General features: G+C 50.8%; 49 protein-coding genes, 1 tRNA gene and 1 pseudogene (2 of these 51 cut by a window edge). 22 read left to right on the forward strand and 29 right to left on the reverse strand.

Annotated elements, in window-relative coordinates:
- On the forward strand, positions 1 to 401 hold the 3' portion of the coding sequence (locus QP938_02290; GenBank protein WIO74755.1) for a DUF1287 domain-containing protein. Its footprint begins 232 nt before the window's first position; the window shows 401 of its 633 coding nt (coding positions 233-633); the start codon falls outside the window, past its left edge; its stop codon occupies positions 399 to 401.
- A 59-nt stretch (positions 402 to 460) separates the two neighbouring features.
- Here QP938_02290 and QP938_02295 read toward each other — a convergent pair whose 3' ends face one another.
- Positions 461 to 916 carry an EVE domain-containing protein gene (locus tag QP938_02295; protein ID WIO74756.1) on the reverse strand — a complete coding sequence of 152 codons (456 nt, stop codon included), beginning with the start codon at positions 914 to 916 and terminating at the stop codon, positions 461 to 463.
- A 925-nt stretch (positions 917 to 1,841) separates the two neighbouring features.
- On the opposite strand from QP938_02295, the gene QP938_02300 reads away from it, so the two are divergent.
- Complete coding sequence (locus QP938_02300; GenBank protein WIO74757.1) at positions 1,842 to 3,710, forward strand: hypothetical protein; 1,869 nt, start codon at positions 1,842 to 1,844, stop codon at positions 3,708 to 3,710.
- A gap of 150 nt (positions 3,711 to 3,860) precedes the next feature.
- Positions 3,861 to 4,310 carry a hypothetical protein gene (locus QP938_02305; protein WIO74758.1) on the forward strand — a complete coding sequence of 150 codons (450 nt, stop codon included), beginning with the start codon at positions 3,861 to 3,863 and terminating at the stop codon, positions 4,308 to 4,310.
- Positions 4,311 to 4,661: 351 nt separating this feature from the next.
- Here the strand turns inward: QP938_02305 and QP938_02310 are convergent, their stop codons facing one another.
- The 13 genes from QP938_02310 to QP938_02370 form a co-directional block, all read right to left on the reverse strand.
- On the reverse strand, positions 4,662 to 6,011 hold the full coding sequence (locus tag QP938_02310; protein WIO74759.1) for a M48 family metalloprotease: 1,350 nt from the start codon (positions 6,009 to 6,011) through the stop codon (positions 4,662 to 4,664).
- A gap of 131 nt (positions 6,012 to 6,142) precedes the next feature.
- On the reverse strand, positions 6,143 to 6,808 hold the full coding sequence (locus tag QP938_02315) for a hypothetical protein (GenBank protein WIO74760.1): 666 nt from the start codon (positions 6,806 to 6,808) through the stop codon (positions 6,143 to 6,145).
- Positions 6,805 to 7,467, reverse strand: a complete 663-nt coding sequence (locus tag QP938_02320) for a hypothetical protein (GenBank protein ID WIO74761.1) — start codon at positions 7,465 to 7,467, stop codon at positions 6,805 to 6,807. Before QP938_02320 ends, QP938_02315 begins: the two co-directional genes overlap by 4 nt.
- 113 nt (positions 7,468 to 7,580) lie before the next feature.
- Positions 7,581 to 8,570 (reverse strand): VWA domain-containing protein, encoded by a 990-nt coding sequence (locus QP938_02325; protein WIO74762.1) that lies wholly within the window; start codon positions 8,568 to 8,570, stop codon positions 7,581 to 7,583.
- A gap of 10 nt (positions 8,571 to 8,580) precedes the next feature.
- Positions 8,581 to 9,645, reverse strand: a complete 1,065-nt coding sequence (locus QP938_02330; protein ID WIO74763.1) for a VWA domain-containing protein — start codon at positions 9,643 to 9,645, stop codon at positions 8,581 to 8,583.
- Positions 9,646 to 9,656: 11 nt separating this feature from the next.
- Complete coding sequence (locus tag QP938_02335) at positions 9,657 to 10,949, reverse strand: hypothetical protein (GenBank protein WIO74764.1); 1,293 nt, start codon at positions 10,947 to 10,949, stop codon at positions 9,657 to 9,659.
- A gap of 71 nt (positions 10,950 to 11,020) precedes the next feature.
- Positions 11,021 to 11,818 carry a MotA/TolQ/ExbB proton channel family protein gene (locus tag QP938_02340; protein ID WIO74765.1) on the reverse strand — a complete coding sequence of 266 codons (798 nt, stop codon included), beginning with the start codon at positions 11,816 to 11,818 and terminating at the stop codon, positions 11,021 to 11,023.
- Between the two features lie 24 nt (positions 11,819 to 11,842).
- Positions 11,843 to 12,133, reverse strand: coding sequence for a hypothetical protein (locus tag QP938_02345; GenBank protein ID WIO74766.1), 291 nt, complete (start codon positions 12,131 to 12,133; stop codon positions 11,843 to 11,845).
- A gap of 40 nt (positions 12,134 to 12,173) precedes the next feature.
- Positions 12,174 to 14,249, reverse strand: coding sequence for a PEGA domain-containing protein (locus QP938_02350; protein WIO74767.1), 2,076 nt, complete (start codon positions 14,247 to 14,249; stop codon positions 12,174 to 12,176).
- Position 14,250: 1 nt separating this feature from the next.
- The gene (locus QP938_02355) at positions 14,251 to 15,759 is read right to left on the reverse strand and encodes a hypothetical protein (protein ID WIO74768.1); all 1,509 of its coding nucleotides are present in this window, start codon (positions 15,757 to 15,759) and stop codon (positions 14,251 to 14,253) included.
- 12 nt (positions 15,760 to 15,771) lie between these two features.
- A complete protein-coding gene (locus QP938_02360; protein WIO74769.1) occupies positions 15,772 to 16,941 on the reverse strand; it encodes a hypothetical protein in 1,170 nt (389 codons plus the stop codon).
- Between the two features lie 40 nt (positions 16,942 to 16,981).
- A complete protein-coding gene (locus QP938_02365) occupies positions 16,982 to 18,283 on the reverse strand; it encodes a hypothetical protein (protein ID WIO74770.1) in 1,302 nt (433 codons plus the stop codon).
- Positions 18,284 to 18,325: 42 nt separating this feature from the next.
- On the reverse strand, positions 18,326 to 19,666 hold the full coding sequence (locus tag QP938_02370; GenBank protein WIO74771.1) for an energy transducer TonB: 1,341 nt from the start codon (positions 19,664 to 19,666) through the stop codon (positions 18,326 to 18,328).
- Positions 19,667 to 19,926: 260 nt separating this feature from the next.
- Here QP938_02370 and nhaC point away from each other — a divergent pair, with 260 nt between their 5' ends.
- Positions 19,927 to 21,408, forward strand: coding sequence for a Na+/H+ antiporter NhaC (nhaC, locus tag QP938_02375; protein WIO74772.1), 1,482 nt, complete (start codon positions 19,927 to 19,929; stop codon positions 21,406 to 21,408).
- Here nhaC and QP938_02380 read toward each other — a convergent pair.
- The 3 genes from QP938_02380 to QP938_02390 all read right to left on the reverse strand — a co-directional run bounded on the left by QP938_02380 (position 21,386) and on the right by QP938_02390 (position 25,207).
- The gene (locus tag QP938_02380) at positions 21,386 to 22,546 is read right to left on the reverse strand and encodes a hypothetical protein (GenBank protein WIO74773.1); all 1,161 of its coding nucleotides are present in this window, start codon (positions 22,544 to 22,546) and stop codon (positions 21,386 to 21,388) included. The two genes, nhaC and QP938_02380, sit on opposite strands and share 23 nt — an antisense overlap.
- Positions 22,547 to 22,664: 118 nt before the next feature.
- Complete coding sequence (locus QP938_02385) at positions 22,665 to 23,870, reverse strand: hypothetical protein (protein WIO74774.1); 1,206 nt, start codon at positions 23,868 to 23,870, stop codon at positions 22,665 to 22,667.
- A gap of 155 nt (positions 23,871 to 24,025) precedes the next feature.
- Positions 24,026 to 25,207: an acyl-CoA dehydrogenase gene (locus QP938_02390; protein ID WIO74775.1), complete on the reverse strand. Its 1,182-nt coding sequence runs from the start codon at positions 25,205 to 25,207 to the stop codon at positions 24,026 to 24,028.
- Between the two features lie 100 nt (positions 25,208 to 25,307).
- Here QP938_02390 and QP938_02395 point away from each other — a divergent pair, with 100 nt between their 5' ends.
- The 3 genes from QP938_02395 to QP938_02405 all read left to right on the forward strand — a co-directional run bounded on the left by QP938_02395 (position 25,308) and on the right by QP938_02405 (position 27,809).
- The gene (locus QP938_02395) at positions 25,308 to 26,180 is read left to right on the forward strand and encodes a LysR family transcriptional regulator (GenBank protein WIO74776.1); all 873 of its coding nucleotides are present in this window, start codon (positions 25,308 to 25,310) and stop codon (positions 26,178 to 26,180) included.
- 107 nt (positions 26,181 to 26,287) lie between these two features.
- Positions 26,288 to 27,376, forward strand: a complete 1,089-nt coding sequence (gene alr, locus QP938_02400) for an alanine racemase (GenBank protein WIO74777.1) — start codon at positions 26,288 to 26,290, stop codon at positions 27,374 to 27,376.
- A gap of 64 nt (positions 27,377 to 27,440) precedes the next feature.
- A complete protein-coding gene (locus QP938_02405; protein ID WIO74778.1) occupies positions 27,441 to 27,809 on the forward strand; it encodes a PilZ domain-containing protein in 369 nt (122 codons plus the stop codon).
- A 15-nt stretch (positions 27,810 to 27,824) separates the two neighbouring features.
- On the opposite strand, the gene QP938_02410 is transcribed toward QP938_02405, so the two are convergent.
- The 4 genes from QP938_02410 to QP938_02425 form a co-directional block, all read right to left on the reverse strand.
- Positions 27,825 to 28,214, reverse strand: coding sequence for a DUF971 domain-containing protein (locus tag QP938_02410; GenBank protein WIO74779.1), 390 nt, complete (start codon positions 28,212 to 28,214; stop codon positions 27,825 to 27,827).
- Between the two features lie 128 nt (positions 28,215 to 28,342).
- Positions 28,343 to 29,668 (reverse strand): ATP-dependent protease ATPase subunit HslU, encoded by a 1,326-nt coding sequence (gene hslU / locus QP938_02415; GenBank protein WIO74780.1) that lies wholly within the window; start codon positions 29,666 to 29,668, stop codon positions 28,343 to 28,345.
- Positions 29,669 to 29,873: 205 nt separating this feature from the next.
- Entirely contained in the window at positions 29,874 to 30,413 is a 540-nt protein-coding gene (hslV, locus tag QP938_02420; GenBank protein ID WIO74781.1) for an ATP-dependent protease subunit HslV, read from the reverse strand.
- 83 nt (positions 30,414 to 30,496) lie between these two features.
- Positions 30,497 to 31,120, reverse strand: a complete 624-nt coding sequence (locus QP938_02425) for an arylesterase (GenBank protein WIO74782.1) — start codon at positions 31,118 to 31,120, stop codon at positions 30,497 to 30,499.
- Between QP938_02425 and QP938_02430 the strand changes: the two genes are divergently transcribed.
- From QP938_02430 to QP938_02460, 7 genes and pseudogenes are all read left to right on the forward strand, one after another.
- Entirely contained in the window at positions 31,119 to 31,856 is a 738-nt protein-coding gene (locus QP938_02430) for an ABC transporter ATP-binding protein (GenBank protein WIO74783.1), read from the forward strand. The genes QP938_02425 and QP938_02430 overlap by 2 nt on opposite strands.
- A complete protein-coding gene (locus QP938_02435; GenBank protein ID WIO74784.1) occupies positions 31,853 to 34,321 on the forward strand; it encodes an FtsX-like permease family protein in 2,469 nt (822 codons plus the stop codon). Before QP938_02430 ends, QP938_02435 begins: the two co-directional genes overlap by 4 nt.
- Positions 34,322 to 34,399: 78 nt before the next feature.
- A pseudogene (locus QP938_02440) lies at positions 34,400 to 34,534 on the forward strand (prepilin-type N-terminal cleavage/methylation domain-containing protein).
- 762 nt (positions 34,535 to 35,296) lie between these two features.
- Positions 35,297 to 35,770, forward strand: coding sequence for a hypothetical protein (locus QP938_02445; protein ID WIO74785.1), 474 nt, complete (start codon positions 35,297 to 35,299; stop codon positions 35,768 to 35,770).
- The gene (locus tag QP938_02450) at positions 35,770 to 37,899 is read left to right on the forward strand and encodes a GspE/PulE family protein (GenBank protein ID WIO74786.1); all 2,130 of its coding nucleotides are present in this window, start codon (positions 35,770 to 35,772) and stop codon (positions 37,897 to 37,899) included. Before QP938_02445 ends, QP938_02450 begins: the two co-directional genes overlap by 1 nt.
- A gap of 54 nt (positions 37,900 to 37,953) precedes the next feature.
- Positions 37,954 to 38,742 (forward strand): alpha/beta fold hydrolase, encoded by a 789-nt coding sequence (locus tag QP938_02455; protein ID WIO74787.1) that lies wholly within the window; start codon positions 37,954 to 37,956, stop codon positions 38,740 to 38,742.
- Between the two features lie 45 nt (positions 38,743 to 38,787).
- On the forward strand, positions 38,788 to 39,567 hold the full coding sequence (locus QP938_02460; protein ID WIO74788.1) for an SDR family NAD(P)-dependent oxidoreductase: 780 nt from the start codon (positions 38,788 to 38,790) through the stop codon (positions 39,565 to 39,567).
- Positions 39,568 to 39,573: 6 nt separating this feature from the next.
- Here the strand turns inward: QP938_02460 and QP938_02465 are convergent, their stop codons facing one another.
- Together QP938_02465 and rpmE are read right to left on the reverse strand one after the other, a co-directional pair.
- Positions 39,574 to 40,437, reverse strand: coding sequence for a thermonuclease family protein (locus tag QP938_02465; GenBank protein ID WIO74789.1), 864 nt, complete (start codon positions 40,435 to 40,437; stop codon positions 39,574 to 39,576).
- Positions 40,394 to 40,606 carry a 50S ribosomal protein L31 gene (gene rpmE / locus QP938_02470; GenBank protein WIO74790.1) on the reverse strand — a complete coding sequence of 71 codons (213 nt, stop codon included), beginning with the start codon at positions 40,604 to 40,606 and terminating at the stop codon, positions 40,394 to 40,396. Before rpmE ends, QP938_02465 begins: the two co-directional genes overlap by 44 nt.
- Positions 40,607 to 40,743: 137 nt before the next feature.
- Between rpmE and QP938_02475 the strand changes: the two genes are divergently transcribed.
- Positions 40,744 to 42,942 carry a primosomal protein N' gene (locus QP938_02475; protein ID WIO74791.1) on the forward strand — a complete coding sequence of 733 codons (2,199 nt, stop codon included), beginning with the start codon at positions 40,744 to 40,746 and terminating at the stop codon, positions 42,940 to 42,942.
- Positions 42,943 to 43,280: 338 nt separating this feature from the next.
- Complete coding sequence (locus QP938_02480) at positions 43,281 to 43,937, forward strand: SPOR domain-containing protein (GenBank protein WIO74792.1); 657 nt, start codon at positions 43,281 to 43,283, stop codon at positions 43,935 to 43,937.
- Positions 43,938 to 43,960: 23 nt separating this feature from the next.
- On the opposite strand, the gene QP938_02485 is transcribed toward QP938_02480, so the two are convergent.
- Positions 43,961 to 44,575, reverse strand: coding sequence for a trimeric intracellular cation channel family protein (locus tag QP938_02485; GenBank protein WIO74793.1), 615 nt, complete (start codon positions 44,573 to 44,575; stop codon positions 43,961 to 43,963).
- A 111-nt stretch (positions 44,576 to 44,686) separates the two neighbouring features.
- Between QP938_02485 and QP938_02490 the strand changes: the two genes are divergently transcribed.
- Positions 44,687 to 45,166 carry a hypothetical protein gene (locus tag QP938_02490; protein WIO74794.1) on the forward strand — a complete coding sequence of 160 codons (480 nt, stop codon included), beginning with the start codon at positions 44,687 to 44,689 and terminating at the stop codon, positions 45,164 to 45,166.
- A gap of 92 nt (positions 45,167 to 45,258) precedes the next feature.
- Here QP938_02490 and QP938_02495 read toward each other — a convergent pair whose 3' ends face one another.
- Positions 45,259 to 47,016: a PLP-dependent transferase gene (locus tag QP938_02495; GenBank protein ID WIO74795.1), complete on the reverse strand. Its 1,758-nt coding sequence runs from the start codon at positions 47,014 to 47,016 to the stop codon at positions 45,259 to 45,261.
- A 121-nt stretch (positions 47,017 to 47,137) separates the two neighbouring features.
- On the opposite strand from QP938_02495, the gene QP938_02500 reads away from it, so the two are divergent.
- From QP938_02500 to QP938_02520, 5 genes are all read left to right on the forward strand, one after another.
- Positions 47,138 to 47,602 (forward strand): Lrp/AsnC family transcriptional regulator, encoded by a 465-nt coding sequence (locus QP938_02500; protein WIO74796.1) that lies wholly within the window; start codon positions 47,138 to 47,140, stop codon positions 47,600 to 47,602.
- Positions 47,603 to 47,873: 271 nt separating this feature from the next.
- Positions 47,874 to 48,431 carry an RNA polymerase sigma factor gene (locus QP938_02505; GenBank protein ID WIO74797.1) on the forward strand — a complete coding sequence of 186 codons (558 nt, stop codon included), beginning with the start codon at positions 47,874 to 47,876 and terminating at the stop codon, positions 48,429 to 48,431.
- A gap of 5 nt (positions 48,432 to 48,436) precedes the next feature.
- Positions 48,437 to 49,522: a FecR domain-containing protein gene (locus tag QP938_02510; GenBank protein WIO74798.1), complete on the forward strand. Its 1,086-nt coding sequence runs from the start codon at positions 48,437 to 48,439 to the stop codon at positions 49,520 to 49,522.
- A gap of 91 nt (positions 49,523 to 49,613) precedes the next feature.
- Entirely contained in the window at positions 49,614 to 52,706 is a 3,093-nt protein-coding gene (locus tag QP938_02515) for a TonB-dependent receptor (protein WIO74799.1), read from the forward strand.
- Positions 52,707 to 52,805: 99 nt separating this feature from the next.
- Positions 52,806 to 53,957, forward strand: a complete 1,152-nt coding sequence (locus tag QP938_02520) for a TlpA disulfide reductase family protein (protein WIO74800.1) — start codon at positions 52,806 to 52,808, stop codon at positions 53,955 to 53,957.
- A gap of 549 nt (positions 53,958 to 54,506) precedes the next feature.
- Here the strand turns inward: QP938_02520 and QP938_02525 are convergent.
- The 4 genes from QP938_02525 to QP938_02540 all read right to left on the reverse strand — a co-directional run.
- Positions 54,507 to 54,582 (reverse strand) — tRNA-Phe (locus QP938_02525).
- 117 nt (positions 54,583 to 54,699) lie between these two features.
- A complete protein-coding gene (locus QP938_02530; GenBank protein WIO74801.1) occupies positions 54,700 to 54,972 on the reverse strand; it encodes an oxidative damage protection protein in 273 nt (90 codons plus the stop codon).
- A 9-nt stretch (positions 54,973 to 54,981) separates the two neighbouring features.
- Positions 54,982 to 56,022, reverse strand: a complete 1,041-nt coding sequence (gene mutY, locus QP938_02535) for an A/G-specific adenine glycosylase (GenBank protein WIO74802.1) — start codon at positions 56,020 to 56,022, stop codon at positions 54,982 to 54,984.
- On the reverse strand, positions 56,019 to 57,671 hold the 3' portion of the coding sequence (locus tag QP938_02540) for an AsmA family protein (GenBank protein ID WIO74803.1). 447 nt of this gene lie beyond the right edge of the window; only the last 1,653 of its 2,100 coding nucleotides appear in the window; its start codon lies off the right edge, out of view; it ends in the stop codon at positions 56,019 to 56,021. Before QP938_02540 ends, mutY begins: the two co-directional genes overlap by 4 nt.

The raw sequence follows: 57,671 nt of genomic DNA on the forward strand, positions 1-57,671 counted from the left end.
TGGTTCATGAGGATATAACCGATAACTTTGATCTGTATCCATCCAAAACGATTTGGGGGCTATCCAAGGCCGATAAAAATATCGATCACCGTCGAGTTCCGAATCTGCAGACCTTCTTTTCACGGTATGGCACGGTATTGCCAATTACTGAAGATCCAGAAGACTATTCACCCGGTGATCTTGTTACCTGGATGTTGCCCGGAAAGCGTCCGCATATTGGTATTGTTGTGGATGAGTATTCCTCTGAAACAGGGACTCCACTTATTGTTCATAATGTGGGTCGTGGGCCCCGCATGGAGAATAAGCTATTTTTATATGAGATTACCGGACACTACCGGTTTGTTCCTGAAAAATATAAAAACTATGATATACAGAATGGCGAAACTCCATCTTTGGAGTAGCATGTTATCGTTCTACTCTTATGTCAGAGACAGAGTCTGGTTCGCGGCTGAAGCCGCTCCTACAGCATTTTGAGTAAGGTGCCCCATTCGTTCTCTGTTACTGGTTGGACGGAGAGGCGGCCTTGTTTTACCAGTGTCATATTTTCCAGTGCTTTTGTGGCCTTAATCTCGGTAAGTGGAATCAGCCTCGGAAACTTCTGCTCCAGCTGTACATCAACACAAAACCAGCGCGGGTTTTCTGCCGTTGCCTTCGGATCAAAATATTTACTCTCGGGATTGAATTGATCCGGGTCTGGGTAGGCGGCCTTCACGACTTTCATAACGCCGATGATACCAGCGGGTTTGCAGCTGGAATGGTAGAAAAATACTTGATCATTAACGGAGACCTGATCTCGCAGCAGGTTGCGTGCCTGGTAATTGCGAATGCCATTCCAGTGTCCGGTCTGGTTGGGTTCCGCGGCTAGTTGGTCGATGCTGTATTCGTCGGGTTCGGATTTGAATAGCCAATACTTCATTAGGGTACCTCTAAAAATGCACTTTTTCCGCGATGGCTGCGTTGGTATCGTACTCGACTCCTCATGTATGTGTATACACTCCGGGTCTCCGTGCGCTACCGCCTTGCCCTCAAAGCGGTTTCATAATTACTGCACTTGCTGACTCTGTTTCAGATGGAGTCGACTCAGGCTTGACGCCCGCTGAAATTGTCCTAAGTAACACACTGTCAGTGTGGAGAAATACTGTTACATCGTGGTACGCCAAGCCAGTGGATCAACAGAATTACTGGGCTAGCTAAGTAAAAGAACGTATTTGAGTTACGTAGCAGGATGGTGTGGTTCTAACTGAGGATTGGTAGGGTTGTATTTGAGAGGGTTTACCATCTTTGATGTCTTTCTATCGCTCTGTTTATGCAGGGTACTTGCAGGGGGGAATGTGAGTGAGGGAAATAAAATTAATCGCTGAGCTTGCTAATTTAGCGTGAGCAACTATCTTTAGTTCTCAATGGAATATAGTTGTCATACCTTATACGTGGTGGCTTTGTTCCTTCATAATCTAAGCTTCTGATTCCTGTTTTAGTACTTAAGCTTGGTATTATTTCTAATAAAAATTCTTAATGGTGCATGCTATGAAAGGACTCCTGTGTTTGTATTTTGTCATATTGATTTCTCCACATGCTAAAGCTGATGTTCCATATGATCTTAAACTTTACAGGGAATATCATGACTGCTTGAGGCGCGAGCATGTCAAGGATGACGCAAATTATTCAAAGACTAAAAACTCATGTAAGAGTATAGCTAAGGATTTTATTGATAAGTCTAATTCCAAAAAAATTTCTAGATCAATGATTCGTGTTGCCAATAAGAGATTGAGGGAAATGTATAAGCCAGATGTAAAGGTTAGGGGTAAAAAAAAGGACTCAAATTGAGAAAAGGGAGGTGAGGGATGATTTTCAGATTCTATAAGATTTTTATTTTCATTGCATTTTTTTCTTCTTCGGTTTTTGCTAAAGCTCAGGTACCACCGCCGCTTGAGACTCCATTTGTTTCGGAGGTTGTGGATAACTCTTTTATTGTTGCTCACTTTACCGTTGAGCATGACCGCTATATAGCCCCCTGGGGATATTTATATGATGATGTCTATGTGGAAAGGCACCTAATAATGAGGGTGGATGGCTCACAATGGCAGCCTGTCGTTCAAACAGCTGGGGACGCATGGGTTTCGGTCTACGAGTTTAGTGATGTTGCACCAGGTGTGTACGAGTTTTTTGTAGTTGAATATGGACCTTGGCAGGCCACGAGTCCAATTGCCTCTGTTTTAATTGAAGAGTTGGGGTCGGTGGATGAAGAGACTGTTCTACCTATAATTGAACAGTCAAAGTTTAAATATGAAATGCGGGTGGGTGATGTTAACTCGGATGGCCTGTTGGATATTTTTGTGAAAAGAGTGGACTCTGGGCCAGAGAGTTTGGGTACCATTACTTCAACTATTTTGATACAAAGTAGTGCTAATAATTTTTCCCATATAATTCCAACTTCTTCACAAGAATCGGTCGCTGAGGGGTGGGGGGTAGCGCGCATCGACTGGCTACTTAACGATTACAATAGTGATGGTAATATTGACCTCCAGCTGTATAACCTAAGTGATCATGTGCCCAGTGTTAATGACTTGGTTGTATATTCGTCTGGAAAGGCGTCTACGGGGGGGGTGCTGGGTCTTCATGAGCACACTGAAGCCTTCAATAAATTTATGGGTAACTTGGTTTCTTGGACCTCTGATCCTGACTTCTTTGAAAACCACTCTTCGGTGGAGGATATTTATGTCAGTTACTATGATTGTGGCTATTATATAAATCCTTACTACGATCCGTTTTATCAAGGGATTCCTACAGATCCATATGGACCATATTATGATCCGTATTATGACCCATACTACAATCCGTATTATGATCCCACGGAGCCGTTTGTTTGGGGGTGTGGGCTAACCTGGGGAGTCTATAGCGTCAAGGTTTATGATCAGGAACATGTTGATATGAATGCCCTCAGGTTTGCACAGGTGGTTGAGGAGGAATTTCCTGGTGGCCAAGAGGATCTGGATGCGTGTGATTCTGTAACATTTCCAGAAGAAGATGCGGTTGAAATGGGGGCTCTCTTATCAGGCATACTAGAAACGTATTATGCAGCAGATATACTTGATACCTTTTCTGACTACACTTCGGGTGATTCGGATTTATATGTTAACAATTCAATGGGTTACCCGCCTTTTCCAAAAGATGCAGAGTTCAATAAGAGCAATAGTTCATATCATAACTATGACGTAAAAACTTTTGTGTGCCCAGAGTTGACACCTGGATGCACCCTTGGCCAAGTGAACTCTTCTCTTCGCTATTTTTCTTATCCGTCTCGAAGACTGCTGCCAGAGTTAACAAGGATAGATGGTCAAGAGGAGTTGATTGCGCATGTCCCAATTCCACCACAATTCACTAATATATCATCGCTCTATTTGAAGGAAATTGGGCCTGTAACCCAGGAGTATGTTGGATCTACGGACTGGCCGCATGCCTTTCAAAATTTAACTAAATATCCTCATTATCTCCACCCGGGATTTATTGCGAGGACGGTAATGGTTGAGGAGAATAGGGATATATACATATTTACCCATGGCGCTGGCTATAATGCCTATGGGAACTGGGGGGATTGTGATAGGCCAAAGAATATTAATTTGGTTCTGGCTTATACCAATGATTATTATGGCCCTAAAACCTTTAAGCAGCTCGATAAGGAAACGATTAATCATTGGGATGAAAATCGCTGATTATTTTATTTGATTTTTATTTTGGGCTTATATAAGTGTGACAGCTCTGCACTTTATTTGGTTTCTAATGCGCTATTTTAAGTGCTATAAGGTTTAGTGGCTTGAGGTGTTTTCCGCTTCGTATGGTTGGTGATTAATGAGGTCGGTTTAATGTTATTAAGGATTATTTTGGGTTCTTTATTGCCGCCTTTTTTTATATCTTTGTTTTTATTTTTATATGTAATCGAGTCTCCGGGGTCAGTTGTTGAGATTGGGCTTTATGTTCTTTCTATTTTTCTCGGGGCTTTGGTTATTTGTTATAAGTATGTGGTTTATTCTGTCATATATGGGGTGGTGCTGGAGTTTTTTATCCTGAAGCGTTTCTCAAACGTGTATGCGGTATCGGCTATTCTTGCGGCTGTAGGTGCTGTTTATGCGTTGATAATACTTGTTTTCCCATTGCAGGCTTTTGATCTGAGTGGGTTTTACCCTGAACTAAATATCTCACCCACAGATCGTGGTGTTAAGGGCCATCTTTCTATGGTGGCTTTCATGTCTTTCGTGTCTGTATTGAGTGGTCTTTTGATGTATGTTGTTAGGAGGAGGGGGGGTGCCTCTTGATGTGTTTGCCTGCCCTTGTTATTTCTTTTATGGTACCATCAAGCTAAGTGGGTGAATGTGAGAATGGCCAGATTTTCGGTTTCAAATCGCACCTAGTCCATTCAACGGGCACAGGTATCCTGTTGCCATGTTTCAAATACTTGGTTACGAATATAGCGGTAATACGGCGTTAAAAAGTGGCTCAAAATGCTCATTTACTCCAGTAAACTCCGCTTTTTCACCTCTTTTTGCCTTGTCTTACCTGCGCTCGTTACATTATGAAACAGCTTTTTGCAAAAAAATCACTATTTTTAGAAGTACCCTTAAATAGATATTTTTAGAGTTGTCAAAGAAAGGTATTGAAGGTGGAAGTCAGCGAATAATTTTAATCCATTCGCCCGGATCTGGCTCGCCGACGGGATAGTAGCCATTGATCAGTCGTAGTTCGTCTTCGCCGTATTTGCCGAGTTTCAGGTATTTGGCCAATTTTTCAAAGGTCAGTCCTTTTTTTGCTTTCACGTACTCAATGGTTTTAGCGTCCCTGGCCTGTTGTTGTCTTACAGAGAGAGGTCGGAAGCTGTTGATAATGTAATTGAACTCTTCATCGGCGGCCTTGAGATTATCGCCTTCCAGCAGTTCGCCTCTAAACACGTATGCATAGCGACTATAGTAGATTACAGCAATGCGCTGGTCGGGTTTGCCATCAGCTGACTCGACAAAACCGCGATGGCCATTCAATCGCGCCTGGGTGAAGGCTTCTGATTTTTTGATCAGTGAGTATCCGAGCTGATTTTTCAGGAAGTCGTAGGGACTGTCTTTGGTGCGCTGATGAATTTCGATGGTCATCTGGTAGGGCTTTTCTTCAGGGCGCCCGATTATGGTGTTGCCCTGTTGGGTGAATTTCCAGCCAGCCGGGTAGTCAAATCGAAAACGCAGCTTCTCTTGATAAAAGCGATTTTCTTTCGGCTTGGGAGGTCGCACGCTGTCGCCCCAGGTTACTCCGTCAGTCGCCACTCTAAATGGCACTATATTTTTTTCGGCATCAAGACTTTGGGGCAAGTCGCCGGCCTCGGCAATTACTTGCTGCAAACGTTTGTCGTTCCGTGGGTGCGTGGCAAACAGGCCGTGATAATTTTGGGCTTTTTTACCGGTGTCCAAAGCCTTGCGTTTTTCCACTCGCTCAGTGTCTTTTAGAATGGAGATCACTTCGATCATGGCATCTGGTGGATAGCCTGCCTTGAAGAGGTACTGGGCACCCACCTGGTCGGCTTCAAGCTCCATATCGCGCCCGTAGCCGCTGACCATGGATTGCCCCCACAGGGCACTGGCTTCTGCTACATCACCACTTTGGGTGATAAACCCGATGATCTGTGAAAGCACCTGGTTGGTTGTGGATGCGCGCTCAATACGAGCGGGGTGGTCTTCGGTGACGTGGGCAATTTCGTGGGCAATTACTGCGGCGAGTTGTGCCTCTGAAGTCATGTAAGTGATCAGGCCGCGATTAACGTAAATGTATCCGCCGGGCGTGGCAAAGGCGTTAATATCAGGACTGTCGATAATGGTGAAGGTGAAGTCGTAGTCCGGGCGGTTGGAAATTTTAGCAATTCGATTGCCGACTTTGGTGACGTATTCAACCAGCTTCGGCTCATCGTATATCGGCATTTCTGCGAGTATGCCTTCATACATCTCCTTGCCGATCTCTTTTTCTTTTTTGTCAGACATTGCGAGGCTGGAGACACTGACACAGCAGAGTGCGATGCAAAGCATTGCCCAAAAGCCAAATGTAAATGCCGGACTGATTACAGTCCGGGCAATACTATTATTGTTGTGAAACCTATTGAACTCCATGGCGATTATTCACCGTCAAAGAAGGTAATTAATTGGTTGCCGATACCCTCGCAGGCTTCATCCTGTACCTGGGCAATCATCGGTATTGGTGCTACAACCGCTACCAGATAGGATGTGCCTTCAGCTTCCACTCTGACACGACCTTTCTCCTGCATGGTGTCCACATCCCAGATAATGGCTTCATAGGTGGAGAGTTTGTCCCATGTTGCAAAGCCAAAGCAGCCACCGCCACCGGGGCCAATGGCACAACTCAGCGAACCTTCACTGTCGGTGGTTTCGGTTTTCCCATCCACCCAGATCAGGTATTGGATACCCAGTTTTTTTACTTCCGCTGCGATTTTGGTATCGGACATCAGCATTTCCATGCGCGGTAATTTAAGTGGTGCTGTGCGCGGCTCAAACCAGGGGTATAGTTGATCTATAAACTGTATTTCGGGCACCACGTTGATATCCAGTTTGCGGTGGATACGTTTGCCAATGCAGTCGATAAATTGTGGCTCGGTCTCATAATCTCCCAGATGGCGTCTGCCCAGGATGACAATGGACTCATCTTCGGCAATGGGAATATCGTCTACCCCGCTGCGACGAAATTCGTCCACCCGAGTAGAGGTGCAGGAACCCAGTGCCAGAGTGGTCAGAAGAGTTACAAAACCGAGCGTTGGGAATTTCATAGTGCACTCTCCTGGCTGCTGTCGGCAGCTTGACGGCTTTGCCTCTGTTGATTGGCCAACAGGCTCTCAACTTCCGGAATCTTGCCAAAGCCGAGGGTGATACGAGCGCCGGCATCACGAAGAGCTACATTACTGGCCAGATTTAAAGCCTTTTCGGCGGATGTCATTGAGCGCGTCGGTGTTTTTCCGTATGACGTCATAATCCAATCGGCTATAGCGTTGCCGTTGGCATCAAAAATCTGCAGGTTGTACTTAATCCAGACTTCATAAACATTCAGGCTGGTGTCGTAGGGTAGGGCGATCTGCACTTCTTCGACATTGGGAACAAGAATCAGGTCCAGGTTAGGGGCAAAGTTCTCTCCGCCATTCCCGTCATCACCGGGCATAGTGCTCAGCACTTGCGCTTCCTGGAATACACAGCTGGAAATAGTGGTGAACAGCTTGGTTTGTGCCGGTCCAAATTCCATAGTGACATCCCGGCGACCGGAGGTATCACTGAAGGTGTAGGTTTTGAATGCTTCATTAAAAAACAGCCCGGCTTTAATGGGCAATGGATCACAGAGTGGTGTTGGGTAGTTGCCTGTTATGGTTACATTGGTGGAGCAGCCCGCCAAAAACAAAAAACCGGGAATCAGCAGTTTTGCGATAGTTTTTGTCATCTTATGTAACGCCATTTTGAGTCATACCCTAAAAGTAGCTTGTAATGATGTCCTCTGCCGGTTGTCCGTCCCGGCTATAAGCCGGCAGTCCAGCTGTAAAGTACCGAGTCATCCTACTTAGTACTGGTCAAGCCGACAAAGGTTCCGCCATTGCGGTAACTCATCTCCCTCATCAGGTTGGCGAACCGGTAGGCACTTTGCTGACGATTAGGAGGCAATTCCTCAAAATGTACCGGAAAACCAACACAGTGAATGCGAACCATTCGCTGTCCCGCCAAGCGCTCTTTGTTGATGTAATCGACGGTATCGAGGATCTTGCGAACGGACTGGCCGGTAAAGTCGTCGCCAAACACATAGAGGCTGATTTTTTTGTCGGGATCGTAATAGTTGCGAATCGCCCGGTTAATCCCTTCAACAGGGCTGGAGTTACTGAACGGATTCCAGGTTGCTAAGCGTTGGATGATGCTGTTGCGCCGCGCTGGTGTATCCTGAATCCACTGACCGCGGTAACTGGAGAACATGTAATCCCCCATGTCATTCATCACCTGAATACCTTTTACCTTCGGGTAGATGTTGAGAATGTTGACCATCTCCTGACGAACCCGATTCCAGGCGTAGGTGGTCATACTGCCAGAGGTATCGATAATGAAAATAATGTATTCACTGTCCACTGGAATGCCGCCCACAGTGGCGTCTGTTCGCCGATAACTGCTGCCGAGGAGTCGCTCCATCTCTTCAGTCAGAATCTGCAGTGCCAGGGTCAATTTGTCTTTTTCGGTGGTATCTACCTGGGCGATGGCTTTTTGCTGACGTTCTACGCTGGCCAACTGTTCCTGTAGTCGAGCTATTTTCACACGCAGCTGGGATAGTTGCTCTTCTTTGGAGAGGAGCTGCCGGTTGAGTACATTGGTTTCGCCGCGAATCTCAAACAGCTGTTGCTGAAGATCTTTCACAACCCCATCCAGATCCTCGGCGTCTTCAAAAGAGGTGGATTCGACGGTCTTGGCAATCAGTAACAACAGCACAATGGCGCCAAAGCCGCAGCTGATGACATCGAGAAACGAGATGTTGATTTCGGTAACTGATCCGCGCCGTCTTCTCATTGTGTTGCTCCTATGGCCAGTCTTTGGACGGGCTCATAAATGACCCTTTGGTAGCCATCGCCAGTTTCCAGAAGGAGGCGGCTGCACGGGGGTCGCCTTCAAAGGGGAATAGAATCACATTAATCGGTAACCCGCGGGGCAGGGCTTCGGTTGAGTCGTAAAACAGCTCTTCCCGATCGCGCCCGCTGATGGTGTTGCCGCGGGGGGGCTTTTTACCCTGGGTTGGCAAACCGTCGGTAATTAAAAACAGGTTATCCGGTCTGGGAGTGAGTTGTTCGATAGCGCTGTAGGCGTTGATCAGGCTAGTGCCGCCGTTAGGGGATACCTGCCGTAGTGCTTTAAACAGTTTGTCCATCTGTTCGTTGTCGGCGGCCTCGAGGTAACGGCCGGCGCTCTCTTCCAGTACCGGTTTTGCCTCGGTATTGAATGCGTAGATCTGTACCTGGGTTTCGGGGGGCATCTGCGAAACCAGCCATTCGGTAGAGCGTATTGCACGAACCCATTTCGGGGAGTTTCGCTTGATTTCGTCAGACTGGTTGCGACGAATTACAGTGTTTACGATATCTTCGGCCAGCATGCTGGAGGAAGCGTCCAGTAAAATCAGTACATTGCGGCCACCCAGTTTCAGGCCGGTGAGGTACTGGCGATCGCCCTGGCCAACAAATTTGCGCAGGTCATTGTCGCGAGACTCTTCCTCAAGGGTGGAAATTTCCAGTTCGAGCTCTTCTACCTGCTTACGCAGGGTTTCAATCTCCGCCTCTGGGTCGTCCTGCAAGCTCAGCTCCCGCTTGATCTCTTCAATTCGAGTGACAATACGGGTGGACAGCCCCTGTGCATCCACAGTGTCGCGCTGTACCTGATCCAGTGAGTTGCGCAGTTGAACCAGCTCTTCTTCACCGACACGAATATCCTCTTCCAGTAAAGCCACTTCGGCGGAGAGGTTGGGGTCGGCGGTATCGACGGGAACAACGTCGTGCTTGAGAATCAGGAACAGCAGGGTAACAGCACCAAAGCCACAGGCCATGATGTCGAGGAATGAGAGGCTGAATGGACTGATTCGACGTTTTCTTGCCACGGCAGTAGGCCCTACGACTCAACCTGAATGAGAACAATGGGTTTCCCAACTAACTTAATCACCGAGCCGGCTTGAAGTTCACTGGGAGCCTCTACTTCGACGCCGGGACGACTGTGCAGTTTCAGGCCGTTGCCGTTTATCGCCAGTACCAGGTCAGCATTGGATTCCGGGGATGCTGTTAACTGGCCATTTTCATTCAGGCTTAAGCCTAACTGACTTTGTATGGCCAGGGCGCGATGGCCAATCAATGCGTGGGTGGGGTTGGCACTGCCTTCGGAAGTGGCCGCTGTTGTAGATGACTGAGGTTTTGAAACCGGGTTGTCGGCGGGAAGCCGGGTAATGAACTTCAGTGCCTCGCTGTCACTGCGTATTGCCTGCTGGTGTTGCAGGCAGCCCTCAAGCACGGCGTGCTCGGACAGAACATGACAGCTGGCATTAAGGGCATCGACGACACCGGGCAGTTGCGCAAGACGGTGTGACAGGTAAATACAGTCGCCTGGCTCAAGGAATTTATCCACCCCTTGCAGCAATCGTTGCAGACGAGCCTGGCTGCTCACCATCAACTCATCGCGCAACAGGTTGAGGTTGAAATTCCCTTTGGCTGTATCGAGGGACGCAGTAGTTTGTTGCGAACTCTGCAGGTCGTTCAGCCATTTGGGTAACTGGTCGTAAAGTTGTTGCTCGCCGTGTGCGGTGTGCAGCGGGTCGTAGCGATACTGGTGAATAAACTGCTCGGCTATGTGGTGCGCCCAACTGTCCATCATTCCCTTCAGTCCGAGATCATTGAGGGGCTCTACGGAAATGCGGTGAATGTCCCCGTCTACGTTGATTCGAGTGATAACACACTGGTGCAGCTGAATATCCAGATGCAAGCCATTTTGCTGGACAGGGGCGCTGCTGATCGCGGCGATGGCGCTGTCTACCAGGCCAATGGCCTTAAACTGGGAAGCTTTGATCAGCCCCAGTAGCAATGCCAATTGTTCGCGGGTGAAGTTACCTGGTACCGCGAGAATGACTTCCTCCGGCTGCTGGCTGTCCTGATGGAGTTGCTGCAATTGCGCATAGGCCAGATCGGCATGGTGACGGGCGGAGCGATTGTGACTGCTTAATGGTGACAGATTCAGCTGATGCCAATAGTGCTGAAAGCTGCGTTGAGGCTCCAGCCAGGCTCGTTCACGGGCTTTGTGGCCAGTGACAATGGCATCACCTTCCAGCAGGGCAAACCCGGGGCTCTCCTGCCAGTTATCGGTGTTGCTGCCATGACCGATGGCGCAATCATTAAGGTCAAATACTGCTATTGTCATTGCGAACCCCTTTGGGTCTATAGCCAAACCACATCTGTTTGGCGAAATACTGTTTTCAACAGGCCCGGTACTCAGTCAGCTTTTAAGTGCCGCAAAAGTTTGTTGTCGATATAGCCGTGAATATCCAACACCAGGCGCTCCTGTTGCAGCTGTAACTGGTGGACCAGGAACATCACCACAATACTGATGACCAGGGCAATCAGCGTCGAGTTAAAGGCAACACCAAGGCTGGCGGTAACACCGGCGATATCGCCTTGTACGGCCTTGTCGGCCTGACTGAGTGCCTCACCAATACCGCGCACGGTACCGATAAACCCGATGGAGGGAATTGCCCAGGCAATGTAGCGCACCATCGAGAGTTCCGAGTCCAGTCGGTCTGACTCTTTCTCACATACCTCGCCAGTTACCGCTGAGGCGTCCTGAATGCTTTTGGTGGCAGTAAAGCGGTTCAGGGCGGCGGTTAATGCGCGCGGTAACAGGTAGGTCTGCTCTTGTTCGGGAAGTGCCTGAATCGGTCGTGTCAGTTGGCGGGCGTCTTCCGGCAGTATGCGGGTACCTTCATCCACCTGTATCAGCTTTTGTTGCAGCAGGCGACGCTCGTGAACCGTTTGCCGCGCCTTGTAGCCCATTATGGCGATTGCCCACAGCATCAGAATAAAACAGGACTCCTGTTCAAAATCCTTGAGCACAATGTAAATGGAGCGCTCGGTAACTACCACCTCACCAGCGGCTTCACGTTCCAGCTGGTGCTGCAAAATGGCATTGGCATTGGGGCGAATCAGCGCCACGTAAATGGTATGTACCAGTATCAGCGATAAGATCAGTGCAAATATCTGGTAGATAAATTCGGTTGAGGCCTGCTTTTTCATTTTTGTTCTCACATCCGCTGAAAATTAAATATCAATGGGGAACGGCACCGACAAATCTTCGGAAATTTCTTCCGTAGGCTTGAAAATATCTTCTTTTTTCTTGGGGGGCGGTGGTGCTTTTTGCTGTTCACCCTCGGCTTCGGTTTTTTCCTGTTCCACTTTTTCCGGCTTTTCTTTTTCTGGCAGTTTTTCGGTTTTGTCCTTTTCCGGTGTTGGCTTGGGGTCTTCAGCAAAACTGCCGAATGCCAAAGCCAGGCTGAATACTCCCACTAAAGAGATCAGGCTCCACTTTTTTGTACCAGTTTTTCTGGTCATCGACTGCTATTCCTCACAGATAGTTACTTTTCACAGATAGCTACTCTGCATAGCGGGCAATTCGAAATCCCACATCGTCTCTTGCTTCAATACCGTAATCGCGATACGAGAGACGTAATTCGGTGACGCTGCCGTGACGCCAGCTGGCACCACGTATTACCCTGAACTCGCCGGAATCCGGTCCGATAGGGTCAAATTGCTTTTTTCCGGACAAATTGATTTCGATTCCGTAATAGTCGTTGACCCATTCAGCGGCATTGCCACTCAGGTCGTACAACCCCTTGTCGTTGGGATCAAATCGACCCACGGGACTGCTGACTGCAAAGCCGTCATCGTACTCTTTGACAACACGACTGTTGATTTTCGCGGAAGATCGGTCGGCATAATTGCCTGCTTTGCCCTCGGGCGGAAAGCTATCGCCCCAAGAGAATTTCAGCATGTTGCCGTACAGCTGGCGGGCAGCCCAGGCCCATTCGGCTTCAGTAGGTAATCGATAGCCGGTGGCTTCGGGGTTTATACCGGTAACCTTGTCTTTGCTGACCTGATAGAACAGCGGCAAGCCTTCTTTGGCGCTCAACCAGTTACAAAACAGCGCAGCCTGCTCCCAGCTGACATTGACCACTGGCTGCTTGGGGGTAGAGAGGCTTACACCTCCAGCCTGGCGAGAGAAGTGTTTGGCATTGAAACGCTGGAACTCCGCATTGGTGACTTCATGAGTGGCGAGATAGAAGGGGCGCGCCAGGGTAACTTCCCGTTGTACTTCGTTGGCACGGCGCCCAGGCTCGCGGCGCGAGGCACCCATAGTGAAACTGCTTTCAGGGCGAAACAGTTTCAGTTTTTGGTTTACCGGAGAGGTGATCTCCCTCGGGGTTGCTGCCCAGCGCGCTTCTTTTTCGGTGAGCAGGTTGAACTGCAGTACCTGCTGGATGCCGGGGCGAGGAGTAAAGGTTTTCTTCTGGCTGGCATAGCCCTTGGCACGGACTTCAATAGTGTGGGCGCGGGCGGGAAGAGCAAAGCTCTCGCCGCCGTTACCACGAAGCTGGCCGTCTATATACACCTGTGAGTTTGCCGGCTGGCTGTCCACTCTCAGTTTTCCAGTTTCGGCGGCGAGGCTGATATTCAGGGTCTTCTCTGTACCAGATGCAATACGAAAATTGTGTTTCGAGGTCTGGTAACCGTTGAGGAATAGCGAAAGGCTGTGCTCTGCATCGGGCTTGAGTGCAAGCTCCAGTGGGGTAACTCCACGGTAGGTGTTGTCGATGGTGACACTGGCTCCACTGGGACTGGTGGCGAGTTTCAGGAGACCATCCACTTTTTCCAGCTTGATGTCATCAATTACCAGCTCACCGCCAGCTTTTACCGATAGGTTCTGCTGCCAGGATTTGTGGCCAGTCAGCTGAACTTTTACGGACTCTCCGGCTTCCAGCAGCTCTGTAGTCAGGGGGGTCTGGCCGCGGAGCTCACCGGCTATCAGTACTTCGGCTCCCTGTGGCGAGGAATCAATGGTCAGCTGTCCCCAAGCGGGTTTTAACTCCACCTGTTGTGACTGGGTTTTATCGAGGCCTTCGATGTCGATAGCCAGGGTTTGTTTGAAATATCGTGGAGCACTCATTACCAGCTGGTGAGCTCCCGGGGACAGTGACTCAATTGTCACTGGTGTTTCTCCGCGAGGAATGCCGTCCAAGGTAATGCTGGCACCTGTGGGGGTGCTAGTGAGCTCGAGGTGGCCAGGCATTTTTTCCAGCAAGATGTCAAAACGCTGGCTATCGGCTTTCGATACTTCGATCGTTTGAGTCGCAGGAAAGTAGCCTTCTGCAGAGGTGGAAACCTCATAGCTTCCCGGGTGCATCAGGTAACTGTCGGAGACCTGAAAAACAAAGGCACCATCAATCTGGATTTGGGCATTGGCAGGGTCAGTGTCAAAAAATATGGCTCGCGCGCTGAGCAGAAACCAGAGAACTAATCCTGCCAACACCAGTGCGCAAGTGACGGCAATGGCCACAGGACGCAATTTGCGACGCCGTTTGATCGGGCCTCGTAGCGGAGTGAACTCCGCTGGTGAGATGCTGTGGGAGTCGACGCCTGTTGAGTTATTCTGGTTCTCGGCTGTCGTCATGTCAGATTGGTTCCTTACACTCAATAACTATTGGACCGGTTTTGGCTCCGGTTACATGAAATTCCACCCGCACATCACGAAAGCCCTTGCGGGTACCAAGAGCGACATAGCGGCCGGGCTTTAACTGCAGTGTTTTAGAGTCAAAGCTGCCCTGTTCACCCACTCGAAAGATGGTTACGGCGGTGGCATTGTCGGAGTGAAGTTCCACCGGCCACGGGGTAGAGGCTTTAATCATCAGGGTCTGCAGGGTGGTAATCTGGTTTATCAGTCGGGGCCCTCTGGGGTCCACCTTACGGGCTTCATCCAGCAGCTTTTGGGCACTATCAAAGGTATTGGAACTGGTCAGACGCATAGAGTTGTCGATCAGGTCCTGCAACTTTTCATCCAGTTCTGCACGGGTGCTGGTACGAATCTGGCCAACCCTGGCGTCCACCACGGAGCTGTCATTGCGCAGAATCTGGCTGTAAAGCGTTTCTGCTGCTCGCCAGGATTCCTGTTGTTCGCGTTTGGCCGCTTCGCTGAGCTTGGCTTGCAAGCTCAGTCTGGTAATTTGGGTTTGGGCTTGTTCAAGGCCGCGTCGCGCGTCTGCGGAATTTGGCTTCAGCTTTAAAGCCTGCTGAAAAGCACTGGTTGCTCCTTTCAGGTTATTGGATTCCAGTTCCGAAAAGCCTTTGCTTATAGCGGCGATATAGTCCCGATTGATGATTTGCTCATCAATGCTGGTAATTCCTTCTCGAGCCGTGCGGGAGTCACTGTCCAGCTTCAGCGCAGCCTTAAAGTGCTTGCGTGCTGTTTCCAGTTGGCTCTTGTTCAGGGCTGCCCGTGCTTTAGCGATTTCTTCGGTGACTTGTGGTAGTGCCTCGGTACGACTCAGGCCTTTAATAGCGGCGGGGTTTTGGGGCTCAATGGCAAGAACCAGCTCGAAGTGCTGACGGGCCAGAGAGGCATTGCCGTTTTCGATTGCCTCAATCCCGGATGTCAGGCTCTGCTCAAGGGTTTGGTCTGCCAAACTTTCCAATTCGGTAAAGATATCCAGGGCTTTTTGATAGTTGCCAAGGGCAGTTTCAAACTCCCTCTGGCGATACTGGATATCGGCCTGCTCGGCTGTGGCGGTGCCTTCCTGGTAACGCTCCTGAGCCCAAAGGTTGACCGATTTGCTCTCAAGGTATTGCTGGCGCTCCAGCAGCTTGGCAATGATATCGAGCGCCTCTCGTCGGGCTTTTTCCAACTGGGCATCCTGCCATGGAGAGTCTTTGGGGCGGGCCGCTTGAGTGGCATTTGCCTGTGTGGCTTCTTCGCTGTCTCCGGTGGCTATATTGGTGGGGGTGCTGACCATTTGCGGCAGTACAAAAATAACTGCCAGAGCCATAAGCAGGGTTAACACCAGACCGACACCAATAATCAATTTACGAGAAAACTGCCGGTTGGGTTCTCCGGCAGTTGCTATTGGTTGTGTCAGTGGTATCTCAGTGGGTTGTATGGTGTCGAAATCGTCTTTGTCTGTGCTCATGCTGGCTCTAATTTATTCGCCCCGTTCCTGTTCATAGATTTCGCGCAGAATACCTTTCCACTGTTCGTACTGGGCTTCCACACTACCGGTTAGAGTAATGGTGCGGTCCTCCAGTTCAATTATCTGTGGTTCAATCTCGCCCTCCAGAGAGGTGCCGAGCTCGTTGAGGGTATCAATATGGATCTGGGCTTCCTGTCGATTCGCAAAGCCCTCTTTGATGAGAATCCCTCCGCCCCCAATACCGGCGATACCGGCAGCTTGACCACCACTACTATTACTTGAGGCAGCACCGGCTACACCGGCCAAAACCAATCCAATACCTGCGATGGTGTTGGTAGTGGCTTTCCTTTTCAATTTCCGCACTTCAATTACTTCATCGTAACTCATAGAGCGCCACTCCTGATAGGGGGTCTCCATGCGTTTTACAAACGTGTGGTAGTGCTCCTGCAAATTGTCGATGTAGAGGTAATCGCGGCTGCGAATACGCTCAATCCGCTCCAGAAGAGGGTCATTGGTGGCTGGCAGCTTTTCGATATTCAGCTTGCCGTTTTTATTCTGGCTCAGGTATTCATTAAATGCCTGGGGTGAGAAATCCCGGGCAAAGCGAAGTTCCGAGATGAGTCTCAATTGCTCTGCCTGTTGTGGCGGCAGGGATTGCTTGTAGTCGAGCAGGTCGTTGGCAATCCGGTTATAGATGCCCTGAAATGGGTCCCGGCCCCTGTTGCGACGCTCATAGGCATACTTGCCGACAATTTCCTCATACTCTTTTGTGTACCAGTGTGAGCCGCTGCTGTCGAACGCTTTGATCTCAACGATAAGTCGTTCTCCATCAGAGTGAAGAATCGTGCCTTCGATATAGACGTCAGTCACTGTCTGTGTGGAGGGAACTATGCGCACCGCGCCCCAACCAGCGCTTCGTTGAATAGTATTTGAAAGGTTCAGTGCCAGGAAGCGCCCTTCGGCATTGCGCACTTCCGGCATCAGGGTTTCGTCGTCGGGATCAGCTCTCTCCAGGCCCGGGTCAAAGGGGATTACTCCAACGTCGAGCAGCTGGGATTCCGGAATTACCTCTTCCTCCTGCTCCAGGGGTGTGTGAGCCGTAGTAGTAACTGTGGTACTTGTACAGGCTGCAACCAAGGCCAGGCAGGCCAGCAGAGCCAGTTGGCTTATCCTGTTACTCATGGCTTGTCTCCAAGCGTATTGTGAATTTCACTAACTGCCATCACTTACTCTTGTTTTTGTACTTGCGATATTCTTCCCAGAGTTTTTCCCTTAATTCCGGGTCTTTTTCATTCATCGCTGCCTCTCGAATCTGGCGAGCCACGATGTCATCATCACTACCGTCGGGAATGTCGTCTGGTACGGCCGCTTGTTGATCTTTGCCGTTTCCGACACCTTGTGATCTTCCCTGTTGTCCACCGCTGGCCCCTGACTCATTGCCATCCTGAGACTCCGGCATCTGCGGGATAGCGGCTGATTGACCGTCGCCACCTTCGCCTCCGGATTTGGAAACATCACCTTCGGCGAACAGGTCGTCATCAGAGATTGGAGAGCCTTCATCTTCCGCTTCGGTCTGGAATTCTCCCGGGTCGCCTTGGGCTGAAGCACGGTCAGCGTTGATCATGCCATCGAATTCACCCATGGCCTCTTCGAGGCGGGCATCCAGAACCGCTATTTCTTCGTTTCCAGATGCAGCAGGCTCAGAACCTGCGGTACCTTGATCGGGACCACTGCTGCTCATAATGTCGAGCAGATCTTCCAGCGTGGCCACCTCAGCACTGCTGACGGTTGGTCCACCACCGGGTTCGCCAGCCTCTGGCATTGACATGGCGGCATCCAGGTCAGACAGTACGTCCAGCAATGCCTCCAGGGTCGGGATGTCCAGATCAGCGCTTGGCATGCCAGACTCCAGACTGGCATCGATGTCGGCTTCAAACTCACCCATCGAGTCCAGTACGGCTTCCATTTCGGCCACTTCATCGGGAGAGGCGCTACTTACTGCGCCCTCGATTTTTTGCTCAATACTCTCAAGAACTTCCTGAATGTCTTCCAGTACTTCCGCTTGGGCACTGGCACTGCTGCTTGGGTCGCTGGGGTCCATTTCGTAATCGCTGTCCTGCCCGGACTCTTGATTAGGGTCGGGAATATCTTCGGATTTGCGCTCCTCGCCACCACCGCGTTTTCCGTAGCTCTCTTCAGCGGTATCCGGTCTGCTGGCATCACTGTCACTGCTGTCGTCCGAAGAGCTCTGGCTCTGGCTGCTACTTTTACTCTTACTTTGAGAGCTGCTTGAACTTGAGGGTACTGAGGGCACAGATGGCATAGACGGCGAGCTGGACGAGCTGCTGGAAGATGAGCTTGAACTCGACTCGGACTGTGACGACTGGCTGGACTGGCTTTGGCTCTGAGACTGGCTCTGAGACTGGCTCTGGCTCTGGCTTTGACTTTGGGACTGCTGAGTCTGGCAGCCACTCAATGCCAAGGCAGTTAACACGGTAATGGCACAGCATGTGCTTAATTTCATAGCGCTCTCTTTAGCATTCAATCTGTCTGTACTAACAGTTGATCATTTATGGATGTGCAAGTTCAGTACATATCCTTCAGTTTCCACCGGCTTGCCTTTTTCAAACCTGGGCCGGAATTTCCAGTTGCGCAAAATTCGCCGTGCAGATTGCTCGAGACCTTCGTCATTAGCCGGGTAAGTTTCCAGAATTTCGATGTCTCTTGCCAGACCATCACTGGTAATTCTCATTTCAATTCGGGCTAATTGGTCGGGAAGTGGCTGTCCGTTGTCACGATCGAAGTCGGGTAGCCTTTCCGGTGAGCCCAGCAATTTATCAAGGGTCTCCAGGTCGTTCACTTCGGTAAGCAGATTCCATGCCTGCTCATAAACGTCCAGTGCTGAACTGCGACGTTTGAACAGGGTGAACCAGTCACCCAATTGGACCAAGGCTGTGGCGCGCAGCTGAGGCTCGGCATCATTGTCATTAAGAATATCGATGATGCGTTGATAAGCCATCAGTCCGCTGTTGTAACTGTCCTGCCAGATACGTTCTTCATCTGAGCTTCCGGTCGCCATGGGAAGACTACTTGAGTCGAGGCGGGCAAAACTGGAATTTCGAGTAATCTGAAAGTTGGATCGATCCTGAGCGTTGATATAGCGGTATTGACCGTAGTGGTTTGCCAGCTGGTAGCTGCTGTAGGCGATATTTTTCAGCAGGTGTATGAGTTGCAGGCTGGTATTGCCAAAATTTTCTGTGGCAATATCTACAGCTGATCCGGCAAGGGCGATGGATTGAATCAGGTGACCAGCGGCATTTTTCTCATCGCTTAGCTCGTAGATCTTCTGGTGCCAGTTACTGGCTTCCTCAAGGACTGGAATCAGCTCAGGGGCTGAAAAACCGTAAGTTTTTTCATAAATCCACAGCAGCTGGCTGTAGTTTCGTGTGACTTCTATGTAATTGTCCAGAGCGTTCTGGCTTTCGATCATGCCTCTCAGCATAGGCTCTTGTGTGAGGCTGTGGATACCGTTATTGACCCTGTTTACATGCAGGGAGTGGCGGAAGGCGTCTATGGCGTCTACGTGCTGGTTATCTTGTTGAAGTGATTTGCCCAGACTGAAATAGAGCTCGCTCATGTGACCGTCGTAAGCTCCTGCAGTCACTTCGTAACGTTCAATCTCATCTTGATAATACAGAACAGTGTTTGGGTTCTCGGACTCGGTAAGATCACTCTCTGCAGATGGATTGCTGGCGTTTGGCATGCCTGTAACAGGCATAGTAGGCGTTTCATCCGGTTGATTGGATGTATTGGTTTCAGGGGAGGGATCACCTGTCTTATCACCGGTTTGTTCAGCAAAAGAGGGTGACGTTCCCAGTAGGGTCACTATTAATAGTCGGCTTAACATGGCCTTTTCCATACCTGTTACAGCACAAAAGGTTAGAGCTGTGGTAACTGTGTTGGTTCCAAAAGAGGGCCGATCCATGTATATCTTCAAGCGAAGAAGATTATTAAGCTCCTATTGCTACTATAGACCCGGTTGTTCAATGCTTGTTGTCTGTAAAGATTTTTTTGTGACGCAGTGGTCGAACAAATTCTGTCACTGCAAATACCACCGGTAATCGCCTACTATAGCCCGCTTACATAATGATAATTACGAGGTACGCTATGTCTCGCCCAGACAAGTCACCAAGTCTGCTGGATGTGTTTATTCCGGTATTGGTTTTGATCGCCGGTTTGCTCGCCATTATTTTTACCTTTCGGGATGATGCAGGGGGGTATACCTCGTTGGCATTGATGGCTTCTGCGGCGGCGGCTTGTCTGGTCGGAGTTAAAAATGGCCTGAGTTGGCAATACCTTGAGCAGGGCATGGTGAAAAGTGTCGCTGGTGGGCTGAAAGCCATACTGATATTGCTTACTGTGGGGGCTCTGGTTGGTGGATTGATCCTCGCAGGAACGGTGCCCGCGATTATTTACTGGGGCACCCAGCTGATGTCCCCGCAGTGGTTTTACCTTGCTACCGCGTTAATTTGCGCCATCACCGGGCTGAGTATTGGCAGCTCCTGGACAGTGGCCGGCGCACTGGGTGTCGGATTGATGGGGGCGGCAGTCGCGATGGGGTTATCCCCCGGGATTACAGCCGGTGCCGTAATTTCTGGTGCCTATCTTGGTGATAAATTATCGCCGCTCTCCGATACTACAAATCTTGCAGCCGGCATTACTGGTAATGATCTGTTTCATCATATACGTCATATGGGCTGGACTACGATTCCCGCATTTACGATTGCATTGCTGGTGTATGCGATAGCCGGTTTTGGTGTTGGTGACGTAGAGATCAGTTCAAATCTTGTGCAGGTAAATGACGCTCTGGAACAGCAGTTTTATTTAGGGTTTCCGGTCTTTTTACCCCTGGTGATTATTTTTGCTTTGGCTATCTGGCGTAGACCAGTGTTGCCTGCCCTGTGGCTGGGAGTACTGTCTACTATTCTGGTGGCTTTATGGGTTCAGCGCTCCAGGATTTACGGTCTTGCTGGTGGTGAGGACGCCGGCAATCTGTTCAAGGGAGTGGCATTGGCATTGATGGATGGATTTTCCATTGAAACCGGCTCGCCGATGCTCGATAAACTGCTCTCCAAGGGTGGCATGAGCAATATGTTAAGCACCGTGTTTCTGATTGTATGTGCGCTCTCATTTGGTGGTGCCTATGAGCGTTCCGGATTGTTGGAGCGGGCGATAAAGGCGATTCTCAGCGGAGTAAAAACAGTGGGTGGTCTCATCTCGGCAACACTTGCTACCAGTATCGGTACCAATGTTGCTTGTGCTGATCAGTACATTGCTATCGTGGTGCCTGCGAAGATGTACAAGGACGTGTACCGGGAACGGGGGCTGCACGGCCTTAATCTGTCCCGTGCAATTGAAGATGCTGGTACCTTGACCTCTGTTCTGGTGCCGTGGAATACCTGCGGTTTATTTATGGCCAGCACCCTGGGCGTAGCAACCTGGACTTATGCTCCCTGGGCCATACTCTGTTGGATCTGCCCGATTATCAGTGCACTTTATGGCTACCTGTCGTTTCGAATTTTACCGCTGGAGCCTGCGGGTAATGGGGTGAGCTCTTCTGGCTCAGTTAATTCGGAAATAGCACATTAAACTCGTGCTGCTGTACAGAAACGGCTTCGCCATCTGCAAAAAGAGGCCTGAAAACAGAGTTGTCGGCCAGTTCTTTCGCCAGGTTGGCTACCTGGCGATTGGCAGCTGGAAAGGTCTCAACAACTTTTATGTTGCTGGTTTTTCCCGAGCCATCTATGTCCAGCCGAACTTTAGCCAGTGCTTTAGGAATTCCGCTATAAAGATCCTCATCGAACTCAGGTAATAACACCGGCTTGCTGAAAGATTCAGCCAACAATTCATACTCACCGTTACTGCTCAACAGTTGCCAGGCTTCGCTGTAGACCTTATGAGCGTTGACGTGTTGGCTGAATACCTGCATGTAGTCACCCAAATCCAAAAGTGCCAGTGCAATTGCACGTGGCTCACCGGTTGCCTTAAATAAGGCCACTAACCGCCTTGCTGCTTCAAGTCCCTGTTGATAATGACGCTTTATGGAAGATTGTGTGCCTGCCTGAAACCTGCCACTGGTGTAGGACACACGTGTCTGCTGGTGTTTGGCTAAATAATATTGGCATTCCATAAGTAGCCTGAGAGGCTTTTCCAAACGCTGGTCGCTTGGACCGAATTGCTCAGTCAATAATGTCAGTGCCGCTTTTGACAACTTTACTGAATCCACTAAATCGTCTGAAGAAAATTGCAGTAGATCATTTTTGTATTTATTCAGGTGCCATTCGCTGCCACTGACCAGAGCCGGAAGATCTGCAACTTTGGGGTTCTGCAGTGTAGTTTGATATAGCGAATCCAAATGGAGCTTGAGAATTTCGTAGAGTTCTGACTCGCCCGTTAATAGCAGAACTTGTAGTATTCCACGCATACTTTCGGCTTGTGAAAAGCTGTGAATGCCGTGGTTAATCTTGCTGATGTGTCGAGCTCTTTTGAATGTTTTAAGAGCTTCTAATGGATAGCCTTCTTCAAGCTGCAGGTTACCCAAGCGTATCAATGGATCGTGGAGTCCTTCGTAAAAAGCCCCTTGTTGATCGCTTAATCTGTCGATGATCTCAATATATTCGAGAGCAAATGGCGATTTCAGGGAGGGCTCGTCCGAAAACAGCGTATCTTCGCTATGAGAACTTACTGCAAGTATTATGGTTAGCAGAGCAGAGGCAGTTCGAATCATTGACGATGTAGCCCGTTTCAGTTTGTATCGTGCTTGTAGACCTGTAAGTAATGAAAAGGTGCCTTAGGGTCTTTTAACACTAGTTGAATACTTACTGTCGACAGGCCATGGGCTGTTGTCAATTATCCTCTTTCCATTTTATGGGCAGCGTCACATCAACCTCGGCCAGCTCTTCGGGTCTGCCATTTTTATAGTGTGGTCTGAACAAAGAATTACGAATTAAACGTTGGGCCTCTTTGGCAGTTTGTTTGTCTTGCTCTGGCAGGGTTTCCAAAACGCGAATTCGGCTGGGTTTACCGCGCTCACTGATGTTGAGCCTTACATGGGCAAGTCGATTGGCATCGGCTGGCGGTGTATCGGCGATAAAGTTCGGTAGCAGTACTGCCCGGCCAAACAGTTCTTGTTGTAGGTCTGGATTATTGTCGAGCCTCAACCAGAGCAGTCGATAAGCATCGTTGGCGGATTGCACCCGGTCATGAATCAGGTGCCAGTCAGCGATGGCAATTTGAGCCTGCGCCTGGTGAGCTGGCGAGGAATTGTCATTGACAGTGATCTGGTAAACCCGTTCCAGTTTTGCCAAGCCCATTTGGTAAAGATTGTAGAGTTCCCGTTCATGGCGTCGCAGTTCTTCACGACGCTGGTTTTGTTTCTGGCGGTCATCAAAAGCGGAATAGCTCATAGCCCGGCTGTGCCAGCGATCCTCTTCATAAAGCCTGTTGTAGTAGTGGCATTCGGCCTGTAGCTGTAGAGGGATAATGCGTTCCTCAGTGTTATTGTCGGGGAGCAGTTTGGCGATTTTCTCGGCTTCTTCAGATAGCTCACACATCTGGCCGATGTGGCTGTTGGTGATATCAAATGTGGTCTGGCGCAGTTGGCTGCGATGCCACTGGCTGGCTTCATTGAGCACAGTCAGCAGTTTGGCGTCGAATTGGCCGTAGTGCTTGCGATAGATCCCCACCAATAAATGATAGTTAAAGGCAAGCTTGTCGATGGCACCTTGCGCGGTCAGGCTGGGTATCATCTCCCGCAGCATCGGCTCCTGAAGAATGCTGTAGGGGCCGTATTCCACCCGGTTGATATGCATCGCCCGTTGCAGGGCATTGATCGCTTCGGAATGATGCCCCTGTTCCTGATACTGATGAGCAAGCCCTTGGTAAAGCTCGGTCAGACCGGGGTCATAGGCACCGAGCTCGGCTTGCCGCGCTTCAATGGCATCAATATAGGACTGCGCTGTGGAGGCATCACTGTTGTCAGCACCTATGGTCGGCCCACTCGCTATCAGCAAGGGAAGTGTCATCACAAAGGCAGCAGTGGTGCGAAGCATAGGGGAAACCATAATTAATAAGCCGTCAGACTATCTCAGAGGGCAATATTGCTCAAATAATTCCCGAGGCAAGGGGGGGCATTTTGGTGAACCAAAACTAAAAAGGCGCAGAGGATACGAATCCGCTGCGCCTTTTTAGTACATCTAAAAGCTGATTAGCAGAACGCTTGTATGCCGGTCTGGGCACGACCCAGAATCAGGGCGTGAACGTCGTGAGTACCTTCGTAGGTATTCACCACTTCCAGGTTCAGCATATGGCGCATGATCGGGTATTCGTCGGAACAGCCGTTACCGCCGTGCATGTCGCGAGCAACACGGGCAATTTCCAGCGCTTTGCCAGCGTTGTTGCGCTTGAGCAGGGAGATCAGTTCCGGTGCCAGCTTGCCTTCGTCTTTCAGGCGGCCGGCTTGCAGGCAGCCCTGCAGGCCCAGGCTGATTTCGGTCTGCATGTCGGCCAGCTTCTTCTGGATCAGCTGGTTGGCTGCCAGCGGACGGTTGAACTGCTTGCGATCCAACACGTAGTCGCGAGCGGTGTGCCAGCAGGCTTCGGCGGCACCCAGAGCACCCCAGGAGATACCGTAGCGGGCGCTGTTCAGGCAGCCAAACGGTCCACGCAGCCCCTGAACGCCCGGCATCAGGTTTTCGTCTGGAACAAATACATCTTCCATCACGATTTCACCGGTTACGGAGGCGCGCAGTGCCAGCTTGCCTTCAATTTTCGGTGCGGACAGGCCTTTCATGCCTTTTTCCAGAATGAAGCCGCGAATCACGTCGTCTTCAGTCTTCGCCCATACTACGAATACATCGGCAAACGGGGAGTTGGTGATCCACATTTTGGCGCCGTTGAGGATATAGCCGCCCTCTACTTTCTTGGCGCGGCTCTTCATGCCGCCGGGGTCAGAACCGTGATCCGGCTCGGTCAGGCCAAAGCAGCCAACCCACTCGCCAGTAGCCAGTTTTGGCAGGTATTTTTGTTTCTGCTCTTCGGTGCCGTAGGTGTAGATCGGGTACATTACCAGACTGGACTGTACGCTCAGCATGGAGCGGTAGCCTGAGTCGACGCGCTCGATTTCGCGAGCCACCAGACCGTAGCAAACGTAGTTAACGCCCGGGCAGTCGTAGCCCTGGATAGTGGAGCCGAGCAGACCCATTTCGCCCATCTCGTTAAAGATTTCGCGATCGGTGTGCTCGTTGCGGAATGCCTCGCGTACGCGCGGGGCCAGCTTTTCCTGAGCATACTGGCGAGCGGCGTCGCGCACCATGCGCTCTTCTTCGGTCAGTTGTTGCTCCAGCAGGAACGGATCCTGCCAGTCAAATTTGCCCCAGCTGTGTGGCATGGCGATTTCTCCAAAAGAAACGGATTTAGGTGGCGCACTATACGATGGTATATATTATAAATAAAATATATGTTTTATATCGAAGGTATATAAAAGATATATGAATGTCAGACAGCTGGAAATCTTCCTGGCGGTTGTGGAGTGCGGCAGTTTTACCGGTGCTGCCAAGATGCTCAATATGGCCCAACCCGCGGTCAGTATCGCCATTGGTAAATTGGAAAAAGAGCTGCAATTGAGCCTGCTCAATCGCGGTGACCAGGTGGTGCCCACGGCCGAGGGTTCGGTGCTGGTCAAGCACGCCCGCAAGCTGCTGGACGGTGTCCAGGCAGCGCAACAACAGATGGCGGACTTTAACAGCCTGCAGCGCGGCGAAGTACGCTTCAGTACCAGCGCCATGCTGGGTAGCTACTTTTTCTTGCCTCATATCAAGGCGTTTCGCCAACAGTATCCCGGCCTCAGTTTACGGGTGCTCAACGAGGGTACGCACGGCGCTCGCCAGCTGCTGGAAGAGGGGGCTACCGATATGGCGGTAGTCAATATGGATGATCTGCCGGATGGGGTGGAGGCGGTACCATTGACCCGCCAGGAAGTGGTGGCCTGTGTCAGTAAACAACATTCACTGGCAAGCAAAAGGAGTGTTGCTTTTGAAGACTTCGCTCGCCAACCCCTTGTGCTATATAGGGAAAACTATGCGCTGCGTCGTCTGGTGGACAGCCTCAGTCTGCGATTTCAGGTAGTGCCGGAAATAGTGATGGAAACTGACCTGCTGGGCATGATCCTTGGTATGGTCAGTGCCGGTGATGGTGTCACGATAGGATTGCGGGCGATGACCGAGAGTGAACCGGTGCTGGTGAGCATCCCGTTTCAGGAGCCCATTTGGTTGTCGTTGGGAATTGCCTGGAAGCGAGGCAAGTACCTGTCGATTGCCAATCGAACATTTGTGGATTTTTTGGTGGGTAATCAATCCATATGAAGTATGTAGAAGCTGTTTATGCAGAATATTTGCGGTTTTTCTGCAAAATGGCAGGGTACAATAACTGCATAACTAGCGTTAACAGGCCCTGGGAACCAAGAAAATAAATGGCTCGGTACATTCAAGCGGATATCAGCCGCAGTGCCCTACAGCACAACTTCAACCTGATCAAGTCCTGTGCGGGAAATGCCCGCATTGTAGCGATTATTAAAGCCAATGGTTACGGACACGGCGCCGTGGAGGTGGCCAGATCTCTGCCGGAAGCAGATATTTTCGGGGTTGCCTGTATAGAAGAGGCGCTTGAGTTGGTGGAGTCCGGCATTCAACAGCCGGTGTTGTTACTGGAGGGATTTTTTGAAGCCAGTGAGCTGCCTGAAATTGCTCACTTTGGTTTTGAAGTGGTGATCCACAGTCGCGAGCAACTGGACAAGCTGCTGGCTGCAAATCTTGAAAAACCGATTGTAGCCTGGCTTAAACATGACAGCGGTATGCACAGGCTAGGATTTACCGCCGAAGAGTTTCGCGATGCTTACCGGGATCTTGATGCCAGCGCCAATGTTTCGGAAATTCGCTTGATGTCGCACTTGGCCTGCGCCGACGATCTGGGCAGTGATTTTACCGATCAACAACTGCAGCGCTTTGCAGAGGCCACCAAAGGGTTGCCCGGTGATGTTTCACTGGCCAATTCGGCAGGCCTGCTTGCCTGGCCAGATACTCGAGGCAACTGGGTGCGGCCGGGGCTGGTGATGTACGGTTGCTCGCCTTTTAATGAGGCTCATGGCATTGCCGACCAGTTGCAGCCTGTAATGACGGTGCGTTCAAAGATTATGGCGATCCACAATCTGGAAGTGGGCGAAGGCCTTGGTTATGGCCAGAGCTGGAAGGCGGACAAGCCGACCCGGGTTGGCACAGTGGCTGCCGGATACGGGGATGGTTACCCGCGCCATGCCCAAACCGGAACCCCAATGTTGGTTAATGGTCAACGCACCCGCCTGCTGGGAAGGGTTTCCATGGATATGCTCTCTGTTGACCTTTCGGATTTGCCCGATGCAAAGGTTGGTGACCCCGTAGTTCTGTGGGGGGAAGCCAGCAATGGCCAGCGTGTCAGTGCCGTGGAAGTGGCAGCCCACGCTGACACAATCGTGTGGGTGCTGTTAACAGGGATTACGGCGCGCGTTCCACTGGTGTATAAGTAATACTTTGCTACGATTTTTTGAAACGCTATAGTTCAGGCAAATAGCCCCAGACGAGGATGTCACAGTGAGCTCAGCAGAAAGACGCCGTTTTCAACGTATACCTTTTGTAACTATTGTCACGCTCTACCACGACAAGGAACATGTTCCGGTTGAACTGGTTGACCTTTCCCTAAAAGGTGCCCTGTTCCGGGTGCTGGGTGAAACACTTCTGTCAGTAGGTGACTCCGCCAACCTTCATGTCGTCCTAAGCAGCGACGTCATTATCGAAATGCAGGGAGTGATCGCTCACGAAGAAGGCGATTTCAAGGGGATGCAGTGCACTGAACTGGATATTGAGAGTGCAGGTCACTTGCGGCGCCTGATTGAGCTGAACCTTGGAGACGCCGAGCAGCTGGAGCGCGAACTGAAAACGCTGGTGATGCAAAACAGCTGAGGGGGCCGACAAGCACTAGGGATTGCCGGGGTCGATCAGCTTTACCACTTGCACATCCGTTTCGCGATGCTTGCCGGCTTTTGCAAGTTGGTTCAGGTAATCCTGCCAAAGTCTTTCGTATTCACTGCCCAGTTTGTGCAGATAGTCCCAGGTGTAAATTCCAGAGTCGTGGCCATCATCAAACACCAGCCGCAGCGCGTAGTTGCCAGCCCGTTCAATATTCAACAGCTTCACATGGCGTTTGCCATATTGAAGTACCTCCTGGCCGGGACCGTGACCTTTAACCTCGGCGCTGGGTGACATAACCCGCAGATATTCGGCGCTCAGTTCAAAGCGTGAGCCATCGGCGTAGTGAATCTCCAAATGGCCGTCGGCTTTGTGGAGTTTGATTTTGGTGGGGAGCATCGAGCACCTCCGGTGCCCGATGGGTCGGACGTCTGAAGTCGGACGTCGGACGCACAGCACCCAGTTAATGTTTTGCGGTGGCTAGGCCACCGCAGCGTCAGACGTCAGACTTCCGACGTCAAGCCAGATTAAAGAATAAACCGCGACAGGTCTTCATCCTGCGACAGTTCACCCAGCGCTTTGTCCACATAGGCAGCGTCGATATTTACGTGCTCGCCTTTGGTGGCCAGATCGGAAGCGTCGAAAGAGACCTCCTCCAGCAATCGCTCCAGCATGGTGTGCAGGCGACGGGCACCTATATTTTCGGTTTTTTCGTTGACCTCAAATGCCAGTTCGGCGAGGCGGCGAATTCCATCGTTGGCAAAGGCCACTTTCAGGCCTTCAGTCGCCAACAATTCACGATACTGTTCGGTAAGCGAGGCGGTTGGCTCGGTAAGAATGCGCTCAAAGTCATCGGCGCTCAGCGAGTCCAGTTCCACACGAATCGGCAGACGACCCTGCAGTTCCGGAATCAGGTCGGACGGCTTGGTCAGGTGGAACGCGCCGGAGGCGATAAACAGGATGTGATCGGTTTTGATCATTCCATATTTGGTGGTCACGGTGCAGCCTTCAATCAGCGGCAGCAGGTCGCGCTGAACGCCTTCGCGGGAGACATCGGCACCAGAGGTTTCGCCGCGTTTGGCCACTTTGTCGATCTCGTCGATAAACACAATGCCGTTTTGTTCGGCGGCTTCAATGGCGCGAGTCTTGATGTCCTCTTCGTTGACCAGCTTGGCAGCTTCCTCGTCACGCAAGAGATGCATGGCTTTGGCGACAGTCATCTTGCTGCGTTTTTTGCGGCCCGATCCCAAGTTGGAGAACATGCCCTGCAGTTGGCTGGTCATCTCTTCCATGCCGGGAGGGGCCATAATTTCTACACCCATGGAGGCATCGACGTCGATCTCTACTTCCTTGTCGTTGAGTTCGCCTTCACGCAATTTTTTGCGAAATAGCTGGCGTGTGCTGGAGTCCTTGTTCTCCTCAGGTTCGCTTCCGCGAGCAGGGGTGAGCAGGGCGTCGAGAATACGCTCTTCGGCCGCATCGGCGGCGCGTTGATGAACTTTTTGCATCTCCAGTTCGCGAATCTGTTTAACCGCAGTTTCCGCCAAGTCGCGAATGATGGAGTCCACTTCGCGGCCTACATAGCCCACTTCGGTAAATTTGGTGGCTTCCACTTTGATAAACGGCGCTTTGGCCAGGCGAGCCAGGCGGCGGGCAATTTCGGTTTTACCGACACCGGTTGGGCCAATCATCAGGATATTTTTGGGGGTTACTTCATTGCGCAGCTCTTCATTTAGCTGCATGCGGCGCCAGCGGTTGCGCAGCGCGATGGCCACCGAGCGCTTGGCGTTTTTCTGGCCGACAATGTGGCGGTCCAGTTCGTGAACGATTTCTCTGGGTGTCATGTTGGACATGTTATTTGGAGTCCTGCTCTACGGGGTGCCATTTGAGTTGCTAAGCGGCACCGTTCAATTTGGGTTGGTCGCACGTCAGACGTCTGACGTCGCACGCTAAAAACAAATTCGTCATTGTGAACGTAGTGAAGCAATCTCCATCAAGCTGGCAGATGCGTCGGGAGATTGCCACGTCGCCTACGGCTCCTCGCAATGACAGGGGGCGTTAATATTCAATCTCTTCAATAGTGCGGCTGTGGTTGGTGTAGATACACACATCGCCGGCGATTGAGAGGCCTTTTTCGACAATTTCCCTGGCGCTCATCTCGGTGCAGTCAAGCAGTGCCCGAGCGGCTGATTGGGCAAAGGCACCACCGGAGCCAATGGCGATCAGGTCGTCCTCCGGCTGCATTACATCGCCATTACCGGTAATGATCAGAGAGGCCTCTTCATCGGCCACTGCCAGAAGTGCTTCCAGTCGGCGCAGCATGCGGTCAGTGCGCCAGTCTTTGGCTAACTCGACGGCGGCGCGAGTCAGGTTACCGCGGTGTTGTTCCAGTTTGGCTTCAAAGCGTTCAAAGAGGGTGAAGGCGTCGGCAGTGCCGCCGGCAAATCCGGCAATTACTTTGCCGTTATACAGGCGACGCACTTTTTTGGCGTTGCCTTTCATGACGGTGTTGCCGAGAGTGACCTGGCCGTCGCCGCCAATCACAACCTTGCCGTTGCGACGCACGGATAAAATAGTAGTGCCACGGTATTGTTCCACTGTGGTGTTGCTCCCTGATTTTGGTGAGTTATAGGGGGCTAGGTTGGGGCGGCCGACTGAAATTCAAGGTGGGAGGTATACAATTACTCTTCCAGTAACAATTCAAGATGTGGCCAGACGTTATCGAGAATCAACGGTTGAGCATCGGAGTTGGGATGCATGCCATCCGCCTGAATATATTTCGCAACGCCACCGACGTTTTCGAGAAAAAACGGGATCAGGGTGATGTCCTGCTCGTCGCCGAGATCCAGGTAAACCTGATGGAATTTTTTGTTGAACAGCTCGCCATAGTTGGGTGGCAGGAGCATGCCGGCGAGAATGACTTCGGCGTTTTTATCCATTGAAAGCTCGATCATTTTTTCCAGGTTGCGCTTCATCTGCTTGAGAGACAGCCCACGCAGGCCATCGTTGGCCCCCAGTTCGACGATTACCACATCCGGCGAGTGTTGCTCCAGCATGGCCGGTAAGCGGCTTAAACCGCCGGCAGTGGTATCGCCACTGGTACTGGAGTTAACCACCTGATAACGGCTTTCTGGATATTTTTTGTCCAGCTTATCCTGCAGCAAGTTGACCCAGCCCTGCTCTTCACCCATGTTGTAAGCAGAGCTGAGACTGTCGCCAATTACCAGGATGGTCTGTGCAAAAGTGGTTGCTGAGCACAGTGCCAGCGGAACTGAAAGTAATACAGCCAACAGGATTTTTTTCATGAACTTGGATCCTTTTCACAACAGCAAAGAAATTGTTTCGGTTACCAGATTGACCAAAACAGTGACCAGTGGCAACGGGCCTTTGACCATTCTGGCTGACGTCAGTTTCGCCATCAAGCCCGGGGAAACTGTTGCTGTTATAGGAGTGTCCGGTTCAGGTAAATCGACTCTGCTCAGTTTGCTGGCAGGATTGGATCGACCTACCAGCGGCGATGTGGTCCTCTGTGGTAAGTCGTTGTCCGGGTTGAGTGAAGATGACTGCGCGACCCTGCGCGGTGAACAGGTTGGCTTTGTATTCCAGTCCTTTCAACTGCTGCCAAATCTCACTGCACTGGAAAATGTCACTCTACCGCTGGAGGTGCTGAACGGTTCTAATTGCCAGCAACGTGCGCGTGAATTGCTCGCTCGAGTCGGTCTCAGTGATCGCCTGACTCACTACCCTTCACAACTCTCCGGCGGTGAACAACAGCGTGTCGCCATTGCCCGCGCCTTTGTTACTCAGCCCAATGTATTACTGGCTGACGAGCCCACCGGCAATCTCGACGCCGCCACTGGCAAGCGCATTATTGATTTGCTGTTTGAGCTGAATCGGGAGCAGGGGACCACTTTGGTTCTGGTCACTCATGACGAGCAGTTGGCGTCCCGTTGCAACCGCTCTTTGAGACTGTCCGGCGGGCGCCTGGTGGATATAGAAGTCAATTATTCCCAACAGAAGAGTGAGGAGGTGTCGCCGTGAGTGATCTGGCACTCTCCTGGCGAATGTTGCGTCGCGACTGGCGCTCCGGTGAATTGCGAATTCTTGTATCGGCACTGATTATTGCGGTAGCTGCGGTTACCTCGATCAATTTGCTGACGGACCGATTTGATCGGCTTCTGTCACGTGAATCGGCCGAGATGATTGGTGGTGATCTGGTTGTCAGCGGCACTCGTGAGTTAAATCCGCAGTGGCTGCTGCAAGGTCAGCAGTTGGAGCTTGAAACGGCTGAAGTGACCGAATTTTCCACCGTAGTGTTTTTTGACGAAGAGTTGCTCCTCAGTAGCGTTAAGGCGGCGTCGGAAAGTTACCCGTTGGTGGGTGAGTTGAAAGTGGCACCGGAGCCATACGGTGAGCAACAGCCCGCTGCAAGGCCGCCTGAGCCGGGTAAGATTTGGGTGGATTCACGAGTGCTGAGCCGCCTGGGTGCCAGGGTTGGGGATAACATTGGCCTGGGTGCTACCGAGCTGAAAATTGACAGGGTCTTGAGCTACGAGCCGGATCGAAGTGGCAATGTGTTCAATTTGGCACCGCGGATTTTGATGAATGCGGCAGATCTAAAGGCCGCAAAAGTCATTCAGCCCGGAAGTCGCATTCAGTACAAATACCTATTTGCCGGTAAACAAGCCGATATATTGCGTCGTCAGATCTCACCCGAATTGGGGCCAGGCCAGCGCCTGATTACCGCTGATACCACTGACAGTAGCAGTGGCAATGCAATGGCGAATGCCCAGCAATTCCTCGTTCTGACCGCGCTGTTGGCAGTATTCCTGGCAGCGATTGCAGTTGCCATGGCGGTGCGGCGTTACAGCGAGCGTCACTACGATGTCAGCGGCATGATGCGTTGTATAGGAGTTCGACAAGCGCGTATTACTCACTTATATCTCTGGCAGTTAGCACTACTGGCGCTGATAACCGCCCCTTTGGGTACCTTGCTGGGCTGGTTCGCCCATCTTGGTCTGGTAAACGCTATATCGGACCTGTTGCCTGCAGCATTGCCAGCGGCATCGGTGAAAAGTTATATCACGGGATTGGCGACGGCTGTGCTGCTGATGCTGGGGGTGGCACTTCCACCGGTACTGCGGTTGAAATCGGTACCGCCACTGAGGGTTTTTCGCCGGGAATTAACGCCGCTGCCGCCATCTGCCTGGTTGGTATATGGTATAGCAGCATTGGCATTGTGTACGCTGTTGCTATTGCTTTTTGATCGCATTGAGCAGGTGTTGCTGATTCTACTGGCGGTGGCGGCGGCAATTGCAGTATTGGGTGGTTTACTCTTTATTGGTTTGCGTTTTTTGCGTCGTGCGATGTCCGGGATGCGCGCTGGTCGCGGCCATATTCTGGCGCGCAGTTTTCGTAATCTTGCCGGTCATACAGCTACTACTACGGGACAGATTTTGTCATTCGGTCTCACTGCCATGGTGATGACCACTCTGATAGTTCTGCGCACCGATCTGGTGACTCAATGGCAACAGCAACTGCCGGAAAATGTTCCCAATAATTTCGCATTTAATATTCAACCGCACGAACGCGATGCTTTTGCCAGGCGTCTCGACGATGCGGGTGTCGAGACCAGGTTATATCCAATAGTTCGCGGGCGTCTGGTTGCAGTAAATCGAAACAACCTTGAGACCAGCCAGCCAACCGGACGCGCACCGGAGCGCGAATTGAACTTTACCTGGTCGGAATCTTTTCCAGACGACAACAAAGTAGTGGAAGGCCAGTGGCGTACGCAATCCGATTCACCCGAAGTATCAATTGAGCAGGGGTTGGCCGAACGCCTGATGGTAGGTGTGGGCGATATTCTGACGGTTGATATTGCCGGGCAGCAAATTTCTGCAACCATCAACAGCATTCGTACCGTCGAGTGGGAAAGCTTTTCACCAAACTTTTTCCTGATTTTCCAGCCGGGAGTTCTGGATGAATTTTCAGCGTTTTATCTAACCAGCTTTCGATTGGTTGATCATGAAAAACAACTGCTTGCAGAGCTGATTCGCGAATTTCCCTCGGTCAGTATTATTGAAGTGGATGCCCTTATTGAACAGATCGATAACATCATTACGCAAGTCAGCCTGATGGTGGAAATGCTGCTGTTATTCGTTTTGCTGGCTGGCGCGACTGTTTTGCTGGCTTCAATTGTCAGTTCGCTGGATGAGCGCCTGAGAGAAGGGGCATTGATGCGGGCAATGGGAGCAAGCAGGCAGTTTTTGCGAGACGCAGCTGTTGCTGAATTTTCCCTGCTAGGTGCCATTGCAGGTTTATTTGCTGCGCTTGGCGTGCAGATTATCTGCGCCCAGCTTTATGAACGCACCTTTGATATGGCATACCAACCAAATTGGTTGCTGTGGGTAATGTTGCCTGTATTGCTGGCAACAGTGATTGGAACCATGGGCTACCTGAGTACACGTAAAGTGGTAGAAGTTTCTCCTATCCGCCTTTTGAGCTAGCAATTATCAAAAATTATTCGCAAACTGGGGATTTGAGGCTAACTTTAAAATAAATCTCAATTCTCCAGGATGGAATAAATGCACAAATATTGGAAAATCCCATATAAAAGCAAGGGTTTTACACTTATAGAGTTAATGAGCATTGTGTCTATTATTGGCATTCTCAGCGCTATTGCTCTTCCCGGTTATCAAAATTATCTCTACCGGGCCAAGTCTGTAGAGGTCATCACCGCTCTTGATAAAATCCACACATCTCTGGCACTGACCGCGACGGAGCGAGGCGGCACTCTTGGTGATCAGCTGTTGGCGGCTACCCTTCAAACCGGCTCTGGAACTCATACCATGATGTGGCAGCGAGGAATTGAGCGGCCATTGGGGGGTGTTGAAGTTCCATCCATTAACCATGTGGTACAGCATTACGGGATTCAGTTGTTAATCAGCTCAGGTATACCCGACCCTACGCCCGGTCAATATGAGGTGAAAATGTATTGGCCTACCCAGGGGGAGCACAGTGCCGAAGCTCGTCAGGTGGTGCTGGCTGTATTAGATGTTATGGAGCCTCACGTGGTTCGCTCCTGGGTTGGAAATACCTTTGGTGCATTGGACATCAACTTGAGTGGCACTATGCCAACACATGTCGCCGGAAAGCCAGTTTCTACCAGTTCAGCAACTGATTCTGCTGTATCAGAAGCAACTACCGGTCAAGGAACGGCTGATACGGATACAGGAAGCGCTGGGACAACGAATAACAATAATGTTGAAAACACTACCGGCCAAACTGTAGGGAATCCACAGAACAGTAACCCGCAAGACAGCAATCCACATAACCAGCAGGAAGGCCGTGAAGGTGAAAGTGAGCATGGGAATCCACATGACCAAGGCGATCACGGGCATGGAAACCATGGACACAATAATGACAATGAAGGGAATCATGGCAATGGCCATAAAAATAATTAATAGTGGGGTTAAAAAATTATGAGTAATAATGGTGATAGAGATATTAATGATTTAGCTGCCACTGCCGATGCGTTGATTAAAAGTCGTGCTGACGCCCAATCAAAAAGTTCGAATACCAAAAAACGAATTCTTGCCAAGTCTTCAGTGATGCTGCTTTTGGTCGTGGTATTTGCATCAATATTCTATATTCAATACCCAAAAATAGTTGACCCGTTTGATGCGATTACGCTTCAAGCACCTGAAGAGTCGTACTCCCAAGACCTGATGGCAATAGCTCAACAAATTTTTATTTACCATATGGCAACCGGAAGGTATCCGGAGACTTTGACTGAGGTAAATATGCCAGAGTCACTGGCAGAAATCAGTCAGCGATATCAGGTTGTTTATCTCAATCAGCAGAATAATTTTGCTTTGACAATGGGTGCCGAGGGCTATGAGTTCGAGTACCTTAGTTCACGTAACCAGGTAATTACATCAAAGACAGATAGCTAATGGATAATTCAACATCTCCCCTGATCAGGGTCTCGTCAAGTGATGCACCCATTGACGCTCTGAAAAAACTGATTTCTAGTGCATTTCCGGATTGCACAAGCTTAAATACCATAGATTTTAATGGGAGTTATGAGCAAGCCTGGCAAGTCTACTCAAGATTGCTTGGAGTGGACCAGCTGGAGATGGTGAAAAAAATTGCACCACTTGTCGGCTATTCTGTCGTGGAGGACCTGTCTAATGTTCCTGAGTCAGTAGTTGGCTTGCTGCCATTTAATTTTTGCCAGGCAAATAATGTTCTTCCGGTCAAATTGACAGATGCAGGCATTCAGGTAGCAACCGCAAATCCTTTTGATCAAAACGTAGCAGAGCGGGTAAGGTTTTTGGCGAACCGATCTGTGCAGTGGGTGCTGGCTCCACCCGGGCTATTGTCCGATTCAATCCTCTCCCTGTTCAGCAAAAGTGCAGAGCGTCAGGCGTTACCAAATCAAATAAAGATTGATTCTGATCCGGAAAAAAATGAGGATTCAATTGTCAGGCTTGGTCGAGCTTTGCTGGAAACAGCCGTAAAGGAAAGAGCTTCAGATATTCATATTCAGCCATATATGGGCTCTTCAGTTGTGCGCATTCGTGTCGATGGTGAATTGCGGCGTTTAACCGTGTTGACCGACGTGGTAGCTGGTACATTAATTCGGCATATCAAGGCACGCAGTGGTATCGACTCAACAAATACCTTGATTCCCCAGGATGGTCGAATGTCGATGGTGGTCAATGATCGCGACTACGATTTGAGAATTTCCACGCTGCCAGCCAGTCGTGGCGAGCGACTGGTGATTCGTTTGCTGGATCAGGGGCAGGTTATTCGGTTGAGTGAAAGCGGATTTTCATTGGCTGAAGTACAGTTAATGCGACGTCAGATTGCCAGACCTTCTGGTTTGATCGTGATCACCGGGCCTACCGGTAGCGGTAAAACATCGACGCTCTATTCACTATTGTCAGAGCTCAACAGTACGTCTCGAAACATTATTACCGTTGAAAACCCGGTGGAGTATCGCATGCCGGGAATCTCCCAGGTGGAGGTGAATGAAAAGGCGGGGCGGGGATTTGGTGAAGTACTGCGCAGCATACTGCGTCAGGATCCTGATGTTATTTTAATTGGTGAAATTCGAGATACTGAAACGGCAGAAATTGCTTTGCGAGCAGCCCTTACAGGCCATCTGGTGTTCAGCACGCTGCATACCAATGATGCACTGACTACAATCCCACGGCTTCTGGATTTGGGGGTAGAGCCGACGGTACTCTCTGATGCGTTAATTGCGGTCGCTTCCCAAAGGTTATCTCGAAAGCTCTGTGAAAAATGCAAGGTCCCGGTAGCCAAACCCTATTCGCGTATGGAGAAGTATTTTTTTGAATTGACCAAACACTATCCTGGGGCTCGTCCTGTAGGTTGTGAGGAGTGCAGTTATACCGGATACAGAGGACGATTGCCGCTGATGGAACTAATAGAAGTTGATCCTCCTTTAAGAGAGGCAATCAGCAGCAGGGAAATGCGTTTATCCAAGCTTCAGTCAGCTTGCCAGAGTGGCTTGAAATCACTCGCAGCAGACGGCGGTTTGCAAATTATCTCGGGCAACACGACCATCAGCGAAGTATGTAAGTCCATAGGTCATCAATTCTGGTCTGATCTTGCCAACTATTATGGGGCTGGCTTTGACGCTCAGCAGGCAGATCAGTTTTTGGAGTCGATCACCGAGAATGTGGCGGTGGTATTAATCTCCGAAAACCAGGCACAAATTGAAGAGTTAGCTGGAGTTCTGACTCCGGAAGGATACAGTTGTATTGCTACCTCCTCAGCAGAGGAAGCCAATGAAGTATTCAAGCAAAACGACAATGTCAGTTTTGTGATCTTTGACCTTAGCGACAACCTTACATTGGGAGAAGCCATTGAAACCCTGCAAAACGCCGGGAAAGTAATGTACTGGTCGCGCTTGCCTGCTATGGTTTTGGTTCCCGGTTCATTGGCGAACAAAATTGATGATCTGCATGATCATGGTGTGATTTCGCCCTGTTTAGTCAAACCGGCTGCTGCGAAGGATGTGTTGCTGGAGCTTTCCCGACATAAAGCCAGGTAATTTTCCTTTGGCTAGTGATAAAATTTGCGCTTTCTTGTATCCGGAACTCCTGCTATGCCCAATTCCGTCCAGCTCCACAGCCAGATCACCGGCCAGGGTGACAAACATGTCATTCTGGTACACGGTCTGTTTGGTATGTCCGATAACCTGATGGCTCTGGCAAAGGTATTGGAAGATACCTATCACGTGCATCGTCTGGATTTACGTAATCATGGCCGCTCGGAAAGAAGCGACAGCATGGTGCTGACGGATATGGCTGCGGATATTGCTCGCTACATGGAACAGCAACAAATTGCTAAAGCTGTGCTGTTTGGTCACTCCCTCGGAGGTAAGGTGGCTATGCAGTTAGCGCTTGAGCATCACCCGGCGTTAATCGGGTTTGTGATCGCTGATATAGCACCGGTGCAATACGAGTCGCGCCACAACGATGTCTTTAAAGCACTCAATGCTATTGATTTGTCAGCAATAAAAAGCCGCAACGACGCCGATCAGGTAATGGCGGAATATGTAAGTGAAACGAGTTTGCGGCAGTTCTTGCTGAAAAACCTCTACCGAAGTGAAAATCGCGAGTTTGCCTGGAAAATTAATTTACCAGTGCTGACCGAGCGGTACAGTGAAGCGCTTAAACCCCCTCAGGGGGAACCCTGCCAGATGCCCACCCTGTTTATAAAGGGCGAGAAATCAGACTACATCACTACCGAACACACCGAAGTGATCAAGCGACTGTTTCCCAATCTGCACTTTAAAATGATCAGCGACACTGGTCATTGGCTGCACGCAGAAAAGCCGGAACTGTTTAACCGCATTGTGCGGCGTTTTATCGACGAGCAGATAAGCTGGTAAGTATCTTCAGTCCTTTCATGCTTTTTATGGGCTATGGTTTATTGGGTGGCAGATACCAAGAATTACCGGGGCCTAACATTGATTGAGCAATCTTTAAGTGAAAATACCGATGCGCTGATAGTGGGTGCATCCAGCGCAATTGCTCAGGCGCTGATGGAGGCGTTAGCCCAGCGAGGAAGAGTGGAGCGCATTTTTGCTGTCAGCCGCACTCAGCCACCAATAAATTTCAGCAATAAATTGCACTGGCTCGAGAGCGATTATTCTGAACAGAGTATCGAACAGGTTTGCAAACAGCTCAAAAAGGGTTTTCACGCAAAGCTGTCTCTATTGTTTATTTGCAATGGTATCTTGCATGGCGATGAAGTAATGCCGGAACGAAAGCTGGAGTCGTTAAATGCAGATAAACTGGCAGAGGTGTTCAGGGTAAACACCCTGATACCTGCCTTGTGGTTGGGCAAGTTGCCGCAATTACTGGAAAAAGAAATATCCTCGGTGGCAGTTGTTTTCAGTGCGCGTGTCGGCAGTATTGGTGATAATCGGCTGGGTGGCTGGTATAGCTATCGTGCCTCCAAGGCGGCGCTGAATATGCTGGTAAAAACGGCAGCCGTTGAATGCGCCCGACGCTTGCCGAATTGCAAATTAATCGCTTTTCATCCTGGAACAACAGATACACCACTATCAAAACCGTTTCAAAAAACCGTACCTGCGGGAAAACTGTTTGAGCCTGAATTTGTTGCCCAGCAATTGCTGAAAATTATTGCTAATGTGAAAGCGGATGGTGAAGCTGGCTATTTGGATTGGGCGGGGAAACCTATTCCCTGGTAACTCGTTTTAAAGCTCGGTAAAGCCATAGGGGGTTTCCAGCTTGACCCGCCAAGGCTGATATTTTTTACTGCGCGATGGATAAACCCAGCCGCGCACTTCGATTTCGCGCCCCACCCATGCTTCCAGTTGTTTGCGATCAAAACGGTGCTGGTGTTCGCGGTAAATTACGGCGGCGATCTGCTCGCCAAAATTAATCCACCAGGCATTCTTGGTAAAGCTGATGCCGGTTACTTTCCCCTGGATGCGCTGAAACCCACCTTCGGAAACAGTACTGGCCGGAACTGGCTGAATACCATTCGCACTCCACAGATTCAGCTTTTTTTGTCGTGCCTCTTTTTCTGCGTTAGCGAGGCAGTCTGCCTGGCTGAGATTGGGTGGCACAACAACGTGCCAACCAAGCCCTCGACTTAGCAAATAAGCTTCGGCACTTTTGCCATCAAGGTTGTAAATATGGGCGAGGGTACGGCCGTAGTGATCGGTGAGTTCCTGATCGGTGACAAGCAGGGCTTCTTCACCGAGAAATGCTGATAGTTGCTGGCGAGCTTCAAGAGCAAAGGGCTGGTCGGCCTTGCCGTCACGCCCCAATTCCGGAGTATTGATACCAATCAGGCGAACCTTGCGGCCATCGCCCAGTTTCACAGTGTCGCCATCGTAAACCTTGTTGATGGTTACGGTTTCGGTGGTACCTTGTACTGGACAGTCGAGCTGATCAAGCCTGCTTTCGGCGGAGCAGCCAAAACCGCAGAGCATAAAAAAAGCGCCGAGGGCGAGGCCCGCAGCGCTTTTTTTGACCGGCTCCAGAAAGTTGGAGAACACGGTAGGAATATTACTTGCTGGAACGTGAACCGAAACGCTTCTTGAAGCGATCAACACGGCCACCAGTAGAAGCGGCTTTCTGCTTACCAGTGTAGAACGGGTGGCAGGCAGAGCAAACGTCCAGGTGGATGTCACCAGAACGAGTGGAGTTTACTTCGATAACGTTGCCACAGCTGCAGGTAGCTTTCAGCAGGCCGTAGTTCGGATGGATATCAGCTTTCATGATAAATGCCTCAAGTGTCTTGCATACCGCCACCTGGTCACTCAGACTCTCGGTCTTATCGCGCCGGGCACCGTATGCCTTAAAATCGGATCGCGGATACTACTCGTAAAGCAAGATAAAAACAAGCCTGAGATTACATGTATTACCAGATCGCCGTGCCGTCGCCCCTGAGGCGCACCTTTGATTACCTGCCTCCAGCTGGGGCTCATGCCATATTGCAGCCCGGCGTGCGTGTACAGGTGTCATTTGGCCGCCGTACAGTGGTTGGGTTGGTGATGGGGTACCGCGATCAAAGCGAGCTTCCAGACAGCAAGCTCAAATCTATAGAGGCTGTGCTGGATGTTGAGTCGTTGCTGCCAGCGGACTTGTTTGAGCAGTTTCAATGGGCCGCGCAATACTACCAGCACCCTGTTGGCGACGCGCTGCTGCAAACCCTGCCGGTATTACTGCGCAAGGGCGAGGCTCTTCCCAAGCGCAGCGAGCAGCGCTGGCGGCTCAGTATTCATGGTGGCGGCTTGCCGGAAGGGGCGCTGAAGCGGGCACCACGTCAGCAGCAGTTGCTGGCCCTGTTGCAACAAAACGACTCGGTTAATCGCCAGCAGTTAGACAGTGCAGGAGTTACTCGGGATGCCCTCAAGGGATTGGAAGGTAAAGGGCTGATCGAGTCATTTGAGGTGAAACCTCAGGCTCCCAGTCAGCCGGAAGAGAACCTGTTGGCCGAAACTCCGCTGTCACTGACCGACGACCAACAGCAGGTGATGGCAGGCATCGAGCTGCACGGCTTTCACAGTTATTTATTGCAGGGTGAAACCGGTAGCGGCAAAACCGAGATTTACCTGCAGGCCATCGAAAAGGCGCTTCGCTACGGTCGGCAAGCGCTGGTTCTGGTGCCAGAGATCAGCCTGACTCCACAGACGGTAAAACGTTTTCAGAACCGCTTTCATCGCCCGCTGGCAGTGATGCACTCCGGCATGACCGACCGTGAGCGGCTTATTGCCTGGGATATGGCCCGCACCGGCGAAGCGCCAATAGTGATTGGCACGCGCTCAGCGATATTTACTCCGCTGAAAAATCCCGGTGTGATTATTGTTGATGAGGAGCACGATCCTTCCTTCAAGCAGCATGAAGGGTTCCGTTATCACGCCCGTGACTTGGCGGTGGCAAGGGCCCACAGGGAACAGATTCCTGTGATTTTAGGCAGTGCTACACCTGCACTGGAAACTCTGCATAACGCCAACAGCGGGCGCTACCAGAGGCTGGTATTGAAGGGGCGGCCCGGTGCTGCCAAGCCGCCAACATGGCAGGTGCTGGATATTCGCAAGCAGCAACTCAGTGCCGGGATCAGCCTTGAGTTGAACCATGCCATTGGAGCGGAGCTGGCAGCGGGCAACCAGGTGCTGGTGTTTCTGAATCGTCGCGGCTTTGCACCGACCCTGATGTGTCATGACTGCGGCTGGAGCGCCGAGTGCCACCGCTGTGACGTGCGTATGACGGTGCATCGCACCGACCATAAACTCTGGTGCCACCACTGTGACCATCAACAGCGAATTCCGGTGGAGTGCCCCAACTGTTTCAGTCATCAGTTGCAATTTCTGGGGCAGGGCACCGAGCGCGGTGAGGCCGAACTGGGATTGCTGTTCCCCAATTATCCGGTGATCCGGGTGGACCGGGATACTACCCGCCGCAAGCAGGCGATGCAGTCGGTGGTGAAAGAGGTAGCTAAGGGTGAACCCTGCATTTTGGTGGGCACCCAAATTCTCGCCAAGGGGCACCACTTTCCCGATGTTACTTTGGTGGCGATTCTGGATGCTGATGGCGGTTTGTTCAGTGCTGACTTCCGTGGTGCTGAGCGAATGGGACAGCTGATTACCCAGGTGGCTGGTCGAGCTGGTCGTGGCGATAAACCTGGCCGAGTGATCCTGCAGACCCATCACAGCGACCATCCGTTGGTGCAGATACTCACCCAACAGGGCTACATCGCGTTTGCCGAGCAGCTATTGCGAGAGCGTGAATTGGCCCAGATGCCACCCTATGGTTTTCTGGCGCTGCTGCGCGCCGAGGCCAACAGTGCTGACCTCGCCTGGCAGTTTCTCAGCGAGGCTCGACAGTTGGCAGAGTCGCTGCAGCCACCCAGTAATGACTGTAATTATCTGGGGCCACTTCCTGCACCGATGGAAAAACGCAGTGGCCGCTATCGTTTTCAGTTGAGTCTTACCTTTACTCACCGCCCGGTTTTGCAACAACTGCTCAGCATTTGGTGCGAGCGACTGGCGGAGTTGCTAGTGGCCAAAAAGGTGCGTTGGTCCATCGATGTCGATCCACAGGATATGATTTAGGCTGTCATCCTGAGCGTAGCGAAGGATCTCTGGTTTTGTCTGCATCGGACTTTTTGAACCCGCCCAATCCGCTGCCTGACAGGCCACTCCTCATAGTACCCACAAATCGTCGTGACCTGTCACACTACAAGAAGAGCTACTTTGGAAACTGACTCCGTAGAGTGAGCCGCGCGCACCGCGAGTTGTTCCTTCTCTCATCCTGTGTGGCTTTCAATGAGGGATGGTGGTTTATGTATCAGTTGGTCAAAGTTTGTAAGTTTTAGGCAAGTTTGCTTTAGCTTTTATTGTTATCATCACGCTTGAACTACTTGTTACACATAATAATCAGTAAAGAAACCATGAGCCGCGATTACGCCAGATCATCCAGTAATTCCAACCGTCGCAAACCAAGCAGGCCAAATGCCCGTCGTGCGCCAGCAAAGAAGAGCCAGAAAGGGAGCAGCAAAATGTTCTGGTTTCTGTCTGGTGGCGCTGTAGGTGCTCTGGTGACAGCGATGATTCTGCAGCCGGAAATGCGCGAAGACGTGACCGATATGGTGGCTGATATGGTGCCGACGCAGAAGTCAGACAAGCCAGCGGACAACAAGCCAAAATTGGTCTTTTATGAGCGCTTGTCAGAAGACGAAGTGCGTATTCTGGAAGATGAGGTTGCTCGTCAGGAAGCTGCCCAGGTTACAAGGCCTGTTAATTCTCCAAAGCCAGAAACCAAGCCAATTGAAATAGCACAGCCGACTGATTCAGCAGGGCAGAGTGGCCAGCCGGTTTATATCTTGCAGGCAGGCTCCTTCGCTACTCACGACGATGCCAGTGGCCGTCGTGCGCAATTGCTTTTGATGAACCTGGATGCCTCCATCGAGAAGGGTACTATCCAGTCCGGTGCTACCCGTTATCGAGTTATGGTTGGTCCTTTCGCCAATCACAGTGAGATGGCGCGAGCCCGTTCCACACTGAGCGCCAATGGCATTGATACCCTGCCGCTGAAAAGGAAGCTCTAGCAGTCTGCTAGGGCCCCACAGTCTCAGTCCAGCCCGGCGTGAGAAGGGATGCTAAGGTTGCGTGTAATTGCCAGTGCTCTCACAGTAAATGCTGCCAGACAACCAATCAGTACCGCAATGGAATTGGGGAGCCCCGTTAGCTCGGCAGTAATGCAGTAGCCTAACGCACCAGTCAGTGATGCGGTGATATAGATTTCCTTCTGAAAAATGATTGGCACTTCATTAAGCAGGGTGTCCCGAATTACGCCCCCAAAGCAGGCACTGAACACTCCCATAATGGCTGCCACCGGAATGCTAACCCCCAGTACCAATGCCTTTTGGGCCCCCAGTACGCTGAATAGCGCCATACCTACCGCGTCCGCCCACAGCAGTGCCTTGGTGCCGCGGTTTACAAAGCGGGTGGCAAAATAGGTAAATACCGCTGCACATCCGCATATCGCCACATAGTGCCACTGCTCTACCCAAAACACCGGCAGGTTTAAAAACAGATCCCGCAATGTGCCGCCGCCTATTCCGGTGATACAACCGACAAAAATAAAGCCAATGATGTCCAGTCGGTGCCTGGCGGCCAGTAGTGCGCCAGAAGCGGCAAAGGCGGCGGTTCCGGCAAAATCGATCAGGCTGATCAGGTTTATCATTGTTAATCCTGTTATTGGGTGCACAGTTTGTCCGTGACATTGGCCACGGCTTGTTGTTGGTCACAGCAATATACTGGCAGTGTTAAAAACTGTCGACAACAGAGGTGAACCATGAAGAAAAGACTGTTTTGTATCGCCGTGCTTGGCCTTTCCAGCGGGGCACTAAATGCTCTGGCGGACTCTGATAGGCTCACCGAACGGAAAATTGCCGCTGCGGTCGAGGTTGTCGATATTCTGTTTGGTGACAAAGAGCGTAGAGTATTCACCGACTACGGGCATGAATACTATTACGAGGAAGAGTCACACCACGAAGGTAAAAAAGGTAAAAAGGCCAAATCCCTGCCACCCGGTTTGAGAAAAAAACTGGAGAGAGGAGGTGAATTGCCTCCAGGCTGGCAGAAAAAGGTCGCTCGTGGCGAAGTGATTGATGCCGACCTGTATGGTCAGGCTTGCCCTTTGCCGGCAAGCATTTACTCCCGCCTGCCAGCTCAACCTGTAGGTACTGAGTTGATTCAGCTGGAAGACCGGATTGTGAGAATTATCCACGATACTCGTGAAGTTCTGGATGTGTTCAGATTGGTAGCCAGATAAACTTCAACTGCAATTTAATGCTGAGTTACGTGAAAGGGCCGCTGAAAACAGCGGCCCTTTTTTTAGCTGAAAGTTTGTTGTGACTTCAGTATCTACGATAACAGCGAGTCCACATACAGCTCGTGTCGCTTCATGTAGGTCTCCTTGATCAATCGGTCCACATCCTCTTCCTTCATAAGCTGATCACTGAAACCGGGAACTACCGGATCTATAGCCAGTTTAGCGGCGGCGGCAAAATGAGTAATCAGGTCTTTGGGGTTTTCACAGCCCAGGGAGATACGGACAGTTGTAGGGTAAATATGGCCTTTTTTCTGATCCTCTTCGCTCAGCTCAGAGTGTGTGGTCAAACCCGGGCAGCTGACTATGGTATTGGTCTGCCCCAGGCTGATCTGGTGAGAGTAGGCAGGCTCCAGTGAGTCAAAGAAGCGCTGGAAACAATCCTTGGGAATACTGCCCATATCAAAAGTAAACAGTGGTGCTGGCAGTCCGTGAGAGAGGAGTTTCTCTTTCAGTTCAAAGTTCGGGCTTTCCGGTAAGGCATTGCAGTTGACTCTAATGCCAGGGTGGGCTCCAAAATATTTAGCGAGAATTTCGGTATTGATGCATTTGTTGATCATTCGCAGGTTAAGGGTGCGCATGCCTTGTAGTACTTCGTACGCCGAGTCTGCGGAGAGGAAGGCGCCCTTAATGTAATAGACATTCCAGAACATGGTGTTTTCCCAGCCCGGCATGCCTTTGGGAATAAACATATCTTCGTTGCGGGCGATCACGCCGCCGGCGATTACCGAGCCGGTGCCGGTCAAATCCTTGGTGTAACTGTGAATCATAAAGTCCGGGCGACACTCCGGGTCCGGGTGTTGCATGGGTTGCTGCAGAACCGGGGTGCCCACAGTGGCGTCGATAATCACACGTATTCCCTCGGCATGGGCCGCTTTACAGAGCGCCGGCACATCCAGAACGTAGCCGTGCGGATTGCAGGGCGACTCGATATACAGATAGGCCTGCTTGCCGTTAGCCAGACGATCGGCGTACTTGGTCTTGGCCTCGCGCCAGCACGCCATAAAGTCCTCTGCGCCAAAGCCATCGTACTGCTCGACACCAATGTTGAGGTTGGACGGCTTGGCGAACCAGTCGTGAATCAGTTGGTGAGCACCGCCGTAGATATTGCGGCTGGCGATCATCACATCTTCATGGCCGAGTACGTGGGACAGGGTGCCGTCGATAGCCGCCATGCCACTGTTGTAGTTCCAGGCCATGTACTCACCCGCATATGGGCCGCATTCCAGGTCGACGATGTGGTTGGCCAGAGAAATCGAAGTCGGGTTCAGCAGGCGCGAATAGATTTGCAGCATGAACTCTTTGCCTTGAAATGCGTCGGCGATCCATTCGGCGCAGGCAAAGGTGTAGGTAGCTGTGCGAGCGATTACCGGCGTGGCAGAGAACAGCGCGGTTACATTGTCGATGATCGGGTAGGTGCAGCGTGCGGCATGGGTAGCTCCGGATTCACCGAGTTCCTGGTAGCTCTTGCGAAAGCTGTTCTGGAAGTTATCGAGAATCTTGGCGATCTGGAACGAGATGAATTTCTTGGCATTGAATAGGGCGATGCGGTCACTGCGGTCCAGCTCGCGCATGCTGGCTTGAGCCATTTTCCAGACTTCATCAATACCGCCTTGGCACAGGTAGAGATTTTGAGCCACTTTAGCGAGGCCGCAGCCCAGTTCAGAGTCCGGATTGATCTGGAAGTGCGCCAGCTGTTCGTTTACCAATTCATCAATGCTTCCGGCCTTGCTGCTGTTGCGGACAGGGGAAAGCCCCCGTGCAGGCTCTAATTCAATGCCGCCGTCCAACATAATTCTTCTCCTGATCTTTGTTTTATTGGTTAATTTCTATAGTTATGGACTCATCCTAATATTCGATTTAATCTTTAATTTAAGACCGAATTAAATTCAGAAAGTTGTGGGGAAGAGGGGTATGGATCGAATTGACTTCGAAATAGTGCGGCTATTGCGAAAGAATGCACGGATGTCCAACAAAGAGATTGCAGAACAGGTAGGTCTGGCGCCGTCTACCTGCTTGTCGCGAATGCGCTTTTTACGGGCCAGTGGGATAGTGAAGGGGTATCGCGCCGAAGTGGATGCGCCGACGATTGGCATAGAGGTTCAGGCAATGGTGGCCGTTAAACTGGCCCGTCATTCCCGCAACGAGGTTGAGGCATTCCGCCAGCATTTGCTGGGGTTGCAGGAGGTGCTAAGGGTTTATCACACCAGTGGCGCCAGTGACTTTCAGGTGCAGGTTTGTGTTCGCAATACAGGACACCTGAGGGATTTTGTCCTATCTGCTTTTACCGAACGATCTGAGGTGGCTCATATTGAAACCTCTTTGATCTATCAGCAGTGGGATAGCTGGGAGTTGCCGGAGTATTGTGTGGAGGGGTGAGCGGATTTGGTGAAAAAGGGTCTTTATTTGTTAAAATTTCGGTTCCAAGTTCCGTGGATTATCTTCCTAATATCCTTTGATTCTAAAGCTCCTCCTGTTTCTGTATTTCTGGCTCTATAGATCCGACAAGAGTCATCTCCTTTCCTGTGCGTAACTTCTGTCTTTATAGACTAAGTTTGTAGGGTACCCCTTATTGGCATGCGTTAACTGTGGGTCTATTCCCTCAACCATAGGTGATTTGGCTCAAGTGACATCATCGATAGAGAGCAACGTGTATTACCTTAATGGTCGACCACGAGAAACTCGAGAAGAAGTGCTCGAACGGCTGTTCAATGAGCATGGATCGGCGCTGCGCGGGTTTTTGCGGGCGCGGATCGGCTCATATGTTGATTTAGACGACATTATTCAGGAGCTGTTTCTGAAGCTGGCTGGTATGGAGGATCTTGATCAGCGTGTTGGTCCCCAAAGTGGCAGTAATCGCGCATTTCTTTTAACCACAGCCAACAACCTGATGGTCGATATGGAAAGGCGCAATGCAACCCAGTATCGATACACGTCTGAGTACGGGATAGAGCAGAGAGATATTCACAGTAGTGATGCTCCTGAAACTATTGCCCAGGCAGTAGAGGAATTGGATATCGTGAGGCGAGCCATTCTCGATATGCGCCCCAAATGGCGCAGAGCATTTGTGTTGCACCGGTTTGAGCATAAAAGTTATCGCCAAATAGCTGAGGAAATGGGGGTTTCAGTCAAGCAGATCGAAAAATTGATCTCATCTGCACTCACCCGAATTAGAGCTGCAGTTCAAGAACAGGAAAGCAAGGATTAACAGTGATGACCCGTAAAGCAGATAAGCTATCCTCCCGTCAGGCCGATCAAATGGTTGCGAGATTGTTCTCCGGAGAGGTGAGTGAGGAAGACATACAGCGTGTGGAATCCTGGCGTTCTGCCAACCAGGAAAACCAGCAGGAGTTCATGGACTCATTGCATTTGCATGCCCGAATGGAAGGTTTAAGCAATCACCCTGATATCTGTGCTATTGCTGCACCAATCGAAAATGACCTGGCAAGCAAGAGCGCTAAAGAAAGCCGTCGCTGGCCGAGGTTGTCGATGGTTGCTGGTTTATTATTGATTGTCACAGCAGGATTGAATTTTCTCTGGAGTGAATTTCAGAGCCCACATTCGAATTCTTCTTTTCAGCGCTATGTCACTCGTGTAGGTGAGCAAAAAACCATCGAACTTAAAGATGGCAGTTTAATTACCCTTAATACCGCAACTCGTCTCCTTGTAGAAATTACTGATGATCAACGGCAAGTCATACTTGAATGGGGCGAGGCATTTTTCGATGTTGCATCTGATCCAGAGCGACCATTCATTGTAAATGTCGACTCACGAACAGTAAGTGTACTGGGGACTCAATTTAATCTCATGAAAGAGCAAGATAAATTCACTCTCGCTGTGCTGGAGGGTGAGGTTGCTATTCACCATAAAACGGAAAAACCAGACACGACTTCTCCATTGCTTGCAGCTGAAGCAGGTGAAGCCGTAAAGCGTCACTCTTCAACACAGTATCGAGTTAAAGCGGGTGTCGTAACCGAATATCAGTTTGACGATAACCTTATCTCAGCTCATCACCCTGACAATCTGGAGGGGTACGTGGGCTGGCGCGCAGGTTTGCTGCGCTTCAGTGACGAGCCCTTGTACAGGGTTGTAAAAGAATTAAATCGTTACTCTGCCAAAAAAATCCTGATTGAAGATGTCGATATTATGGGATTAAAAATATACGCATCAGTGAAGGTTAATAAAATAAATTCAGCTCTGATGGATTTGGAAAGAGTCCTGCCAATTCACATTGAACACTACGTTGATCGGATTGTTCTTACGGGTGATAAAAATTCAGATCAAGAAGTAAAAAAATAAAAAAGTAGGGTTGTATTGGTCGGCGTCCGTTAAGGGTGTGGATCCAGAGTTTAGGGTCTAAAACTATTAAAACCTTAAGAGGTGGGGATTTATGTATAGTGGAAAAAGATATTCTCGGAATCGCCTGGTAATTGGAATTGCTTCGGCAATTGGAATGTTGGTTGCAGGTGGTCTTCACGCGGATACATTGGCGAAAAATGTTAGCGTAGATAAAGATTCTGCAGGCGCTGCACTTATGGAGTTGGCCAGGCAGACTGGCACTCAGATTGTCGTTCCGAGAGAGATAGGAAACGCTATTAAGCTGTCAATGGTGAAAGGCGAATACACTTTGTCTGAAGCGTTGGATATCATGCTGGAGGGTACTGGCTTAAGGTATGAATTTACTTCAGAAGATTCGGTATTGGTCTTACAAGATAGTGAAGTAGAATCATCTGCTGATAAAAGTAATAAAGAAGTTGAAGAGCTAGTTGTCACGGGCAGCCGAATCAAGCGAAACGCGAGCGAGATGAGTAGCCAGGTCATTGTCCTGAATCAAGCTGATATCAAGGCCACTGGCGAGCCAACCCTAGAGCGGGCGCTCAGGCAGCTACCACAAAATTTTAACGGTGCCACTGAAGTGGGCAGCACCTTGTCCGGCGCGACTTCAGTGAATGGCGCCCGCAATGTTTCCGGCGCCTCTACAATTAATCTGCGTGGTATGGGAAGCACTTCCTCATTGGTGCTGGTAGACGGCCACCGCATTGGCGCATCAGGTGTTTTGGGCGGAAGCTCCGATATCTCGGGTATCCCCGTCAGCGCCATTGAGCGAGTGGAAATCCTGTTGGACGGTGCATCGGCCATTTATGGCTCCGACGCGGTGGGTGGTGTGATTAACATTATCCTCAAGAAAGGCGAACCGGACTTCAATGTTGGTCTTAAATATGGCACGCCGAGTCAAGGTGGTTTTGAAGAATATTTCGTGGATGCAAGTGGGGGCTTCAGTTGGGCTAGTGGTCATTTGCGCGCTAACTTTCAGCACCACGAAAACACCAACCTGGATTCCGGTGAGCGCGAGACCAGGCTAGACCAGAACAATATTTTCAACGAGATTCCGCTACGCGTAGAGGGAGAGCGGACTATTATTGCCAGTCAGTTCGGTGCCTTTTTTGGGCCGTTGTTCTGGAATGTGGACGGTACGTTTGTAGACAACACTACCGGAAGAACGCCTCCAGTAGCCGGGGCAACGCCAGTGTACGCAGTCTATGTTCCGGAGGGAGCAGATCCAACTAACTTGCAGGCCAGTGACTTTTCTCCAGCAGACGCTGACATTCAACCGAATCCGGATTACGACAATGGACGAAGTCTGATTGCCCCGGCTAAAGAAGATACATTGATGGTTCTGTTTAGCCAGGAATTGGCTGGAGGCGTAAATCTCAGTGGTGACATTTACTACCGTACTAAAGAGACCTCACCCACTAATGGCGCGGTGCAGGCGACCATTCCATTCAGAACGAGCAGTGCCCCCCTGTATAGTCCGATCACGGGGCCCGGTCTGCGCTTTACTGTTGATGGTGTGCTGCCAGGTGTTCAGTCTGCCCACGAGTCAGAACAGGAAAACATTCGCACCAACTTCAGGTTGTCTGGTGACATTTCCGACAGCTGGAGTTGGTCTGCTAACGTGGAATACAGTCGTACAGACCTGGATACGCGATACGTCAATGCTTTGAACACTGCGAATCTGTTGGCGGCCGTCAGCAGTGCTGACCCGGATATTTACTTCAATCCCTTTGGCGCTATTTTCGGAGAAGGAAATTCACCAGAAGTCCTTGCCAGCATACTGGATGAAACCAAAGACGCCGGAAGTGTTAACCAGCATAAAGCGGTGGACTTTACCGCCCGAGGCAGTTTATACCATCTGCCTGCCGGAGATGTGCAAGTAGCTGTGGGCGCAAGCTGGCGGCAGGAAGATCTTCATACCTGGAGCGATATCGCCCATGCCGGCGGTGATGCGAATGGTACCATTGCGGACTTTGCCAGTACCTGGGATGCCAGTGGTAAGCGCGATGTGGAGTCGGCATTTGCTGAAATGAATCTGCCTGTTGTTGGCGGTGATAATGCTTTGCCAGGTGTCCGGCAGTTGTCACTGGAAGGTAAGGCCCGTTATGACTCCTACGACAATTTCAAGGGGCAGTCCACCTGGGGGCTTGGCCTGGTGTGGCAGCCTCATGACGATGTAACTATTCGTCTGAACAAAAACACCAGCTTTCTCGCGCCCACTCTTGCGCAGGGAGAAATCGACGAGATCACTGAAATTTCTACCGTAGCGGTACAATCGGGCTTTTTCGCACAATTTCAGCCAGCGGTGGTGACGCGCGGCGGCAACCCGGATCTGCTGCCCGAGCACTCCTTTTCCGAAACCGCGAGCATCGAGTACATGCCAACATGGCTGGAAGGGCTCTCGCTGCGCGCCGCTTGGCATGAAATTGACTACGTGAATCGCATCGTACCGTTCCCGGTGACCCGCATTGTGCCCGGAGTGACCGAGCTTGAGTACCCGGATAAAGTGTTTCAGGGGCCCCATCCGGCTGACCCCACACAGACTATCTGGTTCTTCGATGACCGGGCGGTCAACCTGGCGGCAGAGCGACAAACTGGCATTGATTATTTCGCCACCTACCATCTGGAGACAGACATCGGTGAGTTTGTTTTCCAGGCTAACCTCGCACATGTCAAATCCCACGAGCGGATAAGAAGTGCAGACGGCATGGCAGTTGACACTGCGGGAACTGTGGAGGCCGCTGATATTAATGGCCTGATTGCAATTCCAGAGTACCGCGCTACGGCACGGATCGGTTGGACCTATCAGGGATTGTCGGTAAATCTGGACGGCCAAACCCAGACAGAGACATGGATACGGCGGTTTTTCGAAAACAGCAGTGGTGAAAGAATGCTGCGAGAAAGCTATATGATCCAGGCGCCAACCAAAGTCGATCTATTCGTCAGTTACGATTTCGAGAGCGGTACTCTGTTCAAAGCTCCGAGCTGGCTGGAAGGTACTAATGTCTCCTTGACCGTTAATAACATCGGTAACAGCGGTGTCCGCTCACAGAGCCTGCAGCATGATGGCGAGTGGATCGGTTTTAACAGTAGCGCCAGTAACCCTCGAGGCAGAATGTTCTATCTGTCCATGGAGAAAACCTGGTAATTGATGTAGCCCCATGAGGAACTCGGGAGTCAAAGGTATACATCCGCTGCTCCCGGGTTTCATGTTGTTCAGTTTACGTAGAACTTTTCAGGTATGAGTATGTTGAAATCCTTGTTGTTATCACTTTTTTTTGTCACATCGGCCGTTGGTGCGAATGTATCGAATCAGTACCAGATAAGCGGCAATATTGCCGGTTTGGTCGAAGAGGGTGAAGTGATCCTGACCAAGCCCAACAATGTTGTGGGCGGCAAAATCGAGATCACCCGGGGAAAGGTCTCTGGTGGGGCATTCTTTCTTTCCGGTGAAGTGGGTGAACTCACCAGAGCTAATGTGCAGGTTCTAGATGTTGAAGGTAAAAGCAAAGGATCTGTAAATATCGTTCTTGAGCCAGCACAGATAACAATCAGTTATCACGGGCGGCTAGCAGGGATGAAAGCAGAGGGTGGGAAATATAACCAAATGCTTATTACCTCATGGGAGCAAAGCGATGAGTACAAGAAGACGTTTGCGGAGTACGAAGAGGTGTTTAACCAACGCGCTAAAATGGCAGACGGTCCTGAGAAAGAGGCTTTGAAGGATAAAGTATGGAAACTGTATTACGCGTTGCCCAAAATTCGTTCTCGCGTGATAGATGCCATCGCGATATCTGATGAAGACCCTGTGGCTAGTCTATTGGCCATTCAGTTGGGAGCACTGGGTACTAGCGAGCAAGCAATTGTTAGGCTGAATGAGCTGGAGACAATTTTGGGTGCACGCACAGGCCTTGTAAATCGTCGAGAAGCCATCAAAGGATCCTTGCTGCGACGCCAGAATGCAGCGTCGACAAAGGTAGGCCAACAAAGCAAAGTGTTTTCCGCTAAAAATATTGCTGGAGAGAGCTTTGAGCTGAGTGATGTACTCAAGCGCAATGAATATGTATTGGTAGAGTTCTGGGCTTCTTGGTGCGGTCCATGCCGCAATGAGATCCCGCATATGAAAAAAGCCTACCAGCAGTTTAGTGATAAAGGCTTTGAGATTTTTTCTTTTTCGTTGGATGACGATAGAGAGCTTTGGGTTGAAGCCTCCGAAGAGGAGGCGTTGCCCTGGATCAATACCTCTGATCTAAAGGCGTATGCAAGCCCAGTTGTTATTAGATATGGTGTTAATATGATACCGAGAAACTTTTTGCTGGATAAGCAAGGGCAGATTACTGCCACGGATTTACGCGGTGATAAACTCGCTGAAAAGCTGAAAGAGTTGTTGGGAGAGTGACCATATTGCTGTTAGATTTAATATTGAATCCGGGCTCCCTGGGAAGAGAAAGCTCGCTATAAATTTATAATAATGACAATTGAGTAGTGTGCAGTAATTTAGATCTGGCTTGATAGTCTCCGAGTGGTAAATGGACTGTCAAGTCAGATCTTTATGCTGGAACATTGAGAGATGTTTTTTAATATTCTATTTACTGATTTTTCATCAGTTCCTTAAGTCTCAATGCGTAAAATTGACATGGAAGAGAGTTTCTAGGCAGGCAAGCGGTAAGAATGGGTTCGGTTTGAGGTTAAAGTCTGACAGTAAACTGGACACCTTCTGGACACCCAGCTCCAGAAACAAAAAAAAGCAGCCTAGCTGGCTGCTTTTAACGTACTGTTTTTTTAAAGTGTTTTTTTGGTGTCCGGAGACAGACTAATTCGCGCAGCAAATTTGGGCGCCGAGCGTAGCGTTGGTGGTCCGTAGAACCTAGTGCTGAAAGCACGAGTCAATCACATACCACCGAAAACGAAAAAGCCTCAAACTTTGCAGCTTGAGGCTTCTTAAGTATGGTGCCCGGAGACAGAATCGAACTGCCGACACGGGGATTTTCAATCCCCTGCTCTACCGACTGAGCTATCCGGGCGTTTCGCGTTTACCATGGTGTCATGGCGGCGAGAGGCGCGTATTAAACCTTCTCGCCCTGCAATCGTCAAGCCGGTTTCGGCAAAAAGTTGCGGAAATTTTACCGGCTGATCAGATTTTATTCAGATGGTGGTACGTAACCTTCGGCGGCGTCGTACTCTTCACCGCTTAGGAACTTGTCCCGTTGCTCTGCCAGGTAGTCGCGGGAGGCTTTGTCCATCATGTTGAGGCGCTTTTCGTTGATCAGCATAGTCTGGTGGTTGAGCCACTCTTGCCAGGCCTGTTTGGAGACGTTTTCAAAGATATCCTGGCCTTTGGGGCCGGGGAATGGGGGCATATCGAGGCCTTCCAGTTCCTGCTTGAGTTTGCGGCAATTGACGGTACGGCTCATGAGTATTCCTTATTGAATGGCTTTCAGCAGCTTCAGCACCGGTGCAGCGGTGCCGAGAGTGAGTTCAGTGCGGGGGTTATACCAGACCTGTCGCCCGGCTTCCATGATTTGGCCCTTGCTCTGCACTTCGACGTGAATCGGGGTGTAGTCGAGGTGGTAGTGGCTGAAGGTGTGGCGGCTCGGTTCTGAAGCCTCCCAGTCCAGTACCTCGCAACCGTAGCGGGCGGCGATGTGGTCGATATCGCTGGTTGTTTCGCACTCCGGCAGTGCCCACAGGCCGCCCCAGATTCCAGTTGAAGGGCGTTTTTCCAAAAGGATTTCACCGTCGCGGTTTTCCAGTAGCAGGAAGCACGATTCTTTAACCGGCTTCTCTTTCCTGGCTTTGCGGTGGGGAAATTGGGTGGGCTCGCCGGTGGCGTAGCCCTGGCAGTCGCTATGGAACGGGCAGTTGGCGCAGTCAGGTTTGCTGCGAGTGCAAAGGGTCGCTCCGAGGTCCATTATTGCCTGGGTGTAATCGGCGACTCGCCTCTTGGGTGTGAATTCCTCGGCAAGCCCCCAAAGCTGGTTGGCCACAGCGCTTTCACCGGGATAGCCTTCGACGGCAGCATAGCGTGTCAGTACCCGTTTGACGTTGCCATCAAGAATGGCCGCACGCTTTTGAAAGGCGATGGAGCGAATGGCTCCGGCGGTAGAGCGGCCAATGCCGGGCAGGCTTGAAAGGCCGTCCACGGTGTCGGGAAATTCGCCATCAAATTCCTCAACTACCATCTGCGCGGCTTTGTGGAGGTTGCGGGCACGAGCGTAATACCCTAGTCCGGTCCAATGATGCAGTACGTCATCCTGCGGTGCCGCAGACAGAGCCTGAACCGTCGGGAACGAGGCCATAAAGCGCTGGTAGTAGGGGATCACGGTTGTGACCTGGGTCTGCTGCAGCATGATCTCGGAGATCCACACTCGATAGGGTGAAATGTCTTGCTGCCAGGGCAGGTCGTGGCGGCCGTGCTGGTCGAACCAGCGCAGCAGTTGCTTGGCAAAGGTTTTAGTGCTCATCGTTTTTTCAGCAGGTCTCGCAGCAGGTCTTTGGTGCTGGGTTTTTCGCCTTCCTTGGGCTCTTCGGTCTCTTCCTTTTTACCGCCAAGAAGCTTGTTCAGGAGGTCGTCTGTTTTGTCCTCAATCACCATACGGGCGATCAAGTCCACCAGCGCATTGCTGACCATACTGTTCATGTCGGCGATATTGCCGCGCAAGCGAAGGGGAATGTCGCGGTTCTGGATCGACTTGCTGCGCAGTACGCAACCTTCTTCGCTGGACTTGGCGCCGGCGATGTTGAAGGTCATGGTCATATCCATGGTTTGATCAATCAATGCCAGACCGCCTTTGCCGCGCAGTTTCAGGTTGCCAACACCGGTGGTTAAGTTCTGGAAGGTGAGTTGCTGTCCTTTGACGGTAAAGCTGCCATCGGCATTATCGAAGCGTGAACCTTGCTGCCAGTTGGCGGGGCCTTTGTCACGGTCACCTGCTACCGAACAGAACTGCTGCTCAATATTCATGGCCGTGTATTCGGGGTTGGCCAGTTTAAAGTTGCCGGAGCCGTTGAGGTTGGCGAGCAGTTCTTCTTCGGTGTTGCCGCGAGTGGTGCCACCGAATTGTAGATCGCCGTGGCCTTTTACTTCGTTGTAGTCGGCTAACTGGATCAGCGAAGCACCAATATCAATGGCGGTGGCTGCTACATTGAAGTTGAGTGCCGGTGTATTGCCGGACATATCGGCAGTGGCTGCTGCGTTGACACTGCCACCAAAGCCCTTGGCGGCCAACTTGTTCAGTTTCAGGACTTTGCCATTACCCGTCGCATTGATCTGTATCTCATCCAGTTGCATGCCATCGGCCAATAGCTGTTGCAGTTTGATGTCCACCACGCCTTTGCCGCCATTGAGTGCTGCCAAGGGTGCCAACAGGGGAGCGAGCAGGGCTTCGGTCTGGTTGTTGGTCTGCTCACCGCTGCTCTGTTCGGATTTCGGCAGGTAGCGATCCAGATTCAGGCGAGTGCCGGACAGGGTAGCGTTAATGGTGTTGGTAGTAGCAATAACGGCATCGAGGTTGCCGGTCATGGTGAAGTCATCCATCGCCAGCTTGAGGTTGTTGACGCTGTGATGAACGCCACTGCTTTTAATATCACCGCTGAGAGCAACGCTTTTTACCGGGACCTCGGCAAGAGCATCGGACACAACTGGTGGCAGATTGTGGGGGTCAAATGCCGGGATATCCAGTTTGCCGTTGATCGCCGGGGTACCGGTGAGCTGCTCAATCTGTGCATTGAGATTGATGACCAGTTTGCCAAGTGAGGCTTTAAAGCCGCTCAGTTGCAGGGTGTCGGCCTGTAAATCGGCATTGGCCTGAAAGCTGACATTAAGGTTCTGGCCGTCAAAGTCTCCGCCTTCTGTCATCAGTTCCAGTTCGGTATCGGTGAGCGAGATTTGCTGAAATGCGGAGTCGGTCTTGAATTGGCCGCTCAGGTTGAGCTGTACAGTTGTACCCAGCTCTTCCAGTTGAGTGCGCAGTGCCAGTGAGAGCGGAAAGGCTTTGTCATTCAGGTTGATCTGCTGGCCATCTATGTTCAGCTGTTCAATGCGGCGTTGAACGGTTCCTTCTGATAACAGTTCTATGGTGCCATCAACAATACTGAGCCGTTCAATATTCAG

The sequence above is a fragment of the Porticoccaceae bacterium LTM1 genome (assembly GCA_030252795.1).
Lineage (GTDB): Bacteria > Pseudomonadota > Gammaproteobacteria > Pseudomonadales > Porticoccaceae > SCSIO-12696.

Bases quoted from the DNA above. Each gene is read 5' to 3' on its own strand.
- mutY (WIO74802.1), bottom strand. From the start codon at position 56,022: ATGAGCACTAAAACCTTTGCCAAGCAACTGCTGCGCTGGTTCGACCAG.
- QP938_02370 (WIO74771.1), bottom strand. From the start codon at position 19,666: ATGTTAAGCCGACTATTAATAGTGACCCTACTGGGAACGTCACCCTCT.
- QP938_02515 (WIO74799.1), top strand. From the start codon at position 49,614: ATGTATAGTGGAAAAAGATATTCTCGGAATCGCCTGGTAATTGGAATT.
- QP938_02310 (WIO74759.1), bottom strand. From the start codon at position 6,011: ATGTCTGACAAAAAAGAAAAAGAGATCGGCAAGGAGATGTATGAAGGC.
- QP938_02500 (WIO74796.1), top strand. From the start codon at position 47,138: ATGGATCGAATTGACTTCGAAATAGTGCGGCTATTGCGAAAGAATGCA.
- QP938_02340 (WIO74765.1), bottom strand. From the start codon at position 11,818: ATGAAAAAGCAGGCCTCAACCGAATTTATCTACCAGATATTTGCACTG.
- QP938_02360 (WIO74769.1), bottom strand. From the start codon at position 16,941: ATGAGTAACAGGATAAGCCAACTGGCTCTGCTGGCCTGCCTGGCCTTG.
- QP938_02425 (WIO74782.1), bottom strand. From the start codon at position 31,120: ATGAAAAAAATCCTGTTGGCTGTATTACTTTCAGTTCCGCTGGCACTG.
- QP938_02345 (WIO74766.1), bottom strand. From the start codon at position 12,133: ATGACCAGAAAAACTGGTACAAAAAAGTGGAGCCTGATCTCTTTAGTG.
- QP938_02520 (WIO74800.1), top strand. From the start codon at position 52,806: ATGTTGAAATCCTTGTTGTTATCACTTTTTTTTGTCACATCGGCCGTT.
- QP938_02335 (WIO74764.1), bottom strand. From the start codon at position 10,949: ATGACAATAGCAGTATTTGACCTTAATGATTGCGCCATCGGTCATGGC.
- QP938_02350 (WIO74767.1), bottom strand. From the start codon at position 14,249: ATGACGACAGCCGAGAACCAGAATAACTCAACAGGCGTCGACTCCCAC.
- QP938_02410 (WIO74779.1), bottom strand. From the start codon at position 28,214: ATGCTCCCCACCAAAATCAAACTCCACAAAGCCGACGGCCATTTGGAG.
- QP938_02485 (WIO74793.1), bottom strand. From the start codon at position 44,575: ATGATAAACCTGATCAGCCTGATCGATTTTGCCGGAACCGCCGCCTTT.
- QP938_02320 (WIO74761.1), bottom strand. From the start codon at position 7,467: ATGACAAAAACTATCGCAAAACTGCTGATTCCCGGTTTTTTGTTTTTG.
- QP938_02445 (WIO74785.1), top strand. From the start codon at position 35,297: ATGAGTAATAATGGTGATAGAGATATTAATGATTTAGCTGCCACTGCC.
- QP938_02305 (WIO74758.1), top strand. From the start codon at position 3,861: ATGTTATTAAGGATTATTTTGGGTTCTTTATTGCCGCCTTTTTTTATA.
- QP938_02510 (WIO74798.1), top strand. From the start codon at position 48,437: ATGACCCGTAAAGCAGATAAGCTATCCTCCCGTCAGGCCGATCAAATG.
- rpmE (WIO74790.1), bottom strand. From the start codon at position 40,606: ATGAAAGCTGATATCCATCCGAACTACGGCCTGCTGAAAGCTACCTGC.
- QP938_02455 (WIO74787.1), top strand. From the start codon at position 37,954: ATGCCCAATTCCGTCCAGCTCCACAGCCAGATCACCGGCCAGGGTGAC.
- QP938_02490 (WIO74794.1), top strand. From the start codon at position 44,687: ATGAAGAAAAGACTGTTTTGTATCGCCGTGCTTGGCCTTTCCAGCGGG.
- QP938_02315 (WIO74760.1), bottom strand. From the start codon at position 6,808: ATGAAATTCCCAACGCTCGGTTTTGTAACTCTTCTGACCACTCTGGCA.
- nhaC (WIO74772.1), top strand. From the start codon at position 19,927: ATGTCTCGCCCAGACAAGTCACCAAGTCTGCTGGATGTGTTTATTCCG.
- QP938_02530 (WIO74801.1), bottom strand. From the start codon at position 54,972: ATGAGCCGTACCGTCAATTGCCGCAAACTCAAGCAGGAACTGGAAGGC.
- QP938_02390 (WIO74775.1), bottom strand. From the start codon at position 25,207: ATGCCACACAGCTGGGGCAAATTTGACTGGCAGGATCCGTTCCTGCTG.
- QP938_02495 (WIO74795.1), bottom strand. From the start codon at position 47,016: ATGTTGGACGGCGGCATTGAATTAGAGCCTGCACGGGGGCTTTCCCCT.
- QP938_02300 (WIO74757.1), top strand. From the start codon at position 1,842: ATGATTTTCAGATTCTATAAGATTTTTATTTTCATTGCATTTTTTTCT.
- hslU (WIO74780.1), bottom strand. From the start codon at position 29,668: ATGTCCAACATGACACCCAGAGAAATCGTTCACGAACTGGACCGCCAC.
- QP938_02355 (WIO74768.1), bottom strand. From the start codon at position 15,759: ATGAGCACAGACAAAGACGATTTCGACACCATACAACCCACTGAGATA.
- QP938_02475 (WIO74791.1), top strand. From the start codon at position 40,744: ATGTATTACCAGATCGCCGTGCCGTCGCCCCTGAGGCGCACCTTTGAT.
- QP938_02380 (WIO74773.1), bottom strand. From the start codon at position 22,546: ATGATTCGAACTGCCTCTGCTCTGCTAACCATAATACTTGCAGTAAGT.
- QP938_02480 (WIO74792.1), top strand. From the start codon at position 43,281: ATGAGCCGCGATTACGCCAGATCATCCAGTAATTCCAACCGTCGCAAA.
- QP938_02395 (WIO74776.1), top strand. From the start codon at position 25,308: ATGAATGTCAGACAGCTGGAAATCTTCCTGGCGGTTGTGGAGTGCGGC.
- QP938_02385 (WIO74774.1), bottom strand. From the start codon at position 23,870: ATGCTTCGCACCACTGCTGCCTTTGTGATGACACTTCCCTTGCTGATA.
- QP938_02295 (WIO74756.1), bottom strand. From the start codon at position 916: ATGAAGTATTGGCTATTCAAATCCGAACCCGACGAATACAGCATCGAC.
- QP938_02430 (WIO74783.1), top strand. From the start codon at position 31,119: ATGAACTTGGATCCTTTTCACAACAGCAAAGAAATTGTTTCGGTTACC.
- alr (WIO74777.1), top strand. From the start codon at position 26,288: ATGGCTCGGTACATTCAAGCGGATATCAGCCGCAGTGCCCTACAGCAC.
- QP938_02325 (WIO74762.1), bottom strand. From the start codon at position 8,570: ATGAGAAGACGGCGCGGATCAGTTACCGAAATCAACATCTCGTTTCTC.
- QP938_02450 (WIO74786.1), top strand. From the start codon at position 35,770: ATGGATAATTCAACATCTCCCCTGATCAGGGTCTCGTCAAGTGATGCA.
- QP938_02365 (WIO74770.1), bottom strand. From the start codon at position 18,283: ATGAAATTAAGCACATGCTGTGCCATTACCGTGTTAACTGCCTTGGCA.